Origin of the sequence: Streptomyces sp. NPDC001744, assembly GCF_042892575.1 — a bacterium.
Taxonomy (GTDB): Bacteria; Actinomycetota; Actinomycetes; order Streptomycetales; family Streptomycetaceae; genus Streptomyces.
In genome coordinates, this window is record NZ_JBIAUG010000017.1 from 56923 (window position 1) to 112267 (window position 55345).

The following is a 55345-nucleotide window of genomic DNA, read 5'->3' on the forward strand; positions in this document are numbered from 1 at the left end:
CCAGGTCGGCGACGGAGGTGAAGGGCCGGGCGGGCGCCCCGCCGTGTCCGGGCAGGTCGAAACGGACGACCCGCCAGTCCCGCGCGAGCTCGGGGACCTGCCGGTCCCACATGTGGAATGTGGTACCGAGGGAGGGCCCCAGGACAAGGACCGGAGCCTGTTCCGGCCCGTCGACGCGGTACTGCAGGGTGTTCGGTGGTGTCTCGCTCACCCGCTAGACCCTCTCATCTCTCACGTTTTCTCACATCGCCGGGTCGAACCTAGCGGCTCCCGCCCCGTCCGGATGCCGGATCCGGAACCGACCGCCCCGCCGCGGGTCCGTGGAGGCCGCCCCACGCCGCTGTCGCTCCGCGCGCGTCCTCCACGTCCCGCTTCACGTACCACCGCCCGGTGGTCTTCACGTCACCGGGCTCTTTCCGAGCCGGCGGTGCCGGCCGCGAGCCGGACGTGCCCGCGCGACGACGATGCTCCCGAACGACGGCCGGGCTTCTCCGGGCAAGGGGTGAAGCCGCCCGGAAACGAACCGTCGTCACGGCGGTCGGTGGGCCGCGCGAGCTTCGGGCTGCTGCTCGAGCGTGTACCGCTCGTCCGAGCCGGCCGGCCGGGGTTCCGGCTACTTCAGCAGCCGGAACCCGGGCTGCCGGACCCATGCCCGGAGGAACTCCGCCGAGCCGTACACGGCGGGCCAGGGATCGGTCGTCGTGGCGATGACGCCGGGAAGGCCCGCCACCACAGGCACGCGGTCCTCCCACAGTTCGGCGTTGACGACTCCGCCGATCACGTCGATGACGGCGGCGGCCAACAGGGCCGTGACGACGTGGTCGACCGGACGGTTGGAGAAGGCGACCACATGGGCGGCGTGGGTCGGCCTGAAGCCGATGAGGGGCTCCTGGTCGATTTCCTCGCCGTGTCCGGCCTCGAATGCGGACTCGTCGCCGATGCCGGGCCCCGTGACGGAGACCAGGACGGGACGCCCCTCGTCGCCCCCGGTCTCCGGGATGCCGAGGCTCCCCGCGCGGATGTTCAGGTCGTACTCGCCGACCCGCTTCTCCTCGAACCGCACCGAGGAGCGGACCAGGAGGTCGCGGAGCCGCCGGATCGCCGCAGGGGGAACGGCCTCCGCCAACTCGATCACCAGTACCGGTCCGCTCATGGACCGAAGCCTAGCCAGCCGGAACCGCCTTCCCCACCTCATTGATCGGCGTGCGCACATCGCGGAAGGCGGGCCGGGGCCGGAAGGGACAGCGGATGCTCACGACACCGGGAGGCGTGTCCGGGCCCGGAGGAACCGAACGGGACAGCGCGGGCCGTCGCGGCGCCACCGCCGACAGAGCGGGACGCTTCGAGACCGGCGTCCTCACGATTCGCCCCCTCCCCCCGTACTCGAGGAGTCGGAGGAAGCCCGGCGGGCCGCCACCCTGCCGGGGCGCGCACGGAGACCGCGAGAGGCGGGGGCCGCTCCCTCCGGCGTACGCGCTCCCCCGTGCTGCCGCCCACGCCCGAGCGGCGTTCACGGGCGAGTGCGGTCGCCCGACCGTTCCGCGGTCGGGGCCGGCACCACGGGACCCGGGTCACCCGTGAGGGGTGATCCCTCCGTGCCACCGGGACAGTGGGACGGGATCCGGGAACGATCGGACCACAGGACCCGGACGAGACGAAGAGACGTGCGATGAGCGATGTGAATCCGGACGGCGGAGACCCGGCCCCGTCCGGGCCCGCCGCCCGTGGCGGACCGCGGTCCCGCCGAACCGTCGCGATCGCCGCCGCCCCGCGTGCCGTGCCGATCACCGTCGACCCCACGGAACCGGAGGCCGGACCATGACCGTACCGGGCGCCTTCACCCCCTCCCTGACACCGGCCGAGCGGGACGCCTACGGCAGGAAGGCCCGCAAACGGGTCTCGCGTGCGTGCCACGGCCGGTACGAGCCGGGCCGGGAACGCTTCGACCCGGTCGACGTGCTCGAGCGGCAGTCGGCCGAGCGCGTTCCGGAACTGGTGCCGGTCCGCTACGGCCGCATGCTGGAGTCGCCGTTCCGCTTCTACCGGGGTGCCGCGGCGATCATGGCGGCCGACCTGGCGTCCCTCCCCCACAGCGGGCTGCGGGTGCAACTGTGCGGGGACGCCCATCCGCTGAACTTCCGGCTCCTGGCCTCACCGGAACGCCGCCTCGTCTTCGACATCAACGACTTCGACGAGACGCTGCCCGGCCCGTTCGAGTGGGACGTCAAGCGTCTGGCCGCCGGATTCGTGATCGCGGCCCGGGCGAACGGCTTCTCGCCCAAGGAGCAGGACAACACCGTACGGGCCTGCGTACGGGCCTACCGGCAGCGGATGCGTGAGTTCGCCGGCATGCCCACCCTCGACATCTGGTACGCCCAGGACGACGCCGACCACGTGCGGCGGCTGCTGGCGACGGAGGGGGAGGGGGAGGCGGAGCACCGCCTTCGCGACGCCGCCGCGAGAGCCCGCACCCGGACCCACGTGAGGGCGTTCGCCAAGCTCACCCGCGTCACCGCCGAGGGCCGGCGCATCGCCCCGGACCCACCGCTGATCACCCCCCTCGGGGATCTGGCGGCCGACCCGGCCGGGGCCGGCCGGGAGGAGGAACTGCGGTCCGTCATGAAGGGCTACGCGCGGACCCTCCCGCCCGAACGGCGGCACCTGCTGCGCCACTACCGGCTGGTGGACATGGCCCGCAAGGTGGTGGGCGTCGGCAGCGTCGGCACGCGCTGCTGGGTGCTGCTCCTGCTCGGCAGGGACGACGACGATCCCCTGCTGCTCCAGGCCAAGGAAGCCTCGGAGTCGGTGCTGGCCGCCCACACGGGCGGTGAACGCCACGACAACCAGGGGCGCCGCGTGGTGACCGGCCAACGCCTGATCCAGACCACCAGCGACATCTTCCTCGGCTGGACCCACGTCACCGGCCTCGACGGACGGGGCCGGGACTTCTACGTGCGCCAGCTGTGGGACTGGAAGGGCATCGCGCGGCCGGAAACCATGGGGCCGGACCTGCTCTCCCTCTTCGGCCGGCTGTGCGGGGCCTGCCTGGCGCGGGCCCACGCCCGCTCGGGAGACCCCGTCGCGCTCGCCGCCTACCTGGGAGGCGGCGACCGTTTCGACCGCGCGCTCACCGAGTTCGCCCAGTCCTACGCCGACCAGAACCAGCGCGACTACCAAGCCCTGCGGGCAGCCCGCAGTTCCGGCCGGATCACGGCCGGGGAGCCGTGAAACCGGCACGGAAAAGACGGCCGGGGCGAGCCGCCCGGCCGCCGGCGTCACTCCGGAAGCCGCCGCATCTCCATGACGCGCAGGCCGCCCAGACCCCGGACCGGTGGTCACCGGCCTCCACGGTGGACCAGGACACCGGCTGCCGCGGACCGGGGGCGCAGGAACGGGTCCCCCAGCGGGTCGGCCCGCCCCCGGCCGGTTCCCGGGTCCCGTCGTCGGGCGGGGGCGCGGTACTCACCGTCCCGACGGGGGGAGGCCGGCGTACTCGGGCCGGAAGTCGTGGAGCGCGCTCTCGCCCGGCTGGACGACGCCGTAGCTGTTCTCCGGCACCTCGTTCCACGCGCCCGGGAGATCGCCCAGGGGTTCCGACACGACGAGACGGGTCTCGTCGGACAGCTCGCGCAGGAACGACACGTCGGGGTGGAGCGCGCGCAGGGCGTCCACCTCGGCGCTGACGTACAGCGAACGCGAGCGGCCCTCGCTGGAGTAACGGAAGGCCCACACGCGTTCGCCGTCGGTCACCGCGACGGTCATCTGCAGCGGGAGCGGGACACCGCGCGCGTCCGCCGTCGTCTCGATCAGGCCCGCCATGCGCGCCACGGCGGCGGGCGGGTCTTCCGTCAGACCGAAGGTGAGGGCGAGGAAGAACATGAGCTCGGAGTCCGTGGACCCCTCGATGTCGGCGTACAGCGACGGATCGACGGCCAGGGCCAGATCACGCCGAAGCCGGTGGAACTCGCTGATCGCCCCGTTGTGCATCCACATCCAGCGACCGCTCCGGAAGGGGTGGCAGTTGCTCTGCTGCACGGCCGTTCCGGTCGAGGCCCTGATGTGACCGAAGAACAGTCCCGAGCGGGTGTGGCGGGCGATCTCCCGCAGGTTGCGGTTGTTCCAGGCCGGGCTGATGTCCCGCAGGACCGCCGGCTCGGCCGTTTCCTCCTGGTACCAGCCGATGCCGAAGCCGTCGCCGTTGGTCGTCTCCACGCCCATGCGGGAGTGCAGGCTCTGGTCGATCAGGGAGTGTTTCGGCTGGAGCAGCACCTGGCTGAGGAGGACGGGCGTACCCGAGTAAGCGATCCAGCGGCACATCGTGACGTCCCTTCCGGCGACAGCACCACCGCGGTGGTCGGACGCGGGATTTCCCTCTGGCCGCAGCACGTGGGGAGCGTCCTCCCCGACTGTCACCAGTATCGCCTCGGGCGGCCGTCGGGGCATGCGGGCGGAGGGGGCCGGCGGGTTCCCGTCCCCGAGCGGGCCGGCGCCGGCGGCCCGGCCACGGGCCGGGGGCGCCTTTCGGCCGGGGCTTCGCCGTGTCACGAGAGCACGCGGACCCGCCGGCCGAAGGCGGGTGGCCCCGGTGCCGGAAGCGTCGACGCCGATCGCACGAACCGTTCACCGGCAGTCGAATCGTTCCCTCCTGAGGGATTCGCCCGGGTATGCACGGCGCACTCCATGGCGGGCACGAACGCCCCTTCGGATACTCCGCGCGCCCTTCCCCTTCCCGAGGGTGACGGAAATGATGGGCGCGCCGCGCATGAGCCGGGTCAACCGTGGGCCCCTGTCCCTCGGCCGGGCGAACCGGCGGCGAAGGAGGTCAGAGTGCTGCTTCTCATCTCCCCGAACGGTGTCGAGGAGGCTCTCGACTGCGCGAAGGCGGCGGAGCATCTCGACATCGTCGACGTCAAGAAGCCCGACGAGGGTTCCCTCGGCGCCAACTTCCCCTGGGTCATCAGGGAGGTCCGCGACGCGGTCCCGGCGGACAAGCCCGTGTCCGCGACCGTGGGGGACGTCCCGTACAAGCCCGGCACGGTGGCCCTGGCCGCGCTCGGCGCGGCCGTCTCGGGAGCCACGTACATCAAGGTCGGCCTCTTCGGGTGCACGACGCCCGATCAGGGCGTCGAGGTCATGCGCGCGGTCGTCCGGGCGGTGAAGGACCACCGTCCGGACGCGCTCGTCGTCGCCTCGGGCTATGCCGACGCCCACCGGATCGGCTGCGTCAATCCGCTCGCCGTGCCCGACATCGCCGCCCGTTCCGGCGCCGACGCGGCCATGCTCGACACCGCCGTCAAGGACGGGACGCGGCTGTTCGACCATCTCGCGCCGGACGTCTGCGCCGAGTTCGTCCGGCTGGCCCACGCGTCCGGCCGACTCGCGGCCCTCGCGGGCAGCGTCACGCGGGCCGACCTCGGTCCGCTGACCCGCATCGGTACGGACATCGTGGGCGTGCGGGGCGCGGTCTGCGAGGGCGGTGACCGCAATGCCGGAAGGATCCGGCCGCACCTGGTGGCCGCCTTCCGGGCGGAGCTGGACCGGCACGCCCGAGAGCACGCCGCCGACGCCCCCTCCGCGCGCTGACCACCGTCATGCCGACCTCCGAGGCCGGTCGTTCCCCCGGGCACGGGGCCGCGCGTTTCGCCGTCGTCGACCCGGCCACCGGGGAAGCGTTCGACGAGGCTCCCGATCAGCGGCCGGACGAGCTGGACGCCGTGGTCGACCGGGCCCGCCGGGCCTGGCACGGCTGGCGGGCCGACCCCGTCGCACGCACCACCGCGCTGCGCGGGGCGGCCGACGCGGTGGAGACGGCCGGCGACGACCTCGCCCGGTTGCTCACGCGGGAACAGGGCAAGCCGCTGGCCGAGGCGCACGCGGAGGTCGCCCGTACGGCGGCCCGCCTGCGCTACTTCGCGGACCTGGCCCCCACGACCCGGCGGATCGCCGACGGCCGGCCCGTGGACAGCGAGATCCGCTGGCGGTCGCTCGGGCCCGTCGCCGCGATCGTGCCGTGGAACTTTCCCCTCCAGCTCGCGGCGGCGAAGTTCGCGCCCGCGCTCGCGGCGGGCAACACCGTGGTCCTCAAACCGTCTCCCTTCACCCCCCTGGCCACGCGCCTGCTCGGCTCCGTCCTCGCCGCCGTCCTGCCCGAGGACGTCCTGACCGTCGTCACCGGCCGCGAACCCCTCGGCGCCCGCCTCGCCGCCCACCCGGGCATCCGTCACGTCACCTTCACCGGCTCGGTGCCCACCGGGCGGGCCGTCGCCGGAGCGGCCGCGGCCTCGCTCGCCCGGGTGACCCTGGAACTGGGGGGCAACGACGCCGCCGTCCTGCTGGACGACGTGGAGGTGGACCGGATCGCGGACCGGCTGTTCTGGGCCGCGTTCCGCAACTGCGGGCAGGTCTGCATGGCGGTCAAACGCGTCTACGCCCCGGCCCGGCTCCACGCCGAGGTCGTCGAAGCCCTCGCCCAGCGCGCGAGGACCGTCGCCGTCGGGGCCGGCCTCGCCCCGGACACCCGGCTGGGCCCGGTCAACAACGCCCCCCAGCTCGCCCGGGTCGAGCAGGTCACGCGGCGGGCCCTGGCGGACGGCGCACGGGCGGCGGCCGGTGGCCGGCGGCCGGACGGGCCGGGCTACTTCTTCGCGCCCACCGTTCTCACCGATGTCCCGCCCGACAGCCCGGTGGTGACCGGGGAACAGTTCGGACCGGTCCTGCCGGTACTGCCCTACCGGAGCCTCGACGAAGCCGTCGAGGCGGCCAACGGCACCGGCTTCGGACTGGGCGGCTCCGTCTGGGGCACCGATCTCGACCGGGCCGAGGCGGTGGCCGGCCGGCTCGAATGCGGCACGGCCTGGATCAACCACCACGCCGAACTGTCCCTCGCCCAGCCCTTCGCCGGCGCCAAGGACAGCGGTGTCGGCGTCGCGGGCGGGCCGTGGGGGCTGTACGGCAACCTCCGGCCGTTCGTGGTCCACCGCCCGCGGGAGGAGGCGTGACGACCAGGTTCCGGGCAGCCGTCCTGCGCTCCTACGAGGGCCCGTTCACGGTCGAGGAGGTGGTGCTGCGGACGGAGCCCGCCGCCGGCGAGATCCTGGTCGAGATCGCGGGCACCGGGATGTGCCGGACCGATCTCGCGGTCCGGCGATCCGCCGGCCGGAGCCCCGTGCCGGCCGTCCTCGGCCACGAGGGCGCCGGGGTCGTGGTGCGGACGGGGGACGGTCCGGACGCCGCGATCGGCGTCGGTGACCACGTCGTGCTGAGCTTCGACTCCTGCGGACACTGCCGCAGCTGCCTCGGCGCGGCCCCCGCCCACTGCGACTCCTTCGCCTCCCTCAACCTCTTCGGGGGGCGCGGGGAGGAACCGCCGCGGCTCACCGACGCGACCGGCGCGGCACTGGCGTCCCGGTGGTTCGGGCAGTCCTCGTTCGCCGAGTACGCCCTCGTTCCGGCCCGCAACGCGGTACGGGTCGACCCCGCGCTGCCGCTCGAACTGCTCGGGCCCCTCGGCTGCGGTTTCCTCACCGGCGCCGGCGCCGTGCTGAACACCTTCGGCGCGGGTCCCGGCGACACCCTCGTGGTCCTCGGCGCGGGAGCGGTGGGCCTGTCCGCGGTGATGGCGGCCACCGCCGCGGGCGTACGGACCGTGGCCGTCGACCGGCGTCCCGGGAGGCTCGCCTCGGCCGAGCGGTTCGGCGCGACCCCCCTGCCCGCCGCCTCGCCCGGCCTGGCCGAGCGGATCCGGCGACTGACCGGCGGCGGGGCCCAGTACGCGCTGGACACCACGGCCTCGCCCCCGCTCGTCAACGAGGCGCTCCGGGCCCTGCGCCCCACCGGTAGCCTCGGTCTGGTGGCACGCCTCCACGCCCCCCTGGCGCTCGAACCGGGCACGCTCGACCGCGGCCGGAGCATTCGCCACATCTGCGAAGGGGACGCCGTACCCGGTGTACTGATACCCCGGCTGATCGGACTGTGGCGGGCCGGACTCTTCCCTTTCGACCAGCTGATCCGCACCTACCCGCTGGCCGGCGTCAACGAGGCCGAACACGACTGCGAAACGGGCCGCGTGGTCAAACCCGTCCTGCTCCCAAGGAAACCGAGCCGATGAGCAAGCCGATGGGCGGGGCGACGGGCGGGGCACGCGGCGCCCAGGACCCGCCCCACCCGGCGAGTGAGCATCTCGCACCCCCACTCCCGCCGACGGAGGAAACATGACAGGTCCGGCACCCCTGCACACGGACACGGAAGGCGTGGACGGAGGCGTGGGCCTGACCGCCCTGCTGGTCGCCGCGGCACGGGCCATCGAGACCCACCGCCACGACAGCCTGGCCCAGGACCCCTACGCGGAACACTTCGTCCGCGCGGCCCCCGCCTGCGCGGACTGGCCGGTGCGCGCCGAGCAGGCTCCGGGCGGGGACGACAACCCGCTGTGGGGGCGGTTCGCCCGCTACTTCGGCCTGCGGACGAGGGTGCTCGACGACTTCGTCCTCCGGTCGGCCGGTACGGGCGCCCGCCAAGTGGTCCTGCTGGGAGCGGGACTGGACACCCGCGCCTTCCGGCTGGACCTGCCGTCCGGCTGCGTCGTCTTCGAGCTCGACAGGGCGGGCGTGCTGGCCTTCAAGCAGCGGGTGCTCACGGGCCTGTCGGCCGCCCCGAAGGCGAGGCGGGTCCCCGTACCGGTGGACCTGCGCGGGGACTGGGGCAGCGCGCTGACCGCCGCCGGCTTCGACCCGGCCGCACCGAGCGTCTGGCTGGCCGAGGGACTCCTCTTCTACCTGCCGGGCCCCGTCGAGACGCACCTCGTCGACACGGTGGACGGACTGACGACCGGAGGCAGTGCTCTGGCCTTCGAGGCCAAGCTGGAGAAGGATCTCCACGCGTACCGCGGCAGTCCGATCTACACGGCGACGCGGGAACAGATCGGCATCGACCTGCTCCGCCTCTTCCACACGGGGCCGCGCCCCGACTCCAGGGGCGACCTGACGGCCAGGGGCTGGTCCGCCTCCCTGCACACGCCCTTCGAATTCACCCGCCGGTACGGACGCGGCCCCCTCCCCGAGCCCAACGACGCGCTGGAGGGGAACCGGTGGGTGTTCGCGCACAAGCCCTCGCCATGACGCCCGCGACGCTCACGGCGGCGTCCGCACGGGGCCCGAGACCGGGGCCCCGCTCGCGGGCCCCGGTCGGTGGGACGCGTCCCGGTGGAAGCGGCGGTCCGGTGGCGTCGTGGCGGGGGTGCCGCCCGTGGACCGGGAGAGCCGCTGACGGGCCGTGTCAGACGGCCCGGGCGTCCACCAGACGGTCGCCCGGGATCCCGGCCAGGTCCGGTGCGTAGTAGTCCTTGATGCCGACGGCCCACGTGTCCACGGCGACGCGGTCCTTGTCGTCCGGACCGAAGGCGTCGAAGAGGGCGTGGATGTTCGCCTCCTCGAAGCCGATCGCCCTCATCAGCGAGACGAAGAGGGGGCGCTCGATCAGGCCGTCTCCGTCGGGGTCTCCGAGCGCGGACAGGGCCTCGGCGAACTCGGCGATCGTGGGACCGAAACGCTCGGGGTCGAGTACGAACGGGCGGAACTCGTCCACGGTGATCACACCGTCGCCGTTGGCGTCCAGTTCGGCGGCCAGCGTCGTCCAGTAGCGGCGGAACGCGGCCCGGACAGCGGCCTTGGCACCGTCGTCCGAAGCGGCCGCCGCCTCCAGGACACGGCCCGTCATCAGGTCGAAGTCGTCGGATTCGACGACTCCGTTGCCGTTGGCGTCGAAGAGGGAGAAGACCAGCTCGACCCGCTTGGCGGCCTCGTCTCGCATTTCCATCACCTGTCTCCTGCGGCCCGACGCGTTTCGGGCCTGGGTCAATGGGAGCCGCTGCTCGACCGTGCCGGGACGCACGGAATCCTGCTGTCGGCCGCGCCGGCGCGACCGAACGGCCTCGATACCGGCGGTCTTGACCGCTCTTCCCGACCGGGCACGTGCGGCGGCCGTGCCCCATGAAACCGTCTCGACGAGCCGCAGGCTCCCGATCTTCGCTTCTGGTGACAGAAGGAAAGTTACATGCGCGTACGCGACACGTCGGACACCTCCCTTGTCACAGCCGGACCGCTTCACCGGTCCCGTTCGTCAGCTCATCCGACCCCGCCGGTGGCGACTCCCGCGCGCGGGGCACGGTCTAATCCCTGATCTTGACGAACCGCATCCGCGTCGCCCCGTTGCTGTCGGTGCCCCCGGCCTCGGCGGTGGTGATCTTGCCGCCGGTGAGGACGAACATCAGGTGCAGGCGGACCGTACGGGGGCCGGAGGCGACCGCGTACTCGGTCATGATGTGCGTGGTTCCGCCCTGGTGCTCCTGGCGGTCCGCGTTGATCGCCGCGATCTGGGTGAAGCTCGTCAGGAGGGTGTCCGTGGTCTCGTCCCGCAGCCAGCCGATGATGTAGCCGCTGCCGCCGGTGGCGGAACCGAGCGCGTACCGCACGTCGCTGTCGATGTGGTACACCCCGGCCTCCGGGAGTACGACGTCGGACTTCGGGACCGGTACGTCGGTACCGGCCCTGGCCAGGAGGTTGGCGTGCTGCTGTTCGGTGTTGAGGAACCCGCTCACCGGTGTGAGACGGGCGCCGATCCGCCACCGCTCGGGGCAGCCGCGCACCCCGGTGACGTCGATGTCCACCGACCGTTCGGTGCCGGTGTTGCCGCCGGGCGCGATGCCCGTCACGTCGATCCGGGGGACGAGCAGTCCGCCGGTCGTGTTCCGGGCGGCGTTGCACGGGGACGGGTCCAGGGCGGGCGTGTCGGGCGCGTACAGGCATCCGTCGCTGCCCCGGACGAGGGCGTTGCCCCGGTCGGTGGACAGGCACGGCGGACGGGCGGGGGCGCATCCGTCCTGGCAGGAGGCGACCGGGACGACCGGCGGGACGGGGGCGTAGGGGGTCGAGCCGTCGAGGGTGTCGGTGGTGCAGGTGACCGCTCCGTCGCAGGTGCGGCACGTCGTGCGCAGGAACGGCCTGCCGCAGCCCGGGGTGGCCGCCCGCACGGTGAGGACGAAGCTGTCGACCGTCCACTGCTTGGGGCCGACCCGGCAGGCGTCGTCGTTGCCGGTCTCCAGGTTGAGTTCGACGACGACCTTTCCGGCGAGGACGTCCGCGAGGGGCACGGTGGTCGGCGGGATGACGCCCTCGTCCTCGCCGCCCGCCGGCAGGTCGGGCGGTCCCAGGAGGTCGGTGCGGACCGGGGTCGCGCCGTTCCACAGGGCGAAGCGGCCGTAGAGCCGGCACGCCGTTCCGTCGCCGTCGTTGCGGACGTGGACCGAGGCGCCGATCGTGACCTCGGTGGGCTTGCCGCGCAGCGACGCGGGGTCGACACGGACGACGCCGGCGAGCCAGGTGTGCTGTCCGTTGTGCGTCCCGTCGTCGGCCGGGAACGTGCCGGTGCCGCTGTCCAGGATCGTCTGGGCGACCACGGGGTCCAGCGCGGCGTGGGTGTGGGCGAGGGTGTAGTACGGCGTCGGGTCGATGCTCTTGGCGGTCGCCACGACCCGGTACGGCGCGGAGTCGCGCAGCGAAATCGTCTCGCAGCGCTCGCACCGCCCGGAACCGCAGCACGAGGAACCGGGGCGGGGGGAGCCGGAGCACCCGGAGCACCCGGAGTCGGGGCACCTGGAGTCGGGGCAGGGGGCGGGAAGGTGGGCCGGCTCGGTGGGCCGTCGGCCGCCGACGGCGATCGGGGACTGTGCGCAGCCGCATCCACTCATGGGTCAACTCCTCGCACGGGATGGGGTGGGGGTGGCCTCAGTGACGGCGTGCCGCCGTGCCGCTCGGGGCACGGGAGCACGGGGGGGGTGAGGTGTCGGCGCGCGGTCGGAGCGCACGGGAACCGCTCCGGAAGGGGCCTGTCGGAAACTCACGGTGGACCGGAAGCCGGCCGAGCGACGGGCGGGGAGAGGAAGAAGAGAGGTGGGGAAGTCCGCCCGGACGTAGGCATATCAACAGCTCAGCCGTTCAGCTTCTCTGAAGCCATTCCCAACGTACTATCTGGTGATCTGCCGGGCATTACCTCGAAAGAGTGGTTATTTCTCGCCGGAGGGCAGGTGGCCTCTCCCGGTGCCGCGCTCCGTCGGCCGGCGAAGGCCCGTACCCGGAACAGGGCCCCGTTCCCGGGACGTTGGCGGCGGAGGGCGTCCCGGCCGTCTCCGTACGGACACCGGCGGTGTCGTTCCCGGCCTGCCCCGCGCGGCCCGAAGCGGCCTCGGCGGCGAGCTTCGCGCCGCCCCTCAGTTGATGATCTCGGCGCGTTCGTCCCGGAGGACCGCGGCCAGCCGGTCCCGCCACATCCGCAGGGCCTCGGGGGTCTGCCGCGTCCAGTCGGTGACCTCGCCGACGATCCGGAGCGGCTCCCTGCTGCGGTAGGAACGGGTGGGGTTGCCGGGGAACTTCTTGTCGGTGACGTTCGGATCGTTCTCGAAGTCCCCGGTCGGTACGACCTCGTACACGCGCGGGGCCCCGTCGCCCGCGGCGAGTTCGGCGGCCAGTCCCGCGCCGTCGCGCAGCGCGGTGAAGTAGATGTGGTTCATCACGACCTCGGGCCGGTAGTTCGAGCGGAAACCGGCGGTCAGATGATCCCCGACGCGCAGGTCGGCCTTCGTTCCGTGGAAGAACGGTCCCTCGTCCAGCACCTCGTCCATCGTCACAGGCTAACAAGAGGACGAAGTCGGCCCCGCGGACCGCGCACCCCTCGACACCGCATGATCGTTTTCGGGCTTTCCGTACGAGGCCCTCGCGGAGCGCTTCCGTCGCGCCGCCCGCACTCTATCTTTCTACAGCTCTGTAGAGAGTTCGTGATCGGAGCGCTCTCGCACCGCCGGGGAGCCCCCTCCGGCCCGCCGGACCGGACGCCCCCCGCACTTCCGCAAGAGCGTGGATTCCGTTCGGCGGTCACCGCGCCCGGGTCCTGCCGCTACTCGCCCGCCGGGGCGGGCGGGCACAGCAGGGCGGCGAGGGAGGCGGCGAGTTCGACGGGTTCCACCGGGAGGGTGACCGCGGCGTCCGCGCGGCTCCAGGTGGCCAGCCAGGCGTCCTGGGGGCGTCCGACGAGGAGCAGGACGGGCGGGCAGTGGAAGACCTCGTCCTTGATCTGCCGGCAGACGCCCATGCCGCCGGCCGGGGCGGCCTCGCCGTCCAGGACGCAGGCGTCGACGCCGCCCTCGTCCAGGCGGGCGAGGAGGGCGGGCAGCGTGGCGCACTCCACGAACTCGACCGGGGGGACGTCGGCCGCGGGCCTGCGCCCGGCCGCCAGCCGCACCTGCGCGCGTGTGTTCGCGTCGTCGCTGTAGACCAGGACCCTGGCACTCGACCGCATCGTTCCTCCCGGGATGCCGGCCGGGCCGCCCGCGCGGTCCGGAACCGCCGCCCGGCACGCCCCGACGGGCCCCTCACCACCGTACGTCCCTCCGGGCGGGCGGCGAAGGGGGTGACACGGCGACTCGGCGGGGGAGCGCGGGAACACGAGAACAACCGCGAGAACATGCGAACGGATGTTCAAGAATCTTCACAACGGGTATTCCGGTCTGTTCGGCACCCGCCGGGCGCCCGTGTCCGCCGGACGCGGGCACACGGCCGCAGCTTCACGGCGGTGAGAACCCGATGGCTCCCTGCAAGAGGCCCGACTACCGCACCGGCCACCGCGGCCGGCACTGGACCCACGCCCTGCGCTCCGCGCAGAAGGCCGGTGCCGTCATCGTCACCGACGACACCGAAGAGCCCGTCGCCTACGCGCCCGATCGCTCGGGCCCCGGCCGTTTCAGGCCCTGGATCACCGAGGCCGGCCTCCGTCACGACAGCCACGACGTCCATCCCGAGTGGTGACCGGCGCGTCCGTCCCGCCGTCCCGGGCCGGGGGTCAGGCCCCCTCGGTCCCGAAGGCGCGCAGCAGGTCGGCGGCGACGCTCACGGCGATGGTCGCGGGTTCCTTGCCGGTGATGCCGGGCAGCCCGATCGGGGTCTTGATCCGGTCGATGGCCGCCTCGTCGTGGCCGCCCTCGGTGGCGAGGCGCTTGCGGAACCGCGCCCACTTGGCCGCCGACCCGATCAGGCCGATGGAGCCGAGACCCGGGGTGCGCAGGGCGGCGTCGCACAGGGCGGCGTCCTCGGCGTGGTCGTGCGTCATGATCAGGACGTGGGTGCCCCGCGGCAGCTCCGCGAGGACCTCCTCGGGCAGCAGCGGCGTGTGGTGCACGCGCACCCGGGCCACCGCGTCCGCCAGCACGCCGAGCCGCTCCTCGGCGAGGACGTCGGAGCGGCTGTCGATCAGGTGGAGGTCGAGGTCCTGGCGCGCCAGGACGCGGGCCAGCTCCAGGCCGACGTGCCCGACGCCGAAGACCGCGACCGCCCGTACCACCGGCAGGGGTTCGAGCAGCACCGATACCGTGCCGCCGCAGCACTGCACGCCGTGCCGGTTGGCCACCTTGTCGTTCAGGGCGAAATCGATCAGCTCCGGTTCCGGCGCGGCCGTCGCGATCATCTCCCGGGCCCGGTCGATCGCGACGGCCTCGACGTTGCCGCCGCCGATCGAGCCCCACGTCCCGGCCGGCCCGACCACGAGCTTCGCGCCCGCGTCGCGGGGGGCGTGGCCGCGCACGGCCGCGACGGTCACCAGCACGCCGGGTTCCCGGCGTGCCCGCAACCGCGCGACCGCGGCGACCCATGTCGTGTCAGGCACGGTGCAGCGCTTCGGCGTCGGTACGGGCCGGACCGCCGTCGGCGAGGCCGTCGGGGGCCCGGCCGCTCCCGGACGCGCCGCCCCGCCGGGCCTCCCGGATCGCCCAGTACACCGCTTCCGGCGTGGCGGGCGAGGCCAGTTCGACGCCGGTCCCGGGCGGGCCGAACGCGGCGGCGGCCTGCCGCAGCGCCTCCCGCACCGAGAAGGCCAGCATCAGCGGGGGCTCGCCCACCGCCTTGGAGCCGTACACCGCGCCCTCCTCGGTGGCGTTCTCCAGGAGCGTGACGTGGAACTCCTCGGGCATCTCCGAGAAGCTCGGCAGCTTGTACGTGCTCGCCGCCTGGGTCAGCAGCCGGCCGCGGTGCGGTCCGTCGCCGGTGTCCCAGCGCATGTCCTCCAGGGTCAGCCAGCCCGCGCCCTGCACGAACCCGCCCTCGACCTGACCGATGTCGATCATCGGGGAGAGGCTGTCGCCGACGTCGTGCACGATGTCCACCCGGCGGACGCGGTACGCGCCCGTGAAGCCGTCCACCTCCACCTCGGCCGCGGCGGCTCCGTGGGAGAAGTACTTGAACGGCGAGCCCCGGAAGGTCTTCGCGTCCCAGTGCAGCCCCTCGGTCCGGTAGTAGCCGGCCGCCGAGAGCTGCACCCGCTGGAAGTACGCGGTGCGCACCAGGTCGTCCCAGGCCAGCTCCGTGTCGCCGCCCAGGGCGCGCGCGACGCCCTCGACGATGCGCACGTCCGAGGCGTGGGCGCCCAGCTGGGTGGCGGCCACCCGCAGCAGCCGCTCGCGCAGTTGCTCGCAGGCGTTCTTGATCGCGCCGCCGTTGAGGTCCGTTCCGGAACTCGCGGCGGTGGCCGAGGTGTTGGGCACCTTGTCGGTGCGCGTCGGGGCGAGGCGCACCTTGTGGAGCGGGATGCCGAGCGTGGTCGCGGCCACCTGGATCATCTTGGTGTGCAGGCCCTGGCCCATCTCGGTGCCGCCGTGGTTGATCAGGACCGAGCCGTCCTTGTAGATCAGCACCAGCGCGCCGCCCTGGTTGAAGGCGGTGAGGTTGAACGAGATGCCGAACTTGATGCCGGTGACCGCGAGGGCCCGCTTGGTGTGCGGGTGCGCGGCGTTGAAGGCGGCGATCTCGCGCCTGCGGTCGGCGACGCCGGCGTTCTCCTTGACCTGCTCCCAGACCGCGGAGATCCGCTCGGCCTGGGTGACGGGCTGCCCGTACGGCGTCGTCTGGCCCCGGCCGGGCCGGTAGAAGTTGCGTTCCCGCAGCTCCATCGGGTCCAGGCCGAGCCGGGGCGCGCAGCGGCCCAGGATGTCCTCGACGACCAGCATGCCCTGGGGGCCGCCGAAGCCGCGGAAGGCGGTGTTGGAGACCTTGTGGGTCCTGGCGACGCGTCCGGCGACGCGCGCGTGGGGGATCCAGTACGTGTTGTCGATGTGGCACAGCGCGCGGGCGAGCACCGGTTCGGAGAGGTCCAGGCTCCAGCCGCCGTCGGCGGTCAGGGTGGCGTCGAGGGCCTGGATGTGGCCGTCGGCGTCGAAGCCGATCCGCCAGGAGGCGTGGAACCCGTGGCGCTTGCCGGACATCGTGAGGTCCTGGGTCCGGTTGAGCCGCAGCCGGACCGGGCGGCCGGTCAGCCTGGCGCCGAGCGCGGCGACGGCCGCGAACCCGTGCGGCTGCATCTCCTTGCCGCCGAAGCCGCCGCCCATCCGCAGGCACTGCACGGTCACCTCGTGGCTGGGCAGGCCGAGCACGTGCGCGACGATCTCCTGCGTCTCCGAGGGGTGCTGGCTGCTGCTCTGGACGAACACCTGCCCGTTCTCGTCGATGTGGGCGAGCGCGCAGTGCGTCTCCAGGTAGAAGTGCTCCTGGTCGGAGAACTGGAACTCGCCGGTGAACACGTGCGCGGAGCCGGCGAGGCCGGCGTCGACGTCACCGGTCACCATCAGGGGGCGGGCGCCGTGGAAGCTCTCGGCCTCGATCGCGTCCCGGAGCGTGATCAGGGAGGGGAGTTCCTCGAGGTCGACCTCGACCGCCGCCGCGCCGAGCCGGGCCGCCTCCAGGGTCTCGCCGAGCACCCAGGCGACGGCGTGGCCGTGGAACATGACCGTGTCGGGGAAGAGCGGTTCGTCGTGCTTCATGCCCGCGTCGTTGACCCCGGGCACGTCGGCTCCGGTGAGGACGCGGACCACGCCGGGGACGGCGAGCGCGGCTTCGGTGCGCAGCGCGGTGATCCTGGCGTGGGCCTTCATGACCTGGACCGGACAAGCGTGCAGCACGTCCTTGGTGCGCTGGACCAGGTCGTCGGTGTAGAGCGCGGCGCCGGTGACGTGCAGCGCGGCGCTCTCGTGCGGCACGGAGACGCCGACGGCGGGCTTCTCGGGACGTTCGGACAGATGGCTCATGACGAGACCGCCTCGGTGGTTCGCGCGTACAGCTTCAGCAGGCTCTGGCCGAGCATCGCGGTGCGGTAGCCGGCGCTGGCGCGGTGGTCGTCCATCGGTGTGCCCTCGGTCCGCAGGACCCGGGCCGCGGCGTCGGCCGTCTCCGCCGTCCACGGCTCGCCCTCCAGGGCCGCCTCGGTGGCGAGGGCGCGGATCGGGGTGGCGGCCACGCCGCCGAGGCCGATCCGGGCCGTGCGGACGACGCCGTCCCGGATGTCGAGCGCGAAGGCGACCGCCACGCTGGAGATGTCGTCGAAACGCCGCTTGGCGATCTTGTGGAAGGCCGTGACCGGTGAGAGCGGCAGCGGGACGCGCACCGCGCGGATCAGTTCGCCGGGGCGGCGCACGCTCTGCCGGTAGCCGGTGAAGTAGTCCGCCAGCGGGACCTCGCGCTCGCCGTCGGCGTCGGCGAGCACCACCGACGCGTCGAGGGCGAGCAGGGCCGGCGGGCTGTCGCCGATGGGGGAGCCGGTGCCCAGGTTGCCGCCGAGGGTCGCGCTGTTGCGGATGAGCCGGGACGCGAACTGCGGGAAGAGTTCCGCGAGCAGCGGGACGGAGCCGTCGAGACGGCGTTCGATCTCGGTGAGCGTCAGCGCCGCCCCGATCTCGACGAAGCCGGGTTCGACGCGCAGCTCCCGCAGTTCGGGCAGCCGGTCGACGGCGACGGCGCAATCGGCCCGGCGGGAACGGATGTTCACCTCCACGCCCCAGTCGGTGGAGCCGGCGACCACCACCGCGTCGGGGCGCTCGCGCAGCAGCAGGAGCGTTTCGGCCAGGGTGTCCTTCCGCAGGAAGGCCCTGCCGTCCTGGACGTACTCGGTGGCCACGGGGGCGGGCGGGGCCTGCTCGCGGCGCCGTGCCAGCGGGTCCTCGTCGGCGGGCGTGCCGACGGCGAACGCGGCGTCGCGAATCGGGCGGTAGCCGGTGCAGCGGCACAGGTTCCCGCTCAGCGCGTGCAGGTCGAAACCGTTCGGACCGTGCTCGGCGTCGGCGTGGGCGCCGTCCGCGGGCTCCGCGTGCGCGCAGCGGCCGGGCCGGTAGTACTCGGCGGCCATGCTGCAGACGAATCCCGGCGTGCAGTAGCCGCACTGGGAGCCGCCGCGCATCGCCATCTCCTCCTGCACCGGGTGCAGGACGGGCGCCGTGCCGGGTTCGCCGGCGGTGGCGAGGCCCTCGGAGGTGACGACCTCCTGGCCGTCGAGCGCCGCGACCGGGAGCAGGCAGGCGTTGACCGCCACCCAGTCGGTGGGCTTGTCCACCCCGGGGCGGGCCACCAGGACGGAACAGGCGCCGCACTCCCCCTCGGCGCAGCCCTCCTTGGTGCCGGTGAGGCCGCGCTCGCGCAGGAAGTCGAGGGCCGTGGTGTGGGGCGCGGCCGGCGAAATGGGGGTTTCTTTTCCGTTGATCGTGAGGCGCGCCGCTACCATGCCGGACCCTCGTTCCGGTCCGTGTTCGGTCGATTCATCGTGCTCACCCATTTCAGGCAGATTTCTTTGTCCGGACGCGCCGAATGGAAGAAGGGGGCGCGGAAGGGCACGCGGCGACGGCGTGCCGGGATGCGGTGAAGGAGAAATCCGGAACGCGCCGAGAACGGGCGCGCCGGGACGGCGCGTTCAGCAGCCGTGTGCGATCCGGCCCGGCGCCCAGGCCGTGCGGCGGGCGAGGCGACCGAGGTCAGAGAGGGTGTACATCTGCCGGTCGCCTCCTTTCCGGGGGTCGGGAATCAGGAATCGGGAATCGACGCCCACCGCAAATTAGTGGCGGTCGGCACGGGGGTCAAGGGGCCGGGCCCGGCCTTCCGGAATCCGGACGGATTCTTTTTCGGTGACCGACGCGGCCGGCGGCCGATGTGGTCGGCGCCCGATGTGGCGGTAAGTCGACGCGGTCAGTAGTCGACGCGGTCGCTCTTCGCGTTCCACGCCTCGAACGGCTCGGTGCGGTGGGGCAGGTCCAGGTGGACGATCCGCATCGGCCACGCCCCCTGGGGCTTCTTCTCGAACAGGTCGTAGAACTCGCGGTCGTCGAAGCCGGCCGCCGCGGCGTCGTGGCGGTCGGCGGAGAACACCAGCCGGTCGACGCGCGCCCAGAGCGCGGTGGAGAGGCACATCGGGCACGGCTCGCACGAGGTGATCAGGGTGCAGCCTTCGAGGCTGAAGGTGTTCAGCTCCTTGCAGGCGGCGCGGATGGCGTCGACCTCGGCGTGCGCGGACGGGTCGTTCGTCGCGGTGACCCGGTTGTGTCCGGTCGCGACGACCCTGCCGTCCTTGACGATCAGGGCGCCGAAGGGGCCGCCGCCGCTGTTCACGCTGTCGGTGGCGACGGCGATGGCCTGCCGCATCCACGCCTGCTCGTCCTGGACGGTGCTCACGGTCACGGTTGCTCCTTGTCGAATGCGGTGGGTCGCGGGGCCGCCGGGAGGGCCGCGGCGTCCGCGCGAACGGGGCCGGGGACCCGCCCGTAGGCTTCCACGGGGCGGCGACGCCGGCGCCGGGACGGGCGGTCCCGGCGTGTCGGCCGGACGGCCTCTCCGGCGGGGCTTTCCCGTCCCTCGTGTTCGGGTGTGTGCGAGCAGTACACAGCCGTCCGCCCGGGACCGGCCAGGCGCCGAAGACATGAAATACGGGCAGCCCGGAGCCGATGCTTCGTAAGTTCCTACGAGGGCCGGTACGAGCCGACCCGGTGGGCCGCACCCGGCCGCCCCCGCGCTCCGGCCCCCGGCCCCCGGCTTCCGGTCCACGGAGCCCGGGGCCGGAGGCCGGAGGCCGGAGCCCGGGACCGGGCCGCACCGGCCCGTCGCGTACGGCCTGGCGCTTACGGCCCGTCACGCACGGGCCCGCCGCGTACGGCCCGGCCCCGCGTTCACCGTCCGGAGGTCACCCGGCGGACCGGTTCGGCCGCAGGAGCACCGGGCGCAGCCTGTTGTACCCGCGCACCGACACGGGTCGGAGGGCCTTGAGTTCGTACCCCTCCGTGCCCGCCAGTTCGCCCGCGAACGCCGTGTCGACCAGCACGGTGCCGGGGCGGGCCACCGCGGTGAGCCGGGCGGCGATGTTGACCGCCGCCCCGTAGACGTCGCCGAAGCGGCTGAGGACGGGACCGTGGGCGAGCCCGGTCCGCATGCGGGGCAGATCCGGTTCGGCCCCGGCGCGCGCGGTGAGTTCCAGCGCGATGCCGGCGGCCTCGGAGGCCGAGTCGCACACGAAGAGGACCTCGTCCCCGATGGTCTTCACCACCTGTCCCCCGCCCTCGGCGACCACGTCACCGGTCAGGTTCTCGAACAGGTCGATCACCCGGGAGAGTTCGCCGCCGTCCAGTCCACGGGTCATCCGCGTGTAGCCGACCATGTCGGTGAAGCCCACCGCCCGGTCGCGGATCTCGGCGCCCGCGCGGGGCTGCGCCGCTCCGCCCGCCACCGCGCCTCCCGCCCCGCTCTTCCCCGCTCCCGGCCCGCCGGGGCCCTCCCCCGCCCCGGCGAGCAGCCTCCCGGCGTGCGCCGCGAGGTGCCGGCGCCACACGTGCCTCTGGAGCAGCTCCATCTCCGGCAGCAACGTCGCGACGTGGCGCACCAGTTCCTCTTCGCCCACGGGGCTCTCGGAGCCGCGGTGCGCCATCCAGGCCCAGAGGGTGTCGACCTGCCATTCGGCGAGCCGGGACAGGTGGTGCCCCAGGGCCCGCGCCATCATCGTCTCGTTCTCCTCGGTGATGAGCCCGGCCCCGATGAGCCGCTCCCCCGCGCGCAGCGCGTCGGCGTCGGCGTCGGTGAACACCCGCGCCTCCTCGTCCGCCGCCGGGAATCCGAGCGCGCGCCAGATCTGCACCGTGCGTCCCGGCTCGACGCCGGTCCGCTCGGCGATGTCCCGCCTCGTCCAGACACGGCCGCCGCCGAGCAGCACCTCTTCGACGGTCCGCCGCAGCCGGTCGGCGCCGGACGGGTCCACCGGTCCCCCGTCCGGCCGCGCCGCGCTCACGTGGTGTGCACGATCAGCACGTCGAGGCCCGACTTCCTGGCGATGTCGGCGGGTACGGAGCCGAGGATGCGCCCGGCGAGCGAGCGCAGGCCCCTGTTGCCGACGACCAGGAGGTCGGCCGACGCCTTCCGCGCGATCCCGACGAGCGCGGCGACCGGTTCGCCCTGCACGGCGACCGTCCGCACGTTCGCCGCACCCTGCGCGCGGGCCCGGTCCTTGGCGGTCAGCAGGGTGTCCTCGGCGGGCGCGGAACCCACCACCTGGTACGCCTCCGCCCCCAACTGGTCCTGGGCCACGGCGAGTTCGGGGCCACGCATCGGGAGGTACGCGCAGGCGATCACGAGTTCGGCCGCACAGGCGGCGGCCAGTTTCGCCGCCGTCTCGACCGCCGCGAACGACGACTCCGAACCGTCCGTACCGACCATGACCGTCCGGTAGGCAGTCAAGGCAACCTCCTTACCAGAGAGTAAACTTACTTCCAAGTAAGGTAAGGCGGGAAGGGCCGGCCCGGCAAGGGGGCGGGCCCCGCCGAAGGCTCCCGCGCCGGACCCGGCCGAACCCGCGCCACACCCGGACGCGCGGCGGCCGCCTGCCGCCCCCGCGCCGCTCCGCCCGCCAGACTGGGACGTCCGATGCCCTGTGCGTTACGGAGGTCCCCCATGCCCCTGCACTCCACCGGACCGGGCGGGACGGACACCTTTCCGGCCGTCTGCGCGCACACGCACCTGTTCCCGGGCGCCGGATGCCGCGTCCAGGGGCTGCCCGACCCCTCCGCCTTCGCCGCGGAACCCCGGCCGATCGAGGTGGACCTGCGCTTCTCCGACGGGGTGATCGCCGACGCGAGGCTGACGCCGGAGGACCCGGCGGGTCCCGTGCTCGTCGTCCCGGCGTACACCACCGGCGCCGGGACCCCGGTCGCCGCCCGCGCCTGGGCGGTCCGGAAACTCACCCGGATGGGGTCCGGGGTGGAGCTGACGATCGGCGGCCCCGTCGGGGCGTGAATCCGCCACGGACCCCCCGTCGAACACGCGGGTGATTTGACTGCCGCGTCACCCCGAGGGGCATCCGCCCGGCCCCGCCGACCTCGCGCGCACGGGTTCGCTCCGCAAAGCGCCCGGACGGGCGCGTCCGGACCCCGGCAAAGCACCTCTCCCGCAGGACCTCTCGGACCCGCGGGGCATCTCCGGCACCTCGCGGGTCAAGGAAAATTAGCTTCCGCACATTCGCTTTTTTCCCATTCGCATGAACCGATTCCCCTCGGCGCCACCCTCTCCCCTCCCGAGAGGAGGGGGAAGCGACCCACACCGGACCCCACCTGGGGTTTTTCATTTCCGATCAAAATCAGTCAGACAAAGCAGGTCAACGCTCTGTCTGGGCGGTCGATACAGGGGCAGACGCGGAACAGTTTTCGACATCGACAGGGCACAACCAGTCCCGTGCAAGACGCTCACAGAAGGGAAACAGCTTGCACGGCGGGAACTTCACGCCGCTCGGAGCGAATGCATCTGATCAGACGATATCGTGACGTCACCGCACGCGATCCCTCGACGACGGACCGTGATGCGCGTGTCCCGGGGAGGTACGGCCCCGGGGCCCCGGCACAGGCCGTCGACGACCAGAAAGAAGCCCAGCATGACCCTCGGAGCAGTCAGGAGCCCGATATCGCTCCCCCGGCCGGTCCCCACGGGATCATCCCTCTCCCCCGCCGCGGCGAAACCCCCGGCCCCCCGCTGACGGACCTCCGCCGGTGCGGCGCGCGAGCCTCCGAAGCGCGCTTCACCCCGTCCGTCCCCGTCGGGGCCGAGCCCCCGGCCGGACGGGGCCGCCCCCGGGCGGCCCCGTCCGGCCCCGACCGCTGACGCCCCGGACCGGCGGGCCACCGCACCCGGAGCGGCGAAGGGAGAACTCCCATGACACTGCCACCGAAGGGCGTTCACCGCGAGTACCGCGATGGCCCCACCGAACGGAAGACGGAGCACGGACGCCCGCGGGACCACCGCGGACCGACGGGCCGGCGACGGCTCCCGTGCGCGCACGACCGCACCCGGGGCGACGGCGCCCACCGGGCGGGGAACGCCGGACCGGCGCTCCCCGCGCCCCCGCCGTCCGCCGCGCCGGCCCGGCGTCCGGAGCCCGGTGGAGGGGCGGGGCGGCCGTGAACGGACCACCTGCCTCCCGTTCGGCCCTGTCCGCCCTGAAGCTCGGGTTCGAGGCGTTCCGCGAGGCGAACAGGGGTGCCTACGTCCGGTACGCCGAGAAGTGGACCGGCGACCCGGCGGAAGCGGAGCGGTGCGTCGAGGCGGTGCTCGACGCCCTGGAGAGCCGGTGGGTCGGCGTACTCGGCTCCGACTCCCCCGCCGCCCGCGTCTGGGAGGAGCTGCGCGCCGAAGCCGCGCGCCGGTCGGCGGACTCCGGCGGCCGGACGAGGCGGTTCCACACCGCCCTGCGGGACGACCAGGCCGACGTCGTGCTCCTCCATCACGACCTGGGGCTGTCCGTCGAGCACGCCGCCCACCTCATGGGGCTGGACGTCCCCGACGCGCGCGCCCTGCTGCGCGGCGCCGAACGGGACCTCCGCGCGGAGAGCGACCGCTGACACCGGGCGGCCGCCGCGCGACCGCCCGGCACCGGGCCGGCGCACACCCCGTCCACGGGTGGCGCGCCGGTCCCCCTCCCCCCGCGTCGCACAGGACCCGCCCGGCCTTTGCACCCTTCGGGGTGACTAGCCGTCAGGCGGGCGCGCTCCTAGGATGAGCCCTCGTGTCCGGGTACAACCGGCCCGGACAGGGGTTCAGGGGAGCGTGTATGACCAACGGCGGGGAATCCCGAACGCGCGTCATCGACACCGACCGTGCCAGTGCCGCGCGCATGTACGACTGGCTCCTGGGCGGGACGGAGAACTTCGAGGTCGACCGGGACGCGTGCGCCGAACTCCTGCGGATCGCGCCCAGCACCCAGCAACTCGCGCGCAACAACCGTGACTTCCTCCGGCGCGTGGTGCGTTACCTCGCCGTCGAGAAGGGGATCACCCAGTTCCTCGACCACGGCAGCGGCCTGCCCACCCAGGACAACGTCCACCAGGTCGCCCAGCGCGTCTCCCGGGACGCCAGGGTCGTCTACGTCGACAACGACCCGATGGTGCTCGCCCACGCGCGGACCCATCTCGACGACAACGCGCGCACCATGGTCGTCGACCACGACATGCGCGACACCCAGAAGATCAGGGAGTCCACCGAGGGCTTCCTCGACTGGGACCGGCCCGTCGCGGCCCTCTTCGTCTCCGTCCTGCACTGCATCCCCGACGACGACCGGAGGGGGCCGGCCGCCGTCATAAAAGCGGTGTCCGAACTCCTGGCACCGGGCAGCCACATGGTCATCTGCCAGCTCGTCAGCGAAGATCCGGCCGTCCGCGACGGAGTCACCCGGCTCATGGAGGGCGCGACCGGCGGCAACTGGGGACGCGTGCGGGAGCCCCACGAGGTGCGGCGCTACTTCGACTCCCTGGAGATCGTGGACCCCCCGGGCCTGGTCGACGTGATCGACTGGCTTCCCGACTCGCCACCCCCGCCCAAGGAGCTGCGGTCCACCGACTGGGTGGAGTGGGGCGGCGTGGGGAGCGTCCGGGCGTCCCGGTGATCCCGCCGCCGCGGAGCGGCCGCCCCGTGCGGCCGTCTACTCCGACCGCTCCGCGGCGGCCCGCTTCTCCCAGTGGGCGATGGCGCGTTCCAGCGCGCGCACGCTGCCCTCGCGGTCGTAGAGGTTCGCCCGGACGTTGAGCAGCAGCTTGCGCGTACGGTCGAGCTGGACCTTCTGCGTGATGTAGTGCGCGCCGTCCGCGTGCTCCACGTACGCCAGCTCCTGGTGCTCCCCGTCGGCGAACGCCAGGTGGAAAACGGGGGTGGGCGGGGCGATGACGTGTTCCGGGACGATGCGCACGTTGACCTTCTCGGTCAGGGTGGCCGTGTGGAGGAAACGCATCTGCTCGACCATCATGCCGGCGGTGCCGTAGGGCTGGGAGAGCACGCGTTCGCCGATCAGCGCCGCCAGCCTGGGCAGTCCGCTGTCGAGCATGAGCTGCCGCTGCATCCGGAGGGCGACGATGAGTTCGATGTCGCTCTCGGAGCGGCCGATCTCTATCATCCGGACCAGGGCGCGCGCGTACGCCTCGGTCTGCAGGAGACCGGGCACGACGCGGGGTTCGTAGACGGTGATCTGCCGCGCGGTCCGTTCGAGCCGGATGAGGCGCCGGAGGAAGGCGGGGGTGACGTCGGCGAACTTCGCGAACAGGTCCTCGTTGCCCGCCTGCTGGTGCAGCTGGTCGAGGTGGGCGCGGTCCTCGCGGGAGACGCCGTAGAAGAGGGCGAGGTCGTTCAGGTCCCGGTACTTGACGGGGCTCTTGCCCAGCTCCATCCGGCTGATCTTCGACGTGGAGGCGCGGATGACCCGCGCCGCGTCGGCCAGGGTGTAGCCGCGCCGCTCGCGGTGGGAGCGCAGTTCGTCGCCCAGCATGCGGCCACTCAGACGGTCGCCGGTGGTGTCCTGCAGGGGGACCACCGGCGCGTCGGATTCGGACCGGTGCTTGGGGGCGGCGGGCATGCGGGCTCCGGAGTCGGGGAAATGCCGGTTCGCCCGTCAGGATGCCCGAGGCGAGCCCACCGCCACAAACCATGGCCAACGCCTTACGGGGCGCTCGCCCTAGACGGCGAGGTCGTCGAACTCCTCCCCCTTGACCCCCTCCGTGAAGGCCCTCCACTCGGCCTCCGTGAAGACGAGGGCGGGACCGGCGGGGTGCCGCGAGTTCCTGAGCGCGACTCCGCCGCCGGGCAGCCCCGCCGCCTCGACGCATTCGCCCGCCCCGATGCTCGCCCGCGCCTTCCTCCAGGCGACACCCGCGATCGCGTCCCCGGGAACACCGTTCTCCACCACCGACATGTCCGTCCTCTCCGCTCGACGTCGGGGGCCTTCCGGCCACCGGCGCGGCGCGTTCCCATATGGGAACCGTCCGCCCCGCACATGCAAGGGTAGGAGGAGGCATGCGCGCGGACACTTCCCCGAAAGAGTGCACTTCAGGGCCTACTTCCCCATCATCCTCTCAACGTTCCATACGATTTACAGATGTAACCTCCTCCGCTGTCTCGGAAGAGCCGGAAAAAAATCGGGCGGCGATGTCGAGAAACCGCGCCCGGCTCCGTCCCCGGGGTGAACGCGACCACAATGGGCCGCACCAGGACCGAGGAGAGACACCATGGCCAAGTACCTGCTGCTCAAGCACTACCGCGGCGCCCCGGCGGCGGTGAACGACGTACCGATGGACCGGTGGACGCCGGAGGAGATCTCGGCCCACATCCAGTACATGCACGACTTCGCGGCCCGGCTGGAGGAGAGCGGCGAGTTCGTCGACGGGCAGGCGCTCGCCCCCGGGGGTTCGTGGGTCCGTTACGACGGCGAGGGGCGCCCGCCGGTCACCGACGGGCCGTTCGCCGAGACCAAGGACCTCATCGCCGGATGGATGGTGATCGACGTCGACAGCCACGAGCGCGCCGTCGAACTGGCCGGGGAACTGTCGGCTGCGCCCGGGGCCGGCGGGAAGCCGATCCACGAGTGGCTCGAACTGCGCCCCTTCCTGGCGGCGCCGCCCACCGTCCCGGAATGCCCCCACGGATGAACGAGGCCCTGCTCCGGAGCCTCACACCGGGCGTCCTCGCCGTCCTGGTCCGCCGCGGAGCCGACTTCGCGGCGGCCGAGGACGCCGTACAGGACGCGCTGGTCGAGGCGGTCCGCGTCTGGCCGGCCGACCCTCCGCGGGACGCGAAGGGCTGGCTGGTCACCGTGGCCTGGCGCCGGTTCCTCGACGCGACGCGCGCGGACACCGCCCGCCGCCGGCGCGAGGGCCTCGCGGACGAGGAACCGGCCCCCGGGCCCGCGCCCTCGGTGGACGACACGCTCAGCCTCTACTTCCTGTGCGCCCACCCGTCACTGACGCCGTCGTCCGCGGTCGCGCTCACCCTGCGCGCCGTGGGCGGGCTGACCACCCGCCAGATCGCACGGGCCTATCTGGTGCCCGAGGCGACCATGGCGCAACGGATCAGCCGGGCCAAGCGGACCGTCTCCGGCGCGCGCTTCGACCGGCCCGGAGACGTCGCCACCGTGCTGCGCGTCCTCTACCTGGTCTTCAACGAGGGCTACTCCGGGGACGTGGACCTCGCCGCCGAGGCCATCCGGCTCACCCGGCAGCTCGCCGCCGCCGTCGACCATCCCGAGGTGGCGGGGCTGCTCGCCCTCATGCTGCTGCACCACGCCCGGCGCGCGGCGCGGACCGGGCCCGACGGCGCCCTGGTGCCGCTCGCCGAGCAGGACCGGAGCCGGTGGGACACCGGGCTGATCGCCGAGGGCGTCGGGATCCTGCGGGCGGCCCTCGCCCGCGACCGCCTCGGCGAGTTCCAGGCGCAGGCCGCCGTCGCGGCCCTGCACGCCGACGCGCCCAGCGCCGAGGAGACCGACTGGGTCCAGATCGTCGAGTGGTACGACGAGCTCGCACGCCTGACGGACAGCCCGGTCGTCCGGCTCAACCGCGCGGTCGCCGTCGGCGAGGCCGACGGACCGCGCGCCGGTCTGGCGGCGCTCGCGGAGCTGGACGGCCCGCTGCCCCGCCGTACGGCGGCGGCGGCGTACCTCCACGAACGCGCCGGGGACGAGGGGACGGCGGCACGGCTGTACGCCGAGGCGGCCCGCGAGGCGTCCAGCCTCGCCGAACGCGACCACCTGAACCGCCGGGCCGCCCGGCTCAACGCCCGCCGGGAGGGGTGACGCGCCCGCCGGGTCAGGGACTGGTGGCGGAGACCGCGTACACCTGCGGGAAGGCGGGCTCGGTCAGATCGACGGTGATGTCGGTGGCCGGGCGCGGCTTCTCGCGCCCGACGGTCGTCCCCGCCCAGGCCGTGCCCCCGCCGAAGGACCAGCCGGCGATCTCCGCGTCGCGGTCGCCGACGGTGACCAGCCCCTGCGTGAGCCGCGCGCGGGCGGTCCCGGAGTCCGCGAGGAAGGCGTCGAGGCCGGCGGCGGTCGTCGTGAAGCGGACGTACAGCCGGCTGGTCTTCCAGTTGCTGGTCTCGTAGTAGGCGACGTCCCAGGCGCCGGTGGGGATCGGGACCTCGAAGATCCGGCGCTTCATCTGGGAGGGCCAGTTGGCCTGGAGGCCGGCCACCGAGGACTCGCGCTCCTTGTCGCGTCCGCTGTCCCGGCTCTGGCCCGCGGAGATCACGAGGTAGCCGGCCGGGATGCCGACGAGGAGCACGATGATGACGGCCGTCAGCCAGCGGCGGCGGATCATGTGCCGGCGGTCCTCGGGGAGTCCGCCGCGCGGCGGACGCGGCGGGGCGACCGGAGGGGACGGGGTCATGAGGACGGGTCCTCGGGAGGCCGGACGGCCCGGCCCGGGGCCCCGCTGCGCAGGGCCTGGGCGTAGCGCTCGTACCGTTCGTACCGCTCCACCCGGCGCCGGTTGGCACGGCGGAAGCGGCGGGCGACGAGCCGGGCGAGGTCGGCGGCGCCGACCATGCCGGCCTCGGGGCCGAGCTGCGCGCGGACGAGACGGGCCTCGGGGCGGTAGCCGCGGCCGGTGAGGTGGCGGCGGAAGGAGTCGCGGGCGGGGCCGATGAGGAGGTCGTCGGCGGCGGAGACGCCCCCGCCGATGACGAAGCAGGAGGGGTCGAGGGCGGCGGCGAGGTTGGCGATGCCGACGCCGAGCCACTGGCCGATGTCCTGGAACAGCTCGACGCACATGGCGTCGCCCTCGCGGGCCAGCTCGGTGATGAGCGGGCCGGTGATGTCGGGGACGTGCCCCTTCACCCGCTCGATGAGGCCGTGCGCGACCGGGGAGTCGGCGGCGGCCAGCTCCCGGGCCTCGCGGACGAGCGCGTTGCCCGAGCTGTACTGCTCCCAGCAGCCGCGGTTGCCGCAGGGGCAGCGGTGGCCGCCGGGAACGACCTGCATGTGGCCGAACTCGCCGGCGACGCCGTACTTGCCCCGCTTGACCTGCCCGTCCTCCAGGATCGCGCCGCCGATGCCGGTACCGAGGGTGATCATGACGAGGTGGTCCTCGCCGCGCCCGGCGCCGAAGCGCCACTCGGCCCAGGCGGCGGTGTTGGCGTCGTTGTCGACCATGACGGGGACGGCGAGGCGGCCCTGGAGGGAGTCCCGCAGGGGCTCGTTGCGCCAGGCCAGGTGGGGGGCGAAGAGGACCCGGGCCCGGTCGGCGTCCACCCAGCCGGCCGCGCCGATGCCGACGGCGTGCACGTCGTGCCGGTCGGAGAGGTCCAGGACCAGCTCGACGATGGTGTCCTCGACGACCTTCGGGCTCTTGGACTTGTCCGGGGTCTCCGTGCGGAGCGTCTCCAGGATGTTCCCGTCCGCGTCCACGACGCCGGCCATCACCTTCGTGCCGCCGATGTCGATGCCGACGGTCGGCACCCGGGGCGCCGTCAGGTGGGAGCGCCGCTCCCGGGTGCCGACGGTCCGCAGCACGGTGCCCCGGGCGGAGCCGCGGTGGGCGAGGTCACGGTAGGTACTCATCGGCTTCGATTCTGCCAGGTGGGGTGCGCGGGGCCGTTACGCGGCGGGGGGCCGTTCCAGTTCGTGGCGCAGGTCCTCCAGCTCGGTGCCGCCCGCCATCTGCCGGGTCAGTTCGTCCAGGGTGACAGAGCCCTTGGTGTGGCTGCCCGCCATGGTGCCCCGCTTGAGGAGGACGAAACGGTCGCCGACGAGGTGGGCGTGGTGCGGGTTGTGGGTGATGAGGACCACGCCGAGCCCCTGGTCGCGGGCGGCGGCCACGTACTTGAGGACCACCCCGGACTGCTTGACGCCGAGCGCGGCGGTCGGCTCGTCCAGGACGAGGACCTTGGCGCCGAAGTGGACGGCGCGGGCGATGGCCACGCACTGGCGCTCGCCGCCGGAGAGGGTGCCGATGGGCTGGTCGACGTCGCGCAGGTCGATGCCCATCCGCAACAGGGCCTCGCGGGTGGTGGCGCGCATGAGCCCGACGTCGAGCCGCTTGAGGGGCCCCTTGCCCCGGGTGGGCTCGGATCCGAGGAAGAAGTTGCGCCAGACCGGCATGAGCGGGACCACGGCGAGGTCCTGATAGACGGTGGCGATGCCCCGGTCGAGGGCGTCGCGCGGGTTGGCGAGGGTGACCTCCTCGCCCTCGACGCGGAAGGTCCCGGCGTCGTGCCGGTGCAGCCCCGCGATGATCTTGATGAGGGTCGACTTCCCGGCGCCGTTGTCGCCGAGGACGCAGGTGATCTCGCCCGCGCGGACCTCCAGGGAGACCCCTTCGAGGGCGCGGATGTTGCCGTAGTACTTGCTGACGTCGTCCAGCTCCACCAGCGGGGTCGTCCGCGCCGTCATTTGGTCGCCTCCACGCGCTTGCGGATCCAGGCGTTCAGGAGGGTCGCGAGCAGCAGCATCGCGCCCAGGAAGAACTTGAACCAGTCGGGGTTCCACTCGGCGTACACGATGCCCTTGCTCGTCATGCCGAAGATGAGGGCGCCGACCGCCGAGCCGATGGCGGAGCCGTAGCCGCCGGTGATCAGACAGCCGCCGATGACGGCCGCGATGATGTAGATCAGCTCGTTGCCGACGCCCTCGCCCGACTGGACGACGTCGAAGGAGAAGAGCAGGTGCTGCCCGGAGATCCAGGCGCAGAGGGCCACGCCCGCGTAGAGGCCGATCCTGGTGCGGTGGACGGGGACGCCGACCGCGCGGGCCGCGTCGGCGCCGCCGCCGACCGCGAAGACCCAGTTGCCGAAGCGGGTGCGGAGCAGGATCCAGGTGGCGAGCGCGACGAGGCCGAACCACCACAGGATGGTGACCTTGAACTCGACGCCGCCGAGGGTCAGCTGCGAGGCGAAGAGCTTCCGGGCGGAGGAGAAGCCCTCCATGTCGGCGATGGTCTTGGTGGAGACGGTGCCGCTGATCAGCTTGGTGAGGCCGAGGTTCAGGCCGGTCAGCATGAGGAAGGTGCCGAGCGTGATGATGAAGCTGGGCAGTTCGGTGCGGGTGAGCATGACGCCGTTGAACACGCCGATCGCCAGCGTGACGAGCAGCGAGACGCCGACGCCGACCCAGACGTTGGCCGTCATCTGGTAGCTGAACATGGACGAGATCAGCGCGGAGCTGGTGACCATGACGCCGGCGGAGAGGTCGAACTCGCCGCCGATCATCAGCAGGGCGACGGGGACGGCCATGATGCCGATGGTGGAGGCCGCGTAGAGGACGGTGCCGAGGCTGGAGGCGCGCAGGAAGCTGTCCGCGAAGACCGCGAAGAAGACGAAGACGGCGACCGCGCCGACGACCGAGCCCAGCTCGGGGCGGGCGAGCAGCTTCTTCAGGGGGGTCGTGCGCAGCAGCCGCTCGTCCACGTGGTCGATGCCGGGCGGGGCGGTGGAGCTCATCGGGTGCCCCGATCCGCGTAGGCGACCAGTGCCGGGGCGTCGTCCTTCGTGATGATCTGGGGGCCGGTGAGAACGGGCCGGCCGCCGCCGAGGACGTCGGCGTTGTAGCGGTACAGCCAGAGCAGGTCGACGGCCTCGTACCCCTGGAGGTAGGGCTGCTGGTCGACGGCGAAGCCGAGGGTGCCCGCCTTGAGGGCGGTGGCGACCTTGGCGTTGAGGTCGAAGGTGTCGATCTCGGCCTTGCTGCCGGCGCTCTTCGCGGCCTGGACGGCGGTGTCGGCGAAGGGGGCGCCGAGGGTGACGACGGCGTCGATGTCCTTGTCGGACTGGAGCTTGGCCTCGACGGACGCCTTGACGTCGGGCATGTTGGTGCCGTCGACGTACAGGTTGACGAGTTCGCCGCCGAAGGTCTTCTTCGCACCGGCGCAGCGCTGCTCGTGGCCGACGTTGCCCTGCTCGTGCAGGACGCAGAGCGCCTTCTTCTTCCCCCGCCGGTCGAGCTCCTCGCCGACGGCCTCGCCGGCGACGGTCTCGTCCTGGCCGATGTGGGTGAGGGCGCCGTACGCCCTGGACTGCTCGGCGCCGGAGTTCACGGTGATCACCGGGATGCCGGCCTTGACGGCCTTCTCGACGGCGGCCTTCATGGCGTCGGGCTTGGCGAGGGTGACGATCAGGCCGTCGACGCCCTTGGCGATGTACGAGTCGACCAGCTGCGCCTGCTGCTGGGCCTCGTCGTTGTGGGCGTAGAGGAAGTTGATGTTGTCCTTGACGGCGGCCTGCTTGGCGCCCTTCTGGACGATGTCCCAGAAGGTGTCGCCGTCGCCGGAGTGGGTCACCATGGCGAAGGTCCAGCGGGGGGTGTCGACGGCCGCCCTGCCCTGGGCCTGGGCGGCCTTGCGGGCGTCCTCGGCCCGCTTGCCGCCGGTGCTGCTGCATCCGGCGAGCGCCGCCGTCAGCGCGAGCGCGAGCACGGCGCCGACTGCGGCGCGTACCCCTCCTGTCCGAACCCTGGTCACGAGGCCGTGCCCTCCTTTGTGTCCTTCTGCGTGCATTGCAGTATCGGTCATGCCGGTCGCGGCGCTCGCCGCGGGGCACGCCCGGGGGCGCGGGCGGGTCGCCGGCCGGGCCGGCGCGGGTCCACCGGGGACGGGGAAGGGCGCCGGAGCGCGGGGCACGGAGGGAGCGTAGCCCGGGGCGCCGGTGACGGAAAGCCGTCGGTCCGGCCGCGCCGCCGGATCCCCGGCCGTGCGGACGGCACCGCCCCGCGACGGGGCCGCGCGCGCCGGACCGGCCGGTACGGGGCGGAGCCGGCCGCGCTCCGGCCCGCCGGGGGCGTGTGCCGAAAGGCGCGTCGCCCGCCCGCAGGGCGGGCCCGGCGGTGTCCGGTGCGTGCGATCGCACGGCGGAGGGTCGCCCCGATACCGGATGCATCGGGGTGATCCCGACAACGCGGCTGGGGGCACCCCCGTGCCCGAAGGGCTACGGAGGAGTGCGTGCCGGGCGCGCCGGGCGGACGGGACTTTCGACACACGCCCTACGGGCCCTCCGGCTCGTCCAGGAGGCCCGCGTCGTGGACGAGGAGGGCGATCTGGACGCGGTTGTTGAGGCCGAGCCGGGCCAGGACGCGGGAGACGTACGTCTTGACGGTCGGCACGCTCATGTACAGCTCGGCGGCGATCTCCGCGTTGGAGCGGCCGTGACCGACGGCGACGGCCACCTCCCGCTCCCGGTCGGTGAGCCCGGCGATCCGGTCGGCGGCCGCGACGCGCCGGGGCGGCTCCCGCCGCTCCGCGACGTGGGCCATCAGCCGGCGGGTGACGGCCGGGGAGAGGACGGGGTCGCCCGCGGCGACCCGGCGGACGGCGGCGACGATCTCGGCGGGCGGGGTGTCCTTGAGGACGAACCCGGCGGCGCCGGCCCGCAGGGCGCGCAGGACCTGCTCGTCGGCGTGGAAGGTGGTGAGGACGACGACCTCGGGGGCGCCGGGACGGGCCCGGAGGAGCTCGGTGGCGGTGAGGCCGTCGACGTGGGGCATGCGGATGTCCATGAGGACGACGTCGGGGGCGTGCCGGGCGACGAGTTCGGGGACGTCCCGCCCGTCGGCGCCCTCCCCGACGATGACGAGGTCGTCGGCGCCGCCGAGCATGAGGGCGAGGCCCCCGCGGACCAGGGGGTCGTCGTCGACGATGAGCAGCCGGATGGTCATGGGGGCCACGGTAGCCAGGCGCGCACGGTGAATCCGCCGTCGGGGGCCGGACCGTGTGCGAGACGGCCCCCGGCGAGGGCGGCGCGCTCGGTGAGCCCGATGAGGCCCTGGCCGGATCCGGGCACGTGCGGGGCGGGTCCGGCGGGGGCCGGGTTGCGGACCTCGACGGTGAGGCCTTCGCCGGGGCGGCCCCGGACGGTGACGGTCACCGGGGCGCCGGGGGCGTGCTTGCGGGCGTTGGTCAGGCCCTCCTGCGCGATGCGGTAGGCGGTGCGGCCGGTGGCGGCGGGGACCGCGCCCGGGTCGTCGACGGTGGTGTCGAGGACGACCTCGGCGCCGGCCTCGCGGGATTCGTCGACCAGCGCGCCGAGGGTGGCGAGGGTGGGCTGGGGCCGGTCGCCGTCGCCGTTCTCGCCGGGGGCGCGCAGGACGCCGATGATCTCGCGCAGGTCCTGGAGGGCTTCGTGGGCGCTGTCGCGGATGACGCCGGCGGCGCGGGCGACCTGCTCGGGCGGGGCGTCGGGCCGGAACTCCAGGGCCCCGGCGTGCACGCTGAGCAGGGTGAGCCGGTGGGCGAGGACGTCGTGCATCTCGCGGGCGATGGCCTCGCGGGCGAGCCGCTGCGCCTGGGCCGCGCGCAGTCCGGCCTCGGCCTCGGCGCGGCGGGCGCGTTCCCTGAGGGCTTCGACGAGCTGGCGCCGGGAGCGGACGAGCATGCCCCAGGCGATGACGAGCAGGATGAGGACGAAGCCGAGGACGAGGGAGAGCGCGAGTCCGGTGGTGGGGTCGGGGCGGAGGAACACCTGGGCGGTCGAGGTGGCCACGGCCAGCGCCCCGATCCAGGCGACCTCGCGGAAGGGGCGGCGCACGGCGACGCTGAACAGGCTCGCGAGGAGGGCCCCGGCGGCGACCGGTGCCACGGTGTTCGCCAGGGAGAGGCCGATCGCGAGCCCGGCCGGCCACCGGCGGCGCAGCCAGAGCGCGCAGCAGGCGGCGGCGCCGGCGAGCTGGTCGAGGAGGGTGACGGCCCCGCTGGTGTACTGCGCGCTGGTGTCGGCGGCGACGAGGCCGACGAGCGCGGCGAGCAGGAAGAGCGAGAGGTCCACGATCCAGTCGCGAACGGTACGGCGGGGCCGTCCCGTCCCGTCCCCGCCCGGTTCGGCCAGGTGGGAGGGGAGCAGCCAGCGCTGCCGGTCCGTACGGGTCATGTCCGCAATGTACGCAGCCGGGGGTGGCGCGGGGAGCGTGTGCGGCCGGGGCGGTACCGAAGTCGCGGAGGTCGGTACTTCGGTAGCGGCGGTCGTGGACCGGGGACGGACGCGACCGGTCCCGGGGCCCGGCCATGATCGGCGCATGAAGAGATTTCTGGAGACCACCGGGTTCCTGCTGGCCGTGTTCGGCGTCTGCGGGGTGATCCGCGAACTGACGGACGGCTGGTTCGGGTTCATGGGCCTGACCCGGTTCCTGACGGAGAACGTGGGGTTCCTGGAGGGCCGGGAGGTGTTCGCCGACATCGTGATCGCGGCGCTCGGTGTGGTCGTCATGATCGCCTCGGACCGGGTGCCGGAGTCCTGAGCGCCCGCCGTGCCCGGGGGCGGCGATCGGAGGAGCCGTCGTGAAGGGTTTTCCCGGAGGGGTGGGGGCTTCGGCGGCTCGCACGGAGCGATCACCGTGCCCGGCACGGCGGCCGGTGACGACGCCTTTCAGTAGCTGCCGTACCGGGGGCGTCCCCGGAGCGCGTAGGTGTGGATGGCGACGCCCGCACCGGTGGTGCGGGCCCCGGTGTGCCGGAAGGCGGTGGGACGGACGCCGTCGGTGAAGAGGCGGCGGCCGGTGCCCAGGATGACGGGGAAGACCAGCAGGTGGAGGGTGTCGATGAGGTCGTGGTCGAGGAGGGTGCGGGCGAGTCCGGCGCTCCCGTGCATCTGGATCTCCCCCTCGGTGCGCTCCTTGAGGGCGGCGACCTCGCGGGGGACGTCGCCCCGGAGCACGGTGGTCCCGGCCCAGCCGGGGTCGGTGAGGGTGGTGCCGACGACGTACTTGGGGAGGCCGTTGAGCTTGCTCGCGATCGGGTCGCCGGGGTCGGTCCGCTCCGGCCAGTAGCCCGCGAAGATGTCGTAGGTGCGGCGGCCGAGGAGGAAGGCGGCGGGGCGGGCGAAGACCTCTTCCATGAACCGTCCGAAGTCCTCGTCGCCGTACGGCACGGACCAGCCGCCGTGAGTGAAGCCGCCGCCGGGGTCCTCGTCGGGGCCGCCGGGCGCCTGCTGGACGCCGTCGAGGGTGAGGAACTGGGTGAGGCTGAGCGTGGCCATGGCGGATGTCCTCTCGCTTCTGCGGGCCGTGGTGTTCCGGAAGGGGTGACCGCGCCGCCGGGCGGAACTCATCGGTCCACCCGTGCGCCGGTCCCGGTCCACCGGCCATCGGCCCCGGCCCGCCGGTGCGCCGGTCCCGGTCCACCGGCCCCGGGATCGATGTCCGATTGCCGCCGGTGTTTCGGCGCGCCGCCGACTTCCATGGAACCCACGACCACTCAGTACGACGCACGGAGGTTTCGGGATGTCCACGATGAACGGCACGGCGGTCCTGGTGACGGGCGGCAGCCGGGGGATCGGCGCGGCGACGGCGGTACGGCTCGCCCGGGAGGGCGCCGACGTGGCCTTCACCTACGTCCGGGACGAGGCGCGGGCCGCGGAGGTCGCCGCGCGGATCGAGGAGGCCGGCCGGAAGGCGCTGCCCCTGCGGGCCGACGCGGCGGACGCCGGGGACGCGGCGGGCGCGGTGGCACGGGCGGCGGACGCCCTGGGCCGGCTCGACGTCCTGGTGAACAACGCGGGCGTCGGGCTCCTCGGCCCGCTGGAGTCGCTGACCCTCGCGGACGTGGACCGGGTCCTCGCCGTGAACGTCCGGGCGGTCTTCCTCGCCTCGCGGGCGGCGGCGGAGCGCCTGCCCGAAGGCGGCCGGATCCTCACGATCGGCAGCTGCGTGGCCCGGCGGGTGCCGGGTCCCGGCGCGACCCTCTACGCGACGAGCAAGGCCGCGCTCGTGGGCCTGACGAAGGCGCTCGCCCGGGAACTGGGCGGACGCGGCATCACGGCGAACCTCGTCCACCCCGGCCCCGTCGACACCGACATGAACCCGGCGGACGGCCCGTACGCGGACGGCCAGAAGGCCCTCACGGCCCTCGGCCGCTTCGGCACCCCGGACGAGGTGGCGTCGATGGTCGCGTTCCTGGCCGGCCCGGAGGCGCGGTACGTGACGGGGGCGGAGTTCTCGGTGGACGGGGGGCACGCGGCGTAGCGCCCGGCGGGGAGGGGGCCGCCCGTCCGGGGCGGCGGGAGCGGCGGGGCTCCGGGCCGCCGCACGGGCGCGCGCCGGCCGGTCGTTCCCGGCGGGGCCCGGGGGCGCACCGGCGCTGCCGGGCCGGTGCGCCCCCGTGGACCGGGCGGGGTGTCGTCCCCCGCCCGGCCCACGGAGGCCGGGCGGGACGGGTCAGCCGCCCAGCTCCTGGTGGCGGGCGGTCAGCCGCGCCGCGCCGGCTTCCGTGAGGGAGCCGAAGAGGCGCAGGCGGGAGATGCCGCCGTCCGGGTAGATGTCGATCCGGACGCGGGAGCCGACCACCGGGGCGTCCAGGACGAAGCGGTGGTCGGTGTCGGGCTGGAGGCGGGTCCGGGGCAGGACCTCGGTCCACTCCTCCGAGCCCTCGGCGGCGACGGAGAGGGCGGCCCAGCCCGCGCTGTTGCCCTTGAGGTAGGCGGTGTCGATCTCGACGGCGCGGATCTCGGACTCGGCGGCCAGGGCGTAGCGGATCCAGTCGTTGCCCTTGTCGCGGCGGCGGCGGGTCTCCCAGCCGTCGTCCATCTTGCGGGAGCGGCCCGGCTGGATGGTGTGGGTGGCCGGGGAGTAGAAGCGGTCGGAGGCGTCCTCGACCCGCCCGCCGTTCTCCAGGGCCGCGAGGTCGAAGGTGCCGAGGGCGCCCAGCCAGACCGGGTCGGGGGCGACCTCGCCGTACACGCGGAGGCGGGCGATGCCGCCGTCGGGGTGCTGGTTGACGCGCAGGTGCGTGAAGCGCTGCTCGGCGTCGACGGCGAAGCCGTTGGCGGCGTGGCCGCCGACGGCGGTGCGCGGGACGAGCACCGTCCACTTCACGTCGTCGGCGAGGAGCTCCTCGGGCGAGGGCGAACCGGCGACCGAGGCGCCCTCGACGGAGACGGCCTGCGGGTAGTTGCCCCGGAAGTGGGCGGTGTCGACGACGATGCCCCGGATCACGCCGGGAGCGCCGAGCCGTACGAGGGCCCAGTCGTGGTCGTCCTCGGTGGGGTGCGGCTCCCGCGCGGAGACGCCGCGGCGGCGGCGGGTCTCCCAGCCGTCCATGATCTTGCCCTTGTGGCCGAAGTGCTCGGGGTCGAACGCGGCGGCCCCGGGCGTGAGCAGGTTCTCGCGCTCGGCGAAGAACTCGTCGTTGGCCGCGATCACGCCCGCGCCCAGCCGCCGGTCCGCGAGGTCCGCGTACCCGGTGAAGGGGAAGTCGGCCGTGCGGTAGTCGGCGTACGGGTCGCCGCCGCCGTAGGGGCTCGCGTCACCGGTGAAGCGGGGTATGGACGACACGTCAGTTGTTCCTTTCGAGGAGTCGGCCGGAGGGTTCGGCGAGGGTGCCGCGGTCGGCGATCCGCTCGCCGCGCAGCCAGGTGGAGGTGACGACGCCGCTGAGGGTCTTGCCCGCGTAGGCGGTGATCCGGTTGCGGTGCTGGAGTTCGGCCGGGTCGACGGTGAAGACGGCGTCCGGGTCGAGGACGGCGAAGTCGGCGTCGCGGCCGGCCTCGATGGCGCCCTTGCGGTCGAGTCCGGCGAGCCGGGCGGGGCCGGTGGACATCCAGCGGACGACGTCCTCCAGGGTGTGGCCGCGGCGGCGGGCCTCGGTCCAGACGGCGGGCAGGCCGAGCTGGAGGGAGGAGATGCCGCCCCAGGCGGAGGCGAAGTCGGGTGTCTTGAGGTCGGCGGTGGACGGGGAGTGGTCGGAGACGACGCAGTCGATCGTGCCGTCCGCGAGGCCCTGCCACAGCGCGTCCCGGTTCGACGCCTCCCGGATGGGCGGACAGCACTTGAACTCGGTGGCGCCGTCCGGGATCTCCTCGGCGGTGAGCGTGAGGAAGTGCGGGCAGGACTCGACGGTGATCTCCACGCCCTCGGCCTTGGCGGCGGCGAGGGCCGGAAGCGCGTCGGAGGAGGAGAGGTGCAGGACGTGGACGCGCGCGTCGAGCCGGCGGGCCTGGTCGATCAGGTTCCCGATGGCCGTGTTCTCGGCGTCGCGGGGGCGGGAGGCGAGGAAGTCGGCGTACGCGCCGCCCGTCCGCCGGGGCGCGGCGGCGAGGTGGTGCGGGTCCTCGGCGTGCACGATCATCAGGCCGCCGAAGCCGGAGACCTCGGCGAGGGAGGTCGCCAGCTGCTCCTGGTCGAGTTCGGGGAACTCCTCGACCCCGGAGGGCGAGAGGAAGCACTTGAAGCCGAAGACGCCGGCGTCGTGCAGCGGCCGGAGGTCCTTGACGTTGCCGGGCAGGGCACCGCCCCAGAAGCCGACGTCGATGTGCGCCTTGGTCCGGGCGACGTCCTGCTTGACGCGCAGGTTCTCCACGGTGGTGGTGGGCGGCAGCGAGTTGAGCGGCATGTCGAGCAGGGTGGTGATGCCGCCGGCGGCGGCGGCGCGGGTGGCGGTCCAGAAGCCCTCCCACTCGGTACGGCCGGGGTCGTTCACGTGCACGTGGGTGTCGACCAGACCGGGCAGGACGGCGTCGTCGCCGACGTCCTCCAGCCGGGCGCCGGCGGGAACCCCGGCGTCGTGCGGCAGTACGGCCGCGATCGTCCCTCCGGAGACGGCGACCGAGGCCGGGCGCGTCCCCTCGGGGGTGATGACGCGCGTCGAGCGCAGGACCAGGTTGACGTCCACCCGTACCCCTTCTTCCAGTTGTCCCCGTGCGTTCCACGGGCCGGGGCGACGGCCCGGAGGGCGCACGGGGGGATGCCCCGGAGCAGTGCTCCGGAGAGAAATTCAACGAACTGTTGAAGGAGTCTTCACTTCCGGACGACGTGCCGTCAAGGGTCCGGCCCACGGACGGACACCGGTCGTCGTCGGCTTGGACGTTTCCATGAAGTGGAATGTAAATTTCACAGGGTAGAACGTAGCTCCGCACGGACGGGACGGCGCCGAGCCACCGCCGACACCGGACAAACACCCCCTGACCGGCACCGACGCCGGGACCGGGACCGTGTGCGCCGACCGGCGGCCCGGTAGGCTGCTGCCTTGCCCGCCCGCCTCGAAAGGACCGTGACGTGCCGACGTCCAGCGCCAGCACCACCGACGCCGCCAAGCCCGCCGCGAGCGGGGGCGTCCAGTCCCTGGAGCGCGCCTTCGACCTCCTGGAGCGGATGGCCGACGCCGGGGGCGAGGTGGGCCTGAGCGAACTCTCCGCCAGCAGCGGACTGCCGCTCCCCACCATCCACCGCCTGATGCGCACCCTGGTCGCCTGCGGCTACGTGCGCCAGCAGCCCAACCGTCGGTACGCGCTCGGTCCCCGGCTCATCCGGCTCGGCGAGTCCGCCTCCCGCCTCCTCGGGACCTGGGCCCGGCCGTACCTCGCCCGGCTCGTCGAGGAGACCGGCGAGACCGCGAACATGGCACTGCTCGACGGCGACGAGATCGTGTACGTGGCGCAGGTGCCGTCCAAGCACTCGATGCGCATGTTCACCGAGGTCGGACGGCGGGTCCTGCCGCACTCCACGGGCGTCGGCAAGGCGCTGCTCGCGCACACCCCCGCGGAGGAGGTGCGCGCGCTGCTCGCCCGCACCGGCATGCCGGCCGCGACCGAGAAGACGATCACCACGCCCGAGGGCTTCCTGGACGCGCTCGCCGCGGTCCGCGAGGCGGGGTACGCGGTCGACGACAACGAGCAGGAGATCGGCGTCCGCTGCCTGGCGGTCTCCGTGCCGGACTCCCCCACCGCCGCGGCGATCTCCATCTCGGGCCCGGCGGGCCGGGTCACCGAGGCGGCCACGGAGAAGATCGTCCCCGTGCTCCAGGAGGTCGCGCGCGACCTGTCCGCGGCGCTGGCGAACACGGCGGGCGGCGGGGCGGCGTAGCCCTTCCGGAAGGGTGCGCCGTCCCGGGGACGGCACCCCCCCCGGGGCGGCGCGCCTCACCCGGCGGACGGCGCCGGGGCCGGGTCCGGTGCCGTACGGAGGACCGTCGCCCACAGGAGCAGGGCGGCCAGGCCGAACGCCGCCCCGAGGGCCGTCACCAGCGGCCACCCTCCGGCGGCGTGGGCGAGGGAGGAGCCGAGGGCGCCGATGCCGCTGCCCGCCGAGTAGAAGACCATGTAGCCGCCGATGATCCTGCTGCCCGCCTCCGGGCGGACGGCGTGGATCACGGTCTGGCTGGTGACGTGGACGGCCTGCACGGCGAAGTCGAGCAGGACCGCGCCGGCCGCGAGCGCCCACAGCGACCGCCCGGCCAGCCCGATCGGAAGCCACGACAGGAGCAGCAGGGCGAGACCCGCACCGGTCGTGCGCCGCGCGAGGCCCCGGTCGTTCCAGCGTCCGGCCGCTCCGGCGGCGACGGCCCCGGCCGCCCCGGCGAGCCCGAACGCGCCGATCGCGGTGGGCGACAGCGACCACGGCGGACCGCTCAGCGGCTGCGCCATCCCGCTCCACAGGGTGCCGAACGCCGCGAACACCAGCAGGGCGAGCGCGCCCCGGAGCCGCAGCGCCGGGTGGCGGACGAAGAGGGCGACGGTCGAGGCCACCAGCCGCCCGTACGACGCCTCCCGCTCCCCGGTCCGCCGGACGGCCGCCGGCAGGGCGCGGCGCAGGAGCAGGGCGAGCACGGCGGTGACGCCCGCCGACACCAGGTAGACCGCCCGCCAGCCGGCGAGGTCGGCGAGGACGCCGGCGACGGCGCGGGCCAGCAGGATTCCGGTGACGATGCCGCCGGTGACGGTGCCGACGGCGCGGCCGCGCCGGGCGGGCGGCGCCAGCGCGGCGGCCGTCGCGACCATCGTCTGGGCGACGACGGCGAGCAGCCCGACCACGGCGAGCGCGGCGAGCAGCGCCGCCCCTCCCGGTGCGAGGCCCGCGGCCAGGAGGGCGAGCGCCAGCAGTCCGAGCTGACCGGTGACCAGCCGCCGCCGGTCGATCAGGTCGCCGAGCGGAACGAGCAGCAGCAGGCCCGCCGCGTAACCGGCCTGGGTGATCGCGACGACCGCCCCGAGCAGCGCGGGGCCGAACGCGAACCGCTCCCCGAGGGTCCCCAGGAGCGGCTGGGCGAAGTAGACCGTGGCGACGGAGCTGCCGCAGGCCAGCGCGAGGAGCGGCACGGCCGGGAGGGACGGCGGCGCGTCCGGCATCCCGGAGCCGTCCGTCCCGCCCTCCCCGCGGGGCCGGCCGGAGCACTCGATCGCCATGCGGACGCACCTCCCATGATGGTTGCAACTTGCTACCACGATGACCGTAGCCGTACGAGGTAGCATGTTGCAACCAGATCGCGAGGCAGCCGGAAGGCGCCGGGAGAGGAGGGCGGATGGTCGCCCGTACCCGTTTCGACGACGCCCCCTGTCCCGTCGCCAGGTCGGTGGACGCCATCGGGGACCGGTGGGCGCTGCTGATCGTCCGGGACGCCTTCGACGGCAGCCGGCGCTTCGGCGAGTTCCGGCGGAGCCTCGGCATCGCCAAGAACATCCTGGCCGCCCGGCTGCGGTCCCTGGAAGAGGCCGGGGTACTGCGCGGCACGCCCGCGCCGGACGGCGCCCCCCACCACGAGTACGTCCTCACGGAACGGGGCCGGGCGCTGTTCCCGGTGATCGTGGCCCTGCGCCAGTGGGGCGAGGAGGAGTGCTTCGCCCCCGGCGAGCCCCGGTCCCGCCTGCTGGACCGCCGTACCGGCCGGCCGCTGCGCCCCCTGGAGGTGCGGGCGGCGGACGGCCGGGCGGTGGAACCGGCGGACACGGTGGTGGAAAAGGCAGAAAAGAGAGAAAAGGGGGAGAAGGGAGAGAGGGCGGAGGACGCGACGGGGAACGGGTGACGGGCCCGGGGCCCGGCCTCAGCCCGTCGCCACCGGCTCCGTGAGCCGTCCGTCCCGGACCGCGACCGTGCGGTCCGCCCGGGACAGGTGGGCGCGGTCGTGGGTGACCAGGACCGTCGCCGTGCCCCGTTCCGCCGTGAGGCGGGTGAGCAGGTCCATGACCGCCGCCCCCCGCTCGTGGTCGAGCGCGCTGGTGGGTTCGTCCACGAGCAGGACGGACGGCTCGTTCATCAGCGCCCGCGCGATGTTGACGCGCTGCCGCTGACCGCCCGACAGCTGGTGCGGCCGGCGGCCGGCCAGGTCCGCGAGGCCGACCGCGTCGAGCAGTTCCAGGGCCCTCCCCCGTGCCGCCTTCGGGGCGCGTCCGGACAGGTGCGCCATCACCTGCACCTGCTCCGCCGCGCTCAGCGACGGCAGCAGGTTGGGCTGCTGGAAGACGATCCCGATGTGCTCGCGCCGCAGCTCCGCCCGGGCGGCCGGGGTGAGCGCCCCCGTGTCCGTACCGGCGACGGCGACCCGCCCCCGGTCCGGGGCGACGAGGGTGGCGGCGACCGCGAGCAGGCTGGACTTGCCGGATCCGGACGGGCCGACGACCGCCGTGAGCGTGCCCGCGGGGACGGTGAGGGAGACGGCGTCGAGGGCGGTCAGCCGGCCGTCGCCGTCGGGGTAGGTGAGGGTGACGTCGTCGAGGACGAGGCTCATCGGGCGCTCCGGAGGACGAGGGGGAGGGCGGGGCGGTTCGGGGCGCTCCGGGGGGCGGCGGGAAGGTGGCTCACCGTGCGCTCCCGAGGGCGGTGAGGGGATCGACGGCGGTGATCCGCCGGACGGACAGGGCGGCGCCGAGCGCACCGAGCACGACGATGACGGCGGCCGGTCCGAGGACGGTGAGCGGCTCCAGGACGAAGGGCACGTTCCCCCCGCCGATCAGTGCGCCGATGCCGACCGCGAGCGCGGTCCCGAGGAGGGTGCCGGCGGTGAGCATGAGGACGGCCTGCCCGAGGGCGTCCTTGAGGAGGTACGGGGTGGAGGCGCCGAGCGCCTTGAGGACGGCGACGTCACCGGCGCGCTGGATGGTCCAGACGGTGAAGAAGGCTCCCACGACGAGTGCGGAGATGACGAAGAGGAAGCCGCGCATGAGCTGGAGGGAGCCGTTCTCCGCCTGGTAGGACCCTATGGCGGTGAGGGCGTCGTCGAGGGTCCGTGCCTCCGTGCCGACGGCCTCGTCGCCGGCCGCCCAGTCGGTCCCGTCTCCCCCGCTCAGGGCGATGACGGTGGCCTGCTCGCGCTCTCCGGGGCCGCCGTGCCCGAGCTTCCGCCAGTCGCCGAGGGAGGTCCACACCACGGGGGTGTGGCTGTACGAGGCGTCCCCGGAGACGGCCGCGACGGCGACCTCCAGGGGGCCGAGCCGTACGGTGCCGCCGGCGCCCACGCCCAGCTCCCGCGCCGCCGACTCCGACAGGACCGCCTTCCCTGCGGCGACCAGTCCGGGCGCGAGCCCGGAACCCGGCTCCGCGCCGAAGGCGGAGACGGCGGCGGTGCGGTCGCCCGCGACGGCGTTCAGGGTGCGGATGCCGAGCGGCGCCGCGCCCGTCACCCCGGGCCGCTCCGCCCAGGCCCGCCACTGCTCCTCCGTCACCGTCGAACGGGTGAAGGAGGCCGGCTGCCCGGCCGGCGACGCCGCGAAGGCCAGCCGGTCGGCGGGCAGGCCGGTGATCGCGGAGACGTTCTCCCGCGCGAGTCCGGCGGTCAGCCCGGACAACAGTCCCACGAGCAGGGTGATCAGCACGATCACCGTGCCCATGAGGGTGAAACGCCCCTTGGCGAATCTCAGGTCTCTCCATGCCACGAACATGCCGACCAGAGTGGTCCGCGCACCCCCGCGCGGGCATCGCGCCACGGATGGCTCCGCAATCAAACTTTCGGTTGAGCCCGGACCGTCGCCCGCTGTCTACGCTGGAGGGGTCATGGATCCCCACCCCTCCCTCCACCCCGCCCCGCGCCCCCTCACCCCCGCCCCGTTCGTGCTGCGCCTCTGCCTGCACCTGCTCATGGCGGGTCTGCTCGTCCTGGCGGCGGTGCGGGCGCACTCGGCGGCCGGGACGGTGGCGGCGGCGGTGACCGGGGCGGTCTACGCGGCGGGACCGCGCCTGCCGGCGGTGCGCGGCTCCCGGCGGGCGGCCGCCGGCTGGCTGGGGGTCCTGGGGGCGTCCTGGCTGGCGATGCTCTGTCTGACGCCCGAGGCGCTCTGGGTGGCCTTCCCGCTCTACTTCCTCCAGCTGCACCTGCTGCCCGTCCGCTGGTCGCTGCCCGCGGTGGCGGTGACGGCGGGCGCGGCGATCCTCTCGTACGTGGGGCACGGCGCCGCGCTCAACCCCGGGGTCTTCATCGGGCCGCTGCTCGGTGCGGCGGTCGCGGTGGCGACGGTCCTCGGTTACCAGGCCCTCTACCGGGAGAGCGAGCGGCGGCGCCGGCTGATCGAGGAACTGATCGCGACGCGGGCGGAGCTGGCGGCGGCGGAGCGGCACGCGGGGACGCTGGCCGAGCGGGAACGGATCGCCCGGGAGATCCACGACACGCTCGCGCAGGGCCTGTCCTCGATCCAGCTGTTGCTGCGGGCGGCCGAGCGGGCGCTGCCGCCGGACTCCCCGGCCGCCGGGCACATCGACCGGGCGCGCCGGGCGGCGCAGGACAACCTGGCGGAGGCGCGGCGCTTCGTGCGGGCGCTGTCGCCCTCGGACCTGGAGCACGGTTCCCTGGCGGCGGCCCTGGAACGGCTGTGCGAGCCCGGGGCGGGCTCCGGTCCGTACGGGCCGGGGGCGGGGCCGCGGGTCCGGTTCTCGGTGAGCGGGACGCCGGTGGAGCTGCCGACGCCGTACGAGGTGGCGCTGCTGCGGATCGCGCAGTCGGCGCTCGCGAACACGGTCCGGCACGCCTCGGCCTCGCGGGCGGAGATCACCCTGTCGTTCATGGGCGCGTCGGTGACGCTGGACGTGGTGGACGACGGGCGGGGCTTCGATCCCGGCTCCGTGCGCCCCTCGTCCGAGGGCGGCTTCGGGCTTCCCGCGATGCGTTCGCGGGCGGAGTCGCTGGGCGGCGCGTTCACCGTCGAGTCCGCGCCCGGCCAGGGCACCGCCGTCGCCGTCTCGCTGCCCCTTCCCGCCGGAGGCCCCGGAGCCTCCGCTCCCGCCGGAGGTTCCGCATGACCGTCCGTCTGCTGCTCGCCGACGACCACCCGGTGGTACGGGCGGGTCTGCGCGCCGTCCTCGACACCGAACCGGACTTCACGGTCGTCGCGGAGGCCGCCACCGCCGAGCGCGCGGTGGAGCTGGCCGCCGCCGGGGGCGTCGACGTGGTCCTCATGGACCTGCAGTTCGGTTCGGGGGCGCACGGTTCGGAGGCGACGGCGGCGATCACGGCGGCGCCGGACGGGCCGAAGGTGCTGGTCCTGACGACGTACGACTCGGACGCGGACATCCTGGCGGCGGTGGAGGCGGGCGCCTGCGGCTACCTCCTGAAGGACGCGCCCCCGGAGGAGCTGGCGGCGGCGGTCCGGACGGCGGCGGCCGGACAGTCGGCCCTCGCGCCGGCGGTCGCGCACCGGCTGATGGACCGGATGCGGACCCCGGCGGAGGCGTTGACCAAGCGTGAGCTGGAGGTGCTCCGGCTGGTTGGCGAGGGGTTGTCGAACCAGCAGATCAGCAAGGCGCTGTTCCTGAGCCAGGCGACGGTGAAGTCCCACCTGGTCCACGTCTTCGCGAAGCTGGGCGTGGACTCCCGCACGGCGGCGGTGGCGGCGGCGACGGCACGGCGCCTGATCCGGCGGTAGGGGGCGGACCGCGGCCGGCGGGCGGCCCCGGGCCCCGGCCGGCCGTCGGCCCGGACCTCCGTCCGGCCGGTCCCCCGCCTCCGCCCCGGGTCCCGGGCCCTCCTGACGGCCTTTCAGTCCGTGGTGTTCCGCTCCGGCGGCGGGCCGAAGAGTTCGACGGCCCGGCGGACCCCCGCGAGGCCGTCCGCGAGCGCGCTGACGGAGCCGACGCAGCCCGCGACGATCAGCAGGGAGCGGCGCAGCCGCCGTACCTCCGGAGCACCGGCGAGCGCCATGGCGTCGAGCGCGGCGAGTTCCCCCTCGGCGATCTCACGGTCGGCGAAATCGGCGCGGTGCGCGGCCAGTTCACGTCGGAGCCGAGAGACCGCGCACCGCAGTTCGGCCACCCTGGGGTCCACGACCTCGCCGCCCACTCGCCTCTGCCCCACGCTTCGCAACATGGTTCTCCCCCTCGCACGACACTGTGCGCAGAACTCCACACCGGGAACACTCCGAACGCTCAGGACCGGCCCGCGGAAAGGCGGCCGGGCGCCGCGAGTCGGGCCAGTAAACTCCTTCGCCACCCTCCGCGCCACCCCCCGCAAGGCTGATTCGGGCACCCGTGCCGTCACCCCCGACGGGGTAGGCAGTTCCCATGACGACCGCAGACTATCGAACAAGCGATCGATTTACTGACCGTTCCGCCGGGGTGGCCGGACTCCTGCTCGCCGCCGGGGGCGGGCGCCGGCTCGGGGGCCGCCCCAAGGCGCTCCTCACCCACCGGGGACGCCCCCTGGTCGAGCACGCGGCGGGGGTGCTGCGGGCGGCCGGGTGCGAGGTGGTGCACGTGGTGCTGGGGGCGGCGGCCGACGCCGTGCGGGAGCGGGCCGACCTGCCCGGATGCGTCCTGGTGGAGAACCCGGGATGGGCGGAGGGGATGGGCTCCTCGCTCCGGGCCGGGCTCGCGTCGCTCGCCGCCGATCCGCGCGGGGTGGACGCGGCGCTCGTCCTCCTCGTCGACCAGCCGGGGATCGGGGCGGAGGCGGCGGCCCGGGTCCGGGCGGCCTACGCGTCGCGGGACTCGCTGGCGGCGGCCTCGTACGGGGGGCGGCGGGGCCACCCGGTGCTGCTCGGCGCCGGGCACTGGGCGGGCGTCGCGGAGGCGGCGGCGGGCGACCGGGGCGCACGGGACTACCTGGCGGCGCGCGGGGACGCGGTCACGCCGGTGGAATGCTCCGACGCGGCCGATCCCCACGACGTCGACACCGAGGCGGATCTGGCGCGCCTGGAGTGAGGCCGGGACGGGCGGGTGCCCGGCACCGGGCGCCACGTTCTGTCGATCCGGAGAATCTCGACATCAACAAACGATTGAACTTCCACCATGAGGAAACTAGTATCCACTGTTCAGAAGCGCCTGCTACCCCAGAGGGCGCTCGCGGCCGCATCCCGGCTCCGGCGGCACTCCGTGCCGTCCCGTGACGCCCGGCGGCCGCATGGCACCGCCCGCGAAGTCCGCTGAAGGAAGTGACAGTTCATGTCCGCACCAGCGCCGTCCCCCCTGGTCGTCGTCGATGCCGAGCCCCTGCCGCGCCAGGAGGAGGTGCTCACCGAGGCCGCCCTGGCCTTCGTCGCCGAACTGCACCGGCGGTTCACCCCGCGCCGGGACGAACTCCTCGCCCGCCGGGCGGAGCGCCGCGCCGAGATCGCCCGCACCTCCACCCTGGACTTCCTGCCGGAGACCGCCGCGATCCGCGCCGACGACTCCTGGAAGGTCGCGCCGGCCCCGGCGGCCCTGAACGACCGCCGGGTCGAGATCACCGGCCCGACCGACCGCAAGATGACGATCAACGCGCTCAACTCCGGCGCGCGGGTCTGGCTCGCCGACTTCGAGGACGCTTCGGCGCCGACCTGGGAGAACGTCGTCCTGGGCCAGCTCAACCTGATCGACGCGTACACCCGGAACATCGACTTCACGGACCCGCGCTCGGGCAAGTCGTACGCCCTCAAGCCCGCCGACGAGCTGGCCACGGTCGTCATGCGGCCGCGCGGCTGGCACCTGGAGGAGCGTCACCTCACCTTCGACGGACGCCCGGTGCCGGGCGCGCTGGTCGACTTCGGCCTCTACTTCTTCCACAACGCGCGGCGGCTGATCGACCTCGGCAAGGGCCCGTACTTCTACCTGCCCAAGACGGAGTCGCACCTGGAGGCCCGCCTCTGGAACGAGGTCTTCGTCTTCGCCCAGGACTACGTCGGCATCCCGCGGGGCACCGTCCGCGCCACCGTCCTCATCGAGACCATCACGGCCGCGTACGAGATGGAGGAGATCCTCTACGAGCTGCGCGACCACGCCTCCGGCCTGAACGCGGGCCGCTGGGACTACCTCTTCTCCATCGTCAAGAACTTCCGTGACGGCGGCGCCAGGTTCGTCCTGCCGGACCGCAACGCGGTCACGATGACGGCCCCGTTCATGCGCGCGTACACCGAACTCCTGGTGCGCACCTGCCACAAGCGCGGCGCGCACGCGATCGGCGGCATGGCGGCCTTCATCCCGTCCCGCAAGGACGCCGAGGTCAACAAGGTCGCGTTCGAGAAGGTCAAGGCCGACAAGGACCGCGAGGCCGGCGACGGCTTCGACGGCTCCTGGGTCGCCCACCCCGACCTGGTGCCGATCGCGATGGCCTCCTTCGACGCCGTCCTCGGCGAGAAGCCGCACCAGAAGGACCGCCTCCGCGAGGACGTGTCCGTCGCCGCCGGCGACCTGATCGCGATCGACTCCCTCGACGCGAAGCCCACCTACGACGGCCTGCGCAACGCCGTCCAGGTCGGCATCCGCTACATCGAGGCGTGGCTGCGCGGCCTCGGCGCCGTCGCCATCTTCAACCTGATGGAGGACGCGGCCACGGCCGAGATCTCCCGCTCCCAGATCTGGCAGTGGATCAACGCCGGCGTCGAATTCGAGCACGCCGGGGAAACGGTGAAGGCCACCCCCGAGCTGGCCCGCGAGGTCGCCGCCGCGGAACTGGCCGCCGTCCGGGCCGAGATCGGCGAGGAGGCCTTCGCGGCCGGCAGGTGGCAGCAGGCGCACGACCTGCTCCTGCGCGTCTCTCTCGACGCGGACTACGCGGACTTCCTGACGCTCCCCGCGTACGAGCAGCTGACCGGCTGACCCCGGCCCCCGGCCCGCACGACGCCTTCCGCCCCCGGTGAACGCACGGCTCCGGGGGCGGAGGCGTGCCCGGGGGCGGGCGGCCTCACGGGAGGACGACGCCGAGCGGCCCCAGGACCCGCGCGGTCTCATGGCGGTCCGCCCCGGTCATCGTGCGGACCAGGGCGGCGGAGCCGCCGGGCCAGGTGGCCGCGGCCCGGTCGAAGGCGGCGCGGCGGGACTCCAGGGGGCCCCGCTTGGCGGGAAGCGAGTCGAGGAGGCACAGCGCCCGCGCCGAGGCGGGCACCCGGAGCGGATCGGCCTCCTCGCCCCGGGCCTCCAGCGCCCGCAGGACGTACGCGCCGAGCACCGGGTCGCCGAGGGCGGCGCGCAGCGCGTCCGGCGGGGCGGCGGAGGTGTCCAGGACGGTGAACAGCCTCCGGACGGCGGCCGCTTCGGAGGTGCCGGCGTGGACGGTGCCGAGCGCGTCGAGGAGTTCGGTCCAGGCGCGGGCGGTGTTCACGCGCGCCCGGAGCCAGGCGGTGAGCACGCGCGCGGCGGCGGACGCGGGCCAGGCCCCGGCGGCGGCGACCAGGACGGGCGCGGACCAGGCGGCGGCCTCGGCGGCGTCGGGCGCGGCGACTCCGCGCACACGGAGGAGGTAGCGCAGGGTGCCCGCGCCGCGCGGGGTGAGCCCGAAGGCGTCACCGGCGCGGAAGACCAGACCGGTGGCGGCGAGCCGGTCGAGGACGGCGGCCAGGTCCCGGGCGGGTCCTTCGAGCCGGGCCCGTTCGGCCTCGTCCGGCTCCGGCGTGCCGAGCAGCCGGACCAGCTCCGGCACGGGCGGGACGGCGTACGCGCCGGGGGCGCCGGAAGCGCCGTCCGGCACCGGCACGGGCAGGTCCTCCAGGGCCGGATCGACGTTCCGGTCCTCGTACTCGGCGGCCTTGCGGGCGACGGACTCCGCGGAGCAGCCGCGCCGGTAGACCACGTACAGCAGGTGCGGGGCCTCTCCCCCGTACGGCTCGAACTCCTCCTCCGCCAGCTCCTCGACGGCGGCGAGGAGGACGTCCGCGTCGGCCTCGACGGGCCCCGGCTCGACGGCGGGCGGCGGGGGCACGGGGACGCCGGGGTCCCCGTGGTGGTCGAGGTGTTCGTCGAGGAGGGCGTCGGCCAGGTCGAGGTGGGGGAAGGCGCCGGGTCCGGGCGCGTAGTGCGCGTACGGTCCGGCGAGCTGTTCGGCGAGCCCGGCGGCGGTCCACCGGTCCTGGAGCGCGGCGGCCACCCGGCCGATGCCGGCCGCGACGGCGTGGTCGGTGAGCAGCGGACCGGCGGGCGGGGGCGCCTCGGCGTCCCGTACGTACGCGCGCGTGAGCGCCTCGGTGAGCAGGGCGTCCGCGAGGGCGGTCCGGCCCATGAGACCGGCCCGGTGCACGCCGTCGGGGAGGGGGGCGCCGTCGAGGGCGGGGAGCCTGCGCCGCACGTCCTCGGGGTCGGTGAGGTCGGCGCCGCAGGTCCGCAGCAGGGAGGCGTACCAGCGGTGCCAGGTGAGGTTCCCGGGGTCGCTCATGGCCCGTTCGAAGTCGGGCACGGCCTCCGCGACCGCTCCGGCGATCCGTTCGGCGCACTCCTGGTCGAAGCGGGCGGCGAGCGCCCCGAGCACGGCGGGGCAGAGCGCCAGGTCGCCGGGCGGCAGGTACACGAACGCCGGCAGGTCCTCCACGAGGAGCCTACGCGCCAGCGCGGGCGTCGGCTCGGGCACGCCCGTCCCCCGGTCGGCCCCCCGGAGCGCGAGGAGCCCGAACACCGCCTCGGCGGCACGCGCGAACGCGGGGTCGCGGCGCTCGGGCGCTTCGTCGAGGAAGCCGTCGAGCCCGGTGTTGGTGAGAACGGTCTCGGCCACGCCTACCAGGGTAGTTCGGGGCGGCCGGTTCCGGGCGGCAAGGACCGGGGGGCAGGTGTGTCGCGGGGGCGGGAGGCGGGACTCCTGGGGGGAGATGTGCGGGGCGGACGGCCGGGCCGGAGCGGGGTTCGGAACGGGGGCCGGGGCGGGGGTCAGCGCACCACCACCGTCCTCGGTGCCGAGAAGTCGCCCCAGGTGCCGTCCGGGAGCCGGGCGCGGAGGGTGACGGTGTGGCGGGTGCCCGGGGGGTCGGTGACCGGGAAGGTGTAGGTGGCGCGGCCCGTGGGCGGTTCGGTGCCCCAGACGATGGTGGTGGCGAAGCGGCCGTCGAGGTGCAGTTCGTGGTGGGTGACCGGGGCGCCGGTCCTCGGCGGGGTCCAGGTGAGGGTGATCTCGCCGCCCTTCGCGGCGGTGGCGGTGAGGCCGGTGGGGGCCGTGTTGGGGGGTGCGCCCGGCGCGGGGGCGGTGGTGAGGTCGACCGTGCCGCTGTCCGGGGAGGAGTTCTCGGCGGCGTCGCGGGCCCGGACGGTGAACGCGTAGGCGGTGCCCGGGCGCAGACCGGTGACACGGGCACCGGTGGCGGTGCCCGGGACGGTGTGGATGCGGACGCCCGCCTGGTGGACGTCGTACGCGGTGACTCCGGTGTCGTCCCGGGCCGGGGTCCAGCGGAGGGTGGCCGCGCGGCTGCCGTCGGGGGCGGCGCGGAGGTCCTTCGGGGCGGTGGGGGGCGTGTGGTCCCGGGTGGAGGCGGGGAGGGTGGTCGCGGCGGCGGTGGCGCTGGGGAGGGAGACGTTGCCGGCGGCGTCGCGGGCGCGGACGGCGAAGCGGTGGGGGGTGGCCGGGGCGAGTCCGGTGACGTCGGTCATGAGGGTGGTGGCGGGGAGGTCCTTGACCTTGCGGCCCTCGCGGTAGACCTCGTAGCCGGTGACGGCGCGGTCGTCGGTGGCCGCGCTCCACATGACGTGGACGGTGCTCGCGCTGCCCGCCGTGGCGGTGACGCCGGTGGGCGCGGCGGGGGGCCGGACGTCCCCGGGCTCGGGTCCGGCGGTGGAGCAGGCGGCGAGGACGAGCGCGAGGAGCGGTCCCAGGGCTGCCGAAAGCCTTGGGGGGAGCGGGCGTTGCACGGGCGGGCCTCCGTCCGTCGGAAAGGTCCAGACCTATATCGCACAGGCGGGGCGGCCCCGACAAGGGGGCGCCGTGAAGTGGAGTGTCGGGGGTGCCGCCGACGACCCTCCGCCGGGGGGAGCGCCGGTGGCGGGCTCGGTCGGCGGAGGCGTTGTCAGTGGGGTGCGCTTCACTGGGATCGTCACTCTGCGTAGTCGATTTCTGGGGGGATCATGACGGACCGTACGACCTACGTGGCACTCGCCGGGGTGCGCCGGCGCGGCTGGACCGACGCGATGGTGCGGGACCTGCTCGGCGCGCCCGACGTACAGGGGCGCGATCCGCGCCGCTGGTCCCTCGCGCCGGTGCGCCTCTATCTGCTCGCCCGGGTGGAGGCCGTGGAGCGGACGCCCGAGTTCGCCGGGGCCTCGGCGCTCTCACGGGCCCGCTCCTCCGCCACCGGGGCGTACGCCGCACGGCGGCGGGCCGCCGTCCTGGCCGCGATCCGCGCGGAGCCGATCGAGGTGCCCCGCCTCCCCCTCCCCGAGCTGGAGCGGCGCGCGGTGCTCCACCGGCACGCGCTGGGGGCCCGGAGTCCGGGGCCGGGGCCGGGGAGGGAGGCGGGAGCGGCGCCGGGCCGGGGCGGGCCGCCCGCCGGGGCGCTCGCGCGGTGGCAGGTGAGCTACCTGCGGCACGCCCTCTCGCGGTACGAGGCGCTGCTCGACGGGCTGTACGGCGAGACCGGCCGCGGTGAGGCCGAACGGCTGCTGCGCGGGCGGCTGTACGAGGCGATCGCCGCCGCCTACCCGTCGCTGGCCCGGGAGTGCCGGCGGCGGACGGCGGTGGAGGGGTGAGCGCGCGGGCGCCGGATGCCGGTCGCCGGGGGCGGTCCGGGCCGGACGGGGTGCGCCGGGCCCCGGCGGCGGGCACCGCTCCCCCGGCCGGCCCCGGCGCGCTCCGGCCCCGGGCCCCGCGGCGGGCGCGGGGGCCGGGGCGGGCGCGGGGGCCGGGGCGGCCGGGCGGGGCGGGGGAGCGGGGTCAGTGGACGTGCGCCGCCTTCGCGGCGCGGCTGCCGGAGATCTCCTCGCCGGGCTCCATCGGGGCGGTGACCTCGTCGTCGTTCTGGCGCCGTCCCAGGTGGTTGAAGACCACGTTGAGCAGGACGGCGGCGACACAGCCGGTCGAGATGCCCGAGTCCAGGATGATCCGCGCGGTCTCCGGGAAGGAGTGGTAGAAGCCGGGCTCGGTGATCGGGATGATGCCGACGGCCAGGGAGACGGCCACGATCAGCACGTTGTTGTCCTTCTCCAGACCGGCCTTGACGAGGGTCTGGATGCCGCTGGCGGCGACCGAGCCGAAGAGGACGACACCCGCGCCGCCGAGGACCGGCCGGGGGACGATCGAGATGAGCGAGGCGGCGACCGGCGAGAGGCCCATCAGGACCAGGAAGCCGCCGCCGCAGGCGACGACGAAGCGGCTGCGGATGCGGGTCATGGCGACCAGGCCGATGTTCTGGGCGAAGGCGCTGCACATGAAGCCGTTGAAGAGGGGGCTGAGCGCGGAGCCGAGGGTGTCGGCGCGCAGTCCGGCGGCGATGGTCTTCTCGTCGGCGGGCCGCTCGACGATCTCACCGAGCGCCAGCATGTCGGCGGTCGACTCGGTCATGGAGACCAGCATGACCACGCACATGGAGACGATCGCGGCGAGGGCGAACTGCGGGGCGCCGAAGTGGAACGGCGACGGGAAGCCGACGATGTCCGCCTCGGTCACCGGGGAGAAGTCGGTGACGCCGAACGGTACGGCGATGAGGGTGCCGGCGACGAGGCCGAGCAGGACGGCGATCTGCTTGAGGAAGCCGCGGGTGAAGCGGCGCAGGAGCAGGACGACGACGAGGGTGATGCCGGCGAGGGAGAGGAAGGTGGCCGAACCGTAGTCCGCCGCCTTGGGGTTGGGTCCTTGGGCCCAGCCGAACGCCACCGGGAGGAGGGAGACGCCTATGAGGGTGATGACGGTGCCGGTGACGACCGGGGGGAAGAACCGCACCAGCCGGGAGAACCAGGGGGCGGCGAGGAAGCCGAGGAGTCCGGCGACGATGATCGCGCCGAAGATCACGGGAAGCGCGTCGGTCTTGTTCCCGGTCGTGTCGATGATCGCGAGCATCGGGGCGACGCCGGCGAAGGTGACGCCGTTGACGAACGGGAGGCGGGCGCCGATCTTCCAGACGCCGAGGGTCTGCAGGAAGGTGGCGAGCCCCGCGGTGAAGAGGCTGGCACCGGTGAGGAAGGTGAGTTCGGTGCCGGAGAGGCCGACGGCCGCTCCGACGATCAGGGGCGGGGCGACGACGCCCGCGTACATGGCGGCCACGTGCTGGAGGCCGCTGGTGAGCATCTTCAGTGGGGGGAGCGTCTCGTCGACGGGATGCCTCTCGCGGGCGTCGGGGGCGGAGCCTGCTTCTTGTGCCTTGCGAACCTGGGGCGTGGCGGCCACGGCGGTTCCTCCGGTCGGGTGCACGTCGGCGGTGACGTGGGTGTCAGGGAGGTGGTG

Annotated in this window: 52 protein-coding genes (1 of these 52 cut by a window edge); 20 read left to right on the forward strand and 32 right to left on the reverse strand. The window is 74.1% G+C overall.

Going from position 1 to position 55345, the window contains the following annotated elements; translation table 11 throughout:
* Both ACFYZY_RS20545 and ACFYZY_RS20550 read right to left on the reverse strand, forming a co-directional pair.
* A protein-coding gene (locus ACFYZY_RS20545) for an alpha/beta fold hydrolase (protein WP_388696005.1) crosses the window boundary here: on the reverse strand, nt 1-211 show its start. Its footprint begins 1049 nt before the window's first position; the window shows 211 of its 1260 coding nt (coding positions 1-211); the start codon lies at nt 209-211; the stop codon falls past the left edge of the window.
* A gap of 402 nt (nt 212-613) precedes the next feature.
* Complete coding sequence (locus ACFYZY_RS20550; RefSeq protein ID WP_388696007.1) at nt 614-1153, reverse strand: DUF6368 family protein; 540 nt, start codon at nt 1151-1153, stop codon at nt 614-616.
* Between the two features lie 665 nt (nt 1154-1818).
* On the opposite strand from ACFYZY_RS20550, the gene ACFYZY_RS20555 reads away from it, so the two are divergent.
* Entirely contained in the window at nt 1819-3228 is a 1410-nt protein-coding gene (locus ACFYZY_RS20555; protein WP_388696010.1) for a DUF2252 domain-containing protein, read from the forward strand.
* A gap of 234 nt (nt 3229-3462) precedes the next feature.
* On the opposite strand, the gene ACFYZY_RS20560 is transcribed toward ACFYZY_RS20555, so the two are convergent.
* Nucleotides 3463-4317 (reverse strand): class II glutamine amidotransferase, encoded by an 855-nt coding sequence (locus ACFYZY_RS20560; RefSeq protein ID WP_388696011.1) that lies wholly within the window; start codon nt 4315-4317, stop codon nt 3463-3465.
* Between the two features lie 510 nt (nt 4318-4827).
* Between ACFYZY_RS20560 and ACFYZY_RS20565 the strand changes: the two genes are divergently transcribed.
* From ACFYZY_RS20565 to ACFYZY_RS20580, 4 genes are all read left to right on the forward strand, one after another.
* The gene (locus ACFYZY_RS20565) at nt 4828-5583 is read left to right on the forward strand and encodes a (5-formylfuran-3-yl)methyl phosphate synthase (protein WP_388696014.1); all 756 of its coding nucleotides are present in this window, start codon (nt 4828-4830) and stop codon (nt 5581-5583) included.
* 8 nt (nt 5584-5591) lie between these two features.
* Complete coding sequence (locus ACFYZY_RS20570) at nt 5592-6998, forward strand: aldehyde dehydrogenase family protein (protein WP_388696017.1); 1407 nt, start codon at nt 5592-5594, stop codon at nt 6996-6998.
* The gene (locus tag ACFYZY_RS20575; RefSeq protein WP_388696020.1) at nt 6995-8107 is read left to right on the forward strand and encodes an NAD(P)-dependent alcohol dehydrogenase; all 1113 of its coding nucleotides are present in this window, start codon (nt 6995-6997) and stop codon (nt 8105-8107) included. Before ACFYZY_RS20570 ends, ACFYZY_RS20575 begins: the two co-directional genes overlap by 4 nt.
* Nucleotides 8108-8210: 103 nt before the next feature.
* Nucleotides 8211-9116 (forward strand): class I SAM-dependent methyltransferase, encoded by a 906-nt coding sequence (locus tag ACFYZY_RS20580; RefSeq protein WP_388696022.1) that lies wholly within the window; start codon nt 8211-8213, stop codon nt 9114-9116.
* A gap of 157 nt (nt 9117-9273) precedes the next feature.
* On the opposite strand, the gene ACFYZY_RS20585 is transcribed toward ACFYZY_RS20580, so the two are convergent.
* The 4 genes from ACFYZY_RS20585 to ACFYZY_RS20600 all read right to left on the reverse strand — a co-directional run bounded on the left by ACFYZY_RS20585 (nt 9274) and on the right by ACFYZY_RS20600 (nt 13347).
* Entirely contained in the window at nt 9274-9807 is a 534-nt protein-coding gene (locus tag ACFYZY_RS20585; protein ID WP_388696244.1) for an EF-hand domain-containing protein, read from the reverse strand.
* A 358-nt stretch (nt 9808-10165) separates the two neighbouring features.
* Nucleotides 10166-11524 (reverse strand): hypothetical protein, encoded by a 1359-nt coding sequence (locus ACFYZY_RS20590; RefSeq protein WP_388696025.1) that lies wholly within the window; start codon nt 11522-11524, stop codon nt 10166-10168.
* Between the two features lie 738 nt (nt 11525-12262).
* Nucleotides 12263-12673, reverse strand: coding sequence for an NAD(+)--rifampin ADP-ribosyltransferase (arr, locus tag ACFYZY_RS20595; RefSeq protein WP_388696026.1), 411 nt, complete (start codon nt 12671-12673; stop codon nt 12263-12265).
* A 272-nt stretch (nt 12674-12945) separates the two neighbouring features.
* Complete coding sequence (locus tag ACFYZY_RS20600) at nt 12946-13347, reverse strand: hypothetical protein (RefSeq protein WP_388696029.1); 402 nt, start codon at nt 13345-13347, stop codon at nt 12946-12948.
* Nucleotides 13348-13631: 284 nt separating this feature from the next.
* Here ACFYZY_RS20600 and ACFYZY_RS20605 point away from each other — a divergent pair, with 284 nt between their 5' ends.
* A complete protein-coding gene (locus tag ACFYZY_RS20605; RefSeq protein WP_388696031.1) occupies nt 13632-13853 on the forward strand; it encodes a hypothetical protein in 222 nt (73 codons plus the stop codon).
* A gap of 34 nt (nt 13854-13887) precedes the next feature.
* Here ACFYZY_RS20605 and xdhC read toward each other — a convergent pair whose 3' ends face one another.
* The 6 genes from xdhC to ACFYZY_RS20635 all read right to left on the reverse strand — a co-directional run bounded on the left by xdhC (nt 13888) and on the right by ACFYZY_RS20635 (nt 21569).
* Complete coding sequence (xdhC, locus tag ACFYZY_RS20610; protein ID WP_388696033.1) at nt 13888-14706, reverse strand: xanthine dehydrogenase accessory protein XdhC; 819 nt, start codon at nt 14704-14706, stop codon at nt 13888-13890.
* Nucleotides 14699-17116: a xanthine dehydrogenase molybdopterin binding subunit gene (gene xdhB / locus ACFYZY_RS20615; protein WP_388696036.1), complete on the reverse strand. Its 2418-nt coding sequence runs from the start codon at nt 17114-17116 to the stop codon at nt 14699-14701. The genes xdhC and xdhB overlap by 8 nt, the downstream gene beginning before the upstream one ends.
* Nucleotides 17113-18582 (reverse strand): xanthine dehydrogenase small subunit, encoded by a 1470-nt coding sequence (locus ACFYZY_RS20620; protein WP_388696038.1) that lies wholly within the window; start codon nt 18580-18582, stop codon nt 17113-17115. The genes xdhB and ACFYZY_RS20620 overlap by 4 nt, the downstream gene beginning before the upstream one ends.
* A 458-nt stretch (nt 18583-19040) precedes the next feature.
* The gene (locus tag ACFYZY_RS20625; protein ID WP_388696040.1) at nt 19041-19529 is read right to left on the reverse strand and encodes a nucleoside deaminase; all 489 of its coding nucleotides are present in this window, start codon (nt 19527-19529) and stop codon (nt 19041-19043) included.
* Between the two features lie 499 nt (nt 19530-20028).
* Nucleotides 20029-21093: an adenylate/guanylate cyclase domain-containing protein gene (locus ACFYZY_RS20630; protein WP_388696246.1), complete on the reverse strand. Its 1065-nt coding sequence runs from the start codon at nt 21091-21093 to the stop codon at nt 20029-20031.
* A 26-nt stretch (nt 21094-21119) separates the two neighbouring features.
* Nucleotides 21120-21569: a universal stress protein gene (locus ACFYZY_RS20635; RefSeq protein WP_388696043.1), complete on the reverse strand. Its 450-nt coding sequence runs from the start codon at nt 21567-21569 to the stop codon at nt 21120-21122.
* A 213-nt stretch (nt 21570-21782) separates the two neighbouring features.
* Between ACFYZY_RS20635 and ACFYZY_RS20640 the strand changes: the two genes are divergently transcribed.
* The 3 genes from ACFYZY_RS20640 to ACFYZY_RS20650 all read left to right on the forward strand — a co-directional run bounded on the left by ACFYZY_RS20640 (nt 21783) and on the right by ACFYZY_RS20650 (nt 24759).
* Nucleotides 21783-22124, forward strand: coding sequence for a hypothetical protein (locus tag ACFYZY_RS20640; protein WP_388696046.1), 342 nt, complete (start codon nt 21783-21785; stop codon nt 22122-22124).
* Between the two features lie 1154 nt (nt 22125-23278).
* The gene (locus tag ACFYZY_RS20645; protein WP_388696048.1) at nt 23279-23719 is read left to right on the forward strand and encodes a hypothetical protein; all 441 of its coding nucleotides are present in this window, start codon (nt 23279-23281) and stop codon (nt 23717-23719) included.
* Between the two features lie 209 nt (nt 23720-23928).
* Entirely contained in the window at nt 23929-24759 is an 831-nt protein-coding gene (locus tag ACFYZY_RS20650; protein WP_388696051.1) for an SAM-dependent methyltransferase, read from the forward strand.
* Between the two features lie 36 nt (nt 24760-24795).
* Here ACFYZY_RS20650 and ACFYZY_RS20655 read toward each other — a convergent pair whose 3' ends face one another.
* Both ACFYZY_RS20655 and ACFYZY_RS20660 read right to left on the reverse strand, forming a co-directional pair.
* Complete coding sequence (locus ACFYZY_RS20655; RefSeq protein WP_388696054.1) at nt 24796-25719, reverse strand: helix-turn-helix domain-containing protein; 924 nt, start codon at nt 25717-25719, stop codon at nt 24796-24798.
* 99 nt (nt 25720-25818) lie between these two features.
* Nucleotides 25819-26055: a DUF397 domain-containing protein gene (locus tag ACFYZY_RS20660; protein WP_388696056.1), complete on the reverse strand. Its 237-nt coding sequence runs from the start codon at nt 26053-26055 to the stop codon at nt 25819-25821.
* Nucleotides 26056-26368: 313 nt separating this feature from the next.
* Here ACFYZY_RS20660 and ACFYZY_RS20665 point away from each other — a divergent pair, with 313 nt between their 5' ends.
* Nucleotides 26369-26788 carry a YciI family protein gene (locus tag ACFYZY_RS20665; protein ID WP_388696058.1) on the forward strand — a complete coding sequence of 140 codons (420 nt, stop codon included), beginning with the start codon at nt 26369-26371 and terminating at the stop codon, nt 26786-26788.
* Nucleotides 26785-27930, forward strand: coding sequence for an RNA polymerase sigma factor (locus ACFYZY_RS20670; RefSeq protein WP_388696249.1), 1146 nt, complete (start codon nt 26785-26787; stop codon nt 27928-27930). Before ACFYZY_RS20665 ends, ACFYZY_RS20670 begins: the two co-directional genes overlap by 4 nt.
* 13 nt (nt 27931-27943) lie before the next feature.
* Here ACFYZY_RS20670 and ACFYZY_RS20675 read toward each other — a convergent pair whose 3' ends face one another.
* From ACFYZY_RS20675 to ACFYZY_RS20705, 7 genes are all read right to left on the reverse strand, one after another.
* Nucleotides 27944-28522 carry a hypothetical protein gene (locus tag ACFYZY_RS20675; protein WP_388696060.1) on the reverse strand — a complete coding sequence of 193 codons (579 nt, stop codon included), beginning with the start codon at nt 28520-28522 and terminating at the stop codon, nt 27944-27946.
* Nucleotides 28519-29694, reverse strand: a complete 1176-nt coding sequence (locus tag ACFYZY_RS20680; protein ID WP_388696062.1) for an ROK family glucokinase — start codon at nt 29692-29694, stop codon at nt 28519-28521. Before ACFYZY_RS20680 ends, ACFYZY_RS20675 begins: the two co-directional genes overlap by 4 nt.
* Before the next feature lie 36 nt (nt 29695-29730).
* A complete protein-coding gene (locus ACFYZY_RS20685) occupies nt 29731-30525 on the reverse strand; it encodes an ATP-binding cassette domain-containing protein (RefSeq protein WP_388696065.1) in 795 nt (264 codons plus the stop codon).
* On the reverse strand, nt 30522-31571 hold the full coding sequence (locus ACFYZY_RS20690; RefSeq protein WP_388696067.1) for an ABC transporter permease: 1050 nt from the start codon (nt 31569-31571) through the stop codon (nt 30522-30524). The genes ACFYZY_RS20685 and ACFYZY_RS20690 overlap by 4 nt, the downstream gene beginning before the upstream one ends.
* The gene (locus tag ACFYZY_RS20695; RefSeq protein ID WP_388696069.1) at nt 31568-32587 is read right to left on the reverse strand and encodes a sugar ABC transporter substrate-binding protein; all 1020 of its coding nucleotides are present in this window, start codon (nt 32585-32587) and stop codon (nt 31568-31570) included. Before ACFYZY_RS20695 ends, ACFYZY_RS20690 begins: the two co-directional genes overlap by 4 nt.
* A 518-nt stretch (nt 32588-33105) precedes the next feature.
* Nucleotides 33106-33777: a response regulator gene (locus ACFYZY_RS20700; protein ID WP_388696071.1), complete on the reverse strand. Its 672-nt coding sequence runs from the start codon at nt 33775-33777 to the stop codon at nt 33106-33108.
* The gene (locus tag ACFYZY_RS20705) at nt 33774-34985 is read right to left on the reverse strand and encodes a sensor histidine kinase (protein WP_388696073.1); all 1212 of its coding nucleotides are present in this window, start codon (nt 34983-34985) and stop codon (nt 33774-33776) included. Before ACFYZY_RS20705 ends, ACFYZY_RS20700 begins: the two co-directional genes overlap by 4 nt.
* A 145-nt stretch (nt 34986-35130) precedes the next feature.
* Here ACFYZY_RS20705 and ACFYZY_RS20710 point away from each other — a divergent pair, with 145 nt between their 5' ends.
* Entirely contained in the window at nt 35131-35352 is a 222-nt protein-coding gene (locus ACFYZY_RS20710; RefSeq protein WP_388696075.1) for a hypothetical protein, read from the forward strand.
* A 128-nt stretch (nt 35353-35480) separates the two neighbouring features.
* Here ACFYZY_RS20710 and ACFYZY_RS20715 read toward each other — a convergent pair whose 3' ends face one another.
* Nucleotides 35481-36089, reverse strand: a complete 609-nt coding sequence (locus tag ACFYZY_RS20715; protein ID WP_388696078.1) for a dihydrofolate reductase family protein — start codon at nt 36087-36089, stop codon at nt 35481-35483.
* Between the two features lie 244 nt (nt 36090-36333).
* Between ACFYZY_RS20715 and ACFYZY_RS20720 the strand changes: the two genes are divergently transcribed.
* A complete protein-coding gene (locus ACFYZY_RS20720) occupies nt 36334-37074 on the forward strand; it encodes an SDR family NAD(P)-dependent oxidoreductase (protein ID WP_388696081.1) in 741 nt (246 codons plus the stop codon).
* Between the two features lie 192 nt (nt 37075-37266).
* On the opposite strand, the gene alc is transcribed toward ACFYZY_RS20720, so the two are convergent.
* Together alc and allB are read right to left on the reverse strand one after the other, a co-directional pair.
* The gene (gene alc, locus ACFYZY_RS20725; protein ID WP_388696083.1) at nt 37267-38382 is read right to left on the reverse strand and encodes an allantoicase; all 1116 of its coding nucleotides are present in this window, start codon (nt 38380-38382) and stop codon (nt 37267-37269) included.
* A 1-nt stretch (nt 38383) separates the two neighbouring features.
* Nucleotides 38384-39718, reverse strand: a complete 1335-nt coding sequence (gene allB / locus ACFYZY_RS20730; RefSeq protein ID WP_388696086.1) for an allantoinase AllB — start codon at nt 39716-39718, stop codon at nt 38384-38386.
* Between the two features lie 383 nt (nt 39719-40101).
* Between allB and ACFYZY_RS20735 the strand changes: the two genes are divergently transcribed.
* The gene (locus ACFYZY_RS20735; protein WP_388696089.1) at nt 40102-40908 is read left to right on the forward strand and encodes an IclR family transcriptional regulator; all 807 of its coding nucleotides are present in this window, start codon (nt 40102-40104) and stop codon (nt 40906-40908) included.
* A 56-nt stretch (nt 40909-40964) separates the two neighbouring features.
* Here the strand turns inward: ACFYZY_RS20735 and ACFYZY_RS20740 are convergent, their stop codons facing one another.
* Nucleotides 40965-42227 carry an MFS transporter gene (locus tag ACFYZY_RS20740; protein WP_388696092.1) on the reverse strand — a complete coding sequence of 421 codons (1263 nt, stop codon included), beginning with the start codon at nt 42225-42227 and terminating at the stop codon, nt 40965-40967.
* 116 nt (nt 42228-42343) lie between these two features.
* Between ACFYZY_RS20740 and ACFYZY_RS20745 the strand changes: the two genes are divergently transcribed.
* The gene (locus tag ACFYZY_RS20745; RefSeq protein WP_388696096.1) at nt 42344-42844 is read left to right on the forward strand and encodes a winged helix-turn-helix transcriptional regulator; all 501 of its coding nucleotides are present in this window, start codon (nt 42344-42346) and stop codon (nt 42842-42844) included.
* Nucleotides 42845-42862: 18 nt separating this feature from the next.
* On the opposite strand, the gene ACFYZY_RS20750 is transcribed toward ACFYZY_RS20745, so the two are convergent.
* Entirely contained in the window at nt 42863-43546 is a 684-nt protein-coding gene (locus ACFYZY_RS20750) for an ABC transporter ATP-binding protein (RefSeq protein ID WP_388696098.1), read from the reverse strand.
* A 70-nt stretch (nt 43547-43616) separates the two neighbouring features.
* Nucleotides 43617-44696, reverse strand: a complete 1080-nt coding sequence (locus ACFYZY_RS20755; protein WP_388696100.1) for an ABC transporter permease — start codon at nt 44694-44696, stop codon at nt 43617-43619.
* Between the two features lie 112 nt (nt 44697-44808).
* Here ACFYZY_RS20755 and ACFYZY_RS20760 point away from each other — a divergent pair, with 112 nt between their 5' ends.
* Nucleotides 44809-46047, forward strand: coding sequence for a sensor histidine kinase (locus ACFYZY_RS20760; RefSeq protein ID WP_388696103.1), 1239 nt, complete (start codon nt 44809-44811; stop codon nt 46045-46047).
* A complete protein-coding gene (locus ACFYZY_RS20765) occupies nt 46044-46670 on the forward strand; it encodes a response regulator (RefSeq protein ID WP_388696106.1) in 627 nt (208 codons plus the stop codon). Before ACFYZY_RS20760 ends, ACFYZY_RS20765 begins: the two co-directional genes overlap by 4 nt.
* 113 nt (nt 46671-46783) lie before the next feature.
* Here the strand turns inward: ACFYZY_RS20765 and ACFYZY_RS20770 are convergent, their stop codons facing one another.
* Nucleotides 46784-47110 (reverse strand): DUF5955 family protein, encoded by a 327-nt coding sequence (locus ACFYZY_RS20770; protein WP_388696108.1) that lies wholly within the window; start codon nt 47108-47110, stop codon nt 46784-46786.
* A 194-nt stretch (nt 47111-47304) separates the two neighbouring features.
* Here ACFYZY_RS20770 and ACFYZY_RS20775 point away from each other — a divergent pair, with 194 nt between their 5' ends.
* Together ACFYZY_RS20775 and aceB are read left to right on the forward strand one after the other, a co-directional pair.
* Nucleotides 47305-47943, forward strand: a complete 639-nt coding sequence (locus ACFYZY_RS20775) for an NTP transferase domain-containing protein (protein ID WP_388696110.1) — start codon at nt 47305-47307, stop codon at nt 47941-47943.
* A gap of 240 nt (nt 47944-48183) precedes the next feature.
* Nucleotides 48184-49815: a malate synthase A gene (gene aceB, locus ACFYZY_RS20780; protein WP_388696113.1), complete on the forward strand. Its 1632-nt coding sequence runs from the start codon at nt 48184-48186 to the stop codon at nt 49813-49815.
* Nucleotides 49816-49900: 85 nt separating this feature from the next.
* Here the strand turns inward: aceB and ACFYZY_RS20785 are convergent, their stop codons facing one another.
* Together ACFYZY_RS20785 and ACFYZY_RS20790 are read right to left on the reverse strand one after the other, a co-directional pair.
* Nucleotides 49901-51697 carry a hypothetical protein gene (locus tag ACFYZY_RS20785; protein ID WP_388696115.1) on the reverse strand — a complete coding sequence of 599 codons (1797 nt, stop codon included), beginning with the start codon at nt 51695-51697 and terminating at the stop codon, nt 49901-49903.
* Nucleotides 51698-51849: 152 nt separating this feature from the next.
* Nucleotides 51850-52821, reverse strand: a complete 972-nt coding sequence (locus ACFYZY_RS20790; protein WP_388696117.1) for a fibronectin type III domain-containing protein — start codon at nt 52819-52821, stop codon at nt 51850-51852.
* 213 nt (nt 52822-53034) lie between these two features.
* Between ACFYZY_RS20790 and ACFYZY_RS20795 the strand changes: the two genes are divergently transcribed.
* A complete protein-coding gene (locus ACFYZY_RS20795) occupies nt 53035-53655 on the forward strand; it encodes a hypothetical protein (RefSeq protein WP_388696119.1) in 621 nt (206 codons plus the stop codon).
* 184 nt (nt 53656-53839) lie between these two features.
* On the opposite strand, the gene ACFYZY_RS20800 is transcribed toward ACFYZY_RS20795, so the two are convergent.
* Nucleotides 53840-55189 carry a nucleobase:cation symporter-2 family protein gene (locus tag ACFYZY_RS20800; protein WP_388696252.1) on the reverse strand — a complete coding sequence of 450 codons (1350 nt, stop codon included), beginning with the start codon at nt 55187-55189 and terminating at the stop codon, nt 53840-53842.
* Nucleotides 55190-55345: the final 156 nt, after the last annotated feature.

What these genes read in the sequence shown, in the direction of transcription:
- ACFYZY_RS20550 (WP_388696007.1), bottom strand. Translation starts at nt 1,153, where the DNA reads ATGAGCGGACCGGTACTGGTGATCGAGTTGGCGGAGGCCGTTCCCCCT.
- ACFYZY_RS20555 (WP_388696010.1), top strand. Translation starts at nt 1,819, where the DNA reads ATGACCGTACCGGGCGCCTTCACCCCCTCCCTGACACCGGCCGAGCGG.
- ACFYZY_RS20560 (WP_388696011.1), bottom strand. Translation starts at nt 4,317, where the DNA reads ATGTGCCGCTGGATCGCTTACTCGGGTACGCCCGTCCTCCTCAGCCAG.
- ACFYZY_RS20570 (WP_388696017.1), top strand. Translation starts at nt 5,592, where the DNA reads ATGCCGACCTCCGAGGCCGGTCGTTCCCCCGGGCACGGGGCCGCGCGT.
- ACFYZY_RS20580 (WP_388696022.1), top strand. Translation starts at nt 8,211, where the DNA reads ATGACAGGTCCGGCACCCCTGCACACGGACACGGAAGGCGTGGACGGA.
- ACFYZY_RS20585 (WP_388696244.1), bottom strand. Translation starts at nt 9,807, where the DNA reads ATGCGAGACGAGGCCGCCAAGCGGGTCGAGCTGGTCTTCTCCCTCTTC.
- arr (WP_388696026.1), bottom strand. Translation starts at nt 12,673, where the DNA reads ATGGACGAGGTGCTGGACGAGGGACCGTTCTTCCACGGAACGAAGGCC.
- ACFYZY_RS20600 (WP_388696029.1), bottom strand. Translation starts at nt 13,347, where the DNA reads ATGCGGTCGAGTGCCAGGGTCCTGGTCTACAGCGACGACGCGAACACA.
- ACFYZY_RS20605 (WP_388696031.1), top strand. Translation starts at nt 13,632, where the DNA reads ATGGCTCCCTGCAAGAGGCCCGACTACCGCACCGGCCACCGCGGCCGG.
- xdhB (WP_388696036.1), bottom strand. Translation starts at nt 17,116, where the DNA reads ATGAGCCATCTGTCCGAACGTCCCGAGAAGCCCGCCGTCGGCGTCTCC.
- ACFYZY_RS20620 (WP_388696038.1), bottom strand. Translation starts at nt 18,582, where the DNA reads ATGGTAGCGGCGCGCCTCACGATCAACGGAAAAGAAACCCCCATTTCG.
- ACFYZY_RS20640 (WP_388696046.1), top strand. Translation starts at nt 21,783, where the DNA reads ATGCCCCTGCACTCCACCGGACCGGGCGGGACGGACACCTTTCCGGCC.
- ACFYZY_RS20650 (WP_388696051.1), top strand. Translation starts at nt 23,929, where the DNA reads ATGACCAACGGCGGGGAATCCCGAACGCGCGTCATCGACACCGACCGT.
- ACFYZY_RS20655 (WP_388696054.1), bottom strand. Translation starts at nt 25,719, where the DNA reads ATGCCCGCCGCCCCCAAGCACCGGTCCGAATCCGACGCGCCGGTGGTC.
- ACFYZY_RS20660 (WP_388696056.1), bottom strand. Translation starts at nt 26,055, where the DNA reads ATGTCGGTGGTGGAGAACGGTGTTCCCGGGGACGCGATCGCGGGTGTC.
- ACFYZY_RS20665 (WP_388696058.1), top strand. Translation starts at nt 26,369, where the DNA reads ATGGCCAAGTACCTGCTGCTCAAGCACTACCGCGGCGCCCCGGCGGCG.
- ACFYZY_RS20670 (WP_388696249.1), top strand. Translation starts at nt 26,785, where the DNA reads ATGAACGAGGCCCTGCTCCGGAGCCTCACACCGGGCGTCCTCGCCGTC.
- ACFYZY_RS20675 (WP_388696060.1), bottom strand. Translation starts at nt 28,522, where the DNA reads ATGACCCCGTCCCCTCCGGTCGCCCCGCCGCGTCCGCCGCGCGGCGGA.
- ACFYZY_RS20680 (WP_388696062.1), bottom strand. Translation starts at nt 29,694, where the DNA reads ATGAGTACCTACCGTGACCTCGCCCACCGCGGCTCCGCCCGGGGCACC.
- ACFYZY_RS20685 (WP_388696065.1), bottom strand. Translation starts at nt 30,525, where the DNA reads ATGACGGCGCGGACGACCCCGCTGGTGGAGCTGGACGACGTCAGCAAG.
- ACFYZY_RS20690 (WP_388696067.1), bottom strand. Translation starts at nt 31,571, where the DNA reads ATGAGCTCCACCGCCCCGCCCGGCATCGACCACGTGGACGAGCGGCTG.
- ACFYZY_RS20700 (WP_388696071.1), bottom strand. Translation starts at nt 33,777, where the DNA reads ATGACCATCCGGCTGCTCATCGTCGACGACGACCCCCTGGTCCGCGGG.
- ACFYZY_RS20705 (WP_388696073.1), bottom strand. Translation starts at nt 34,985, where the DNA reads ATGACCCGTACGGACCGGCAGCGCTGGCTGCTCCCCTCCCACCTGGCC.
- ACFYZY_RS20710 (WP_388696075.1), top strand. Translation starts at nt 35,131, where the DNA reads ATGAAGAGATTTCTGGAGACCACCGGGTTCCTGCTGGCCGTGTTCGGC.
- ACFYZY_RS20715 (WP_388696078.1), bottom strand. Translation starts at nt 36,089, where the DNA reads ATGGCCACGCTCAGCCTCACCCAGTTCCTCACCCTCGACGGCGTCCAG.
- ACFYZY_RS20720 (WP_388696081.1), top strand. Translation starts at nt 36,334, where the DNA reads ATGTCCACGATGAACGGCACGGCGGTCCTGGTGACGGGCGGCAGCCGG.
- ACFYZY_RS20740 (WP_388696092.1), bottom strand. Translation starts at nt 42,227, where the DNA reads ATGGCGATCGAGTGCTCCGGCCGGCCCCGCGGGGAGGGCGGGACGGAC.
- ACFYZY_RS20745 (WP_388696096.1), top strand. Translation starts at nt 42,344, where the DNA reads ATGGTCGCCCGTACCCGTTTCGACGACGCCCCCTGTCCCGTCGCCAGG.
- ACFYZY_RS20750 (WP_388696098.1), bottom strand. Translation starts at nt 43,546, where the DNA reads ATGAGCCTCGTCCTCGACGACGTCACCCTCACCTACCCCGACGGCGAC.
- ACFYZY_RS20755 (WP_388696100.1), bottom strand. Translation starts at nt 44,696, where the DNA reads ATGTTCGTGGCATGGAGAGACCTGAGATTCGCCAAGGGGCGTTTCACC.
- ACFYZY_RS20760 (WP_388696103.1), top strand. Translation starts at nt 44,809, where the DNA reads ATGGATCCCCACCCCTCCCTCCACCCCGCCCCGCGCCCCCTCACCCCC.
- ACFYZY_RS20765 (WP_388696106.1), top strand. Translation starts at nt 46,044, where the DNA reads ATGACCGTCCGTCTGCTGCTCGCCGACGACCACCCGGTGGTACGGGCG.
- ACFYZY_RS20770 (WP_388696108.1), bottom strand. Translation starts at nt 47,110, where the DNA reads ATGTTGCGAAGCGTGGGGCAGAGGCGAGTGGGCGGCGAGGTCGTGGAC.
- ACFYZY_RS20775 (WP_388696110.1), top strand. Translation starts at nt 47,305, where the DNA reads ATGACGACCGCAGACTATCGAACAAGCGATCGATTTACTGACCGTTCC.
- aceB (WP_388696113.1), top strand. Translation starts at nt 48,184, where the DNA reads ATGTCCGCACCAGCGCCGTCCCCCCTGGTCGTCGTCGATGCCGAGCCC.
- ACFYZY_RS20795 (WP_388696119.1), top strand. Translation starts at nt 53,035, where the DNA reads ATGACGGACCGTACGACCTACGTGGCACTCGCCGGGGTGCGCCGGCGC.
- ACFYZY_RS20800 (WP_388696252.1), bottom strand. Translation starts at nt 55,189, where the DNA reads ATGCTCACCAGCGGCCTCCAGCACGTGGCCGCCATGTACGCGGGCGTC.